39 protein-coding genes and 2 pseudogenes are annotated in these 49,535 nt (G+C 62.2%); 12 read left to right on the top strand and 29 right to left on the bottom strand.

Going from position 1 to position 49,535, the window contains the following annotated elements; genetic code table 11:
- The 5 genes from bcsA to AC3FOF_RS39910 form a co-directional block, all read right to left on the bottom strand.
- Positions 1-1,811, bottom strand: a 1,811-nt coding sequence (gene bcsA, locus AC3FOF_RS39930) for a UDP-forming cellulose synthase catalytic subunit (protein ID WP_488729755.1), incomplete at its 3' end; no start/stop codon positions are given.
- Between the two features lie 89 nt (positions 1,812-1,900).
- The gene (gene bcsQ, locus AC3FOF_RS39925; RefSeq protein ID WP_488729754.1) at positions 1,901-2,674 is read right to left on the bottom strand and encodes a cellulose biosynthesis protein BcsQ; all 774 of its coding nucleotides are present in this window, start codon (positions 2,672-2,674) and stop codon (positions 1,901-1,903) included.
- The gene (gene bcsP / locus AC3FOF_RS39920) at positions 2,671-3,285 is read right to left on the bottom strand and encodes a cellulose biosynthesis protein BcsP (protein WP_488729753.1); all 615 of its coding nucleotides are present in this window, start codon (positions 3,283-3,285) and stop codon (positions 2,671-2,673) included. Before bcsP (AC3FOF_RS39920) ends, bcsQ begins: the two co-directional genes overlap by 4 nt.
- 56 nt (positions 3,286-3,341) lie before the next feature.
- Positions 3,342-3,797 (bottom strand): cellulose biosynthesis protein BcsD, encoded by a 456-nt coding sequence (gene bcsD / locus AC3FOF_RS39915; RefSeq protein WP_488729752.1) that lies wholly within the window; start codon positions 3,795-3,797, stop codon positions 3,342-3,344.
- Between the two features lie 351 nt (positions 3,798-4,148).
- Positions 4,149-4,520, bottom strand: a complete 372-nt coding sequence (locus AC3FOF_RS39910) for a hypothetical protein (RefSeq protein WP_488729751.1) — start codon at positions 4,518-4,520, stop codon at positions 4,149-4,151.
- 321 nt (positions 4,521-4,841) lie between these two features.
- Between AC3FOF_RS39910 and AC3FOF_RS39905 the strand changes: the two genes are divergently transcribed.
- Together AC3FOF_RS39905 and AC3FOF_RS39900 are read left to right on the top strand one after the other, a co-directional pair.
- Entirely contained in the window at positions 4,842-6,008 is a 1,167-nt protein-coding gene (locus AC3FOF_RS39905) for a GGDEF domain-containing protein (protein WP_488729750.1), read from the top strand.
- Between the two features lie 392 nt (positions 6,009-6,400).
- Entirely contained in the window at positions 6,401-6,937 is a 537-nt protein-coding gene (locus tag AC3FOF_RS39900; protein WP_488729749.1) for a GNAT family N-acetyltransferase, read from the top strand.
- 41 nt (positions 6,938-6,978) lie between these two features.
- Here the strand turns inward: AC3FOF_RS39900 and AC3FOF_RS39895 are convergent, their stop codons facing one another.
- From AC3FOF_RS39895 to AC3FOF_RS39855, 9 genes are all read right to left on the bottom strand, one after another.
- Positions 6,979-8,178: a PstS family phosphate ABC transporter substrate-binding protein gene (locus AC3FOF_RS39895; protein ID WP_488729748.1), complete on the bottom strand. Its 1,200-nt coding sequence runs from the start codon at positions 8,176-8,178 to the stop codon at positions 6,979-6,981.
- Positions 8,165-11,260, bottom strand: coding sequence for an efflux RND transporter permease subunit (locus AC3FOF_RS39890; RefSeq protein ID WP_488729747.1), 3,096 nt, complete (start codon positions 11,258-11,260; stop codon positions 8,165-8,167). The genes AC3FOF_RS39895 and AC3FOF_RS39890 overlap by 14 nt, the downstream gene beginning before the upstream one ends.
- Positions 11,257-12,432 carry an efflux RND transporter periplasmic adaptor subunit gene (locus AC3FOF_RS39885; RefSeq protein ID WP_488729746.1) on the bottom strand — a complete coding sequence of 392 codons (1,176 nt, stop codon included), beginning with the start codon at positions 12,430-12,432 and terminating at the stop codon, positions 11,257-11,259. The genes AC3FOF_RS39890 and AC3FOF_RS39885 overlap by 4 nt, the downstream gene beginning before the upstream one ends.
- Before the next feature lie 88 nt (positions 12,433-12,520).
- A complete protein-coding gene (locus AC3FOF_RS39880; protein WP_488729745.1) occupies positions 12,521-13,879 on the bottom strand; it encodes a TolC family outer membrane protein in 1,359 nt (452 codons plus the stop codon).
- Between the two features lie 270 nt (positions 13,880-14,149).
- On the bottom strand, positions 14,150-16,252 hold the full coding sequence (locus AC3FOF_RS39875; RefSeq protein ID WP_488729744.1) for a TonB-dependent siderophore receptor: 2,103 nt from the start codon (positions 16,250-16,252) through the stop codon (positions 14,150-14,152).
- Between the two features lie 118 nt (positions 16,253-16,370).
- Positions 16,371-17,096, bottom strand: coding sequence for a hypothetical protein (locus AC3FOF_RS39870; protein ID WP_488729743.1), 726 nt, complete (start codon positions 17,094-17,096; stop codon positions 16,371-16,373).
- Between the two features lie 121 nt (positions 17,097-17,217).
- Positions 17,218-18,735, bottom strand: coding sequence for a hypothetical protein (locus tag AC3FOF_RS39865; protein ID WP_488729742.1), 1,518 nt, complete (start codon positions 18,733-18,735; stop codon positions 17,218-17,220).
- 31 nt (positions 18,736-18,766) lie between these two features.
- Positions 18,767-19,741, bottom strand: a complete 975-nt coding sequence (locus AC3FOF_RS39860) for a YncE family protein (protein WP_488729741.1) — start codon at positions 19,739-19,741, stop codon at positions 18,767-18,769.
- A gap of 36 nt (positions 19,742-19,777) precedes the next feature.
- The gene (locus AC3FOF_RS39855; RefSeq protein WP_488729740.1) at positions 19,778-20,425 is read right to left on the bottom strand and encodes a hypothetical protein; all 648 of its coding nucleotides are present in this window, start codon (positions 20,423-20,425) and stop codon (positions 19,778-19,780) included.
- 342 nt (positions 20,426-20,767) lie between these two features.
- Here AC3FOF_RS39855 and AC3FOF_RS39850 point away from each other — a divergent pair, with 342 nt between their 5' ends.
- Positions 20,768-21,433 (top strand): response regulator transcription factor, encoded by a 666-nt coding sequence (locus AC3FOF_RS39850; RefSeq protein ID WP_276269359.1) that lies wholly within the window; start codon positions 20,768-20,770, stop codon positions 21,431-21,433.
- On the top strand, positions 21,430-22,794 hold the full coding sequence (locus tag AC3FOF_RS39845; protein WP_488729739.1) for a sensor histidine kinase: 1,365 nt from the start codon (positions 21,430-21,432) through the stop codon (positions 22,792-22,794). The genes AC3FOF_RS39850 and AC3FOF_RS39845 overlap by 4 nt, the downstream gene beginning before the upstream one ends.
- Positions 22,795-23,162: 368 nt before the next feature.
- Here the strand turns inward: AC3FOF_RS39845 and AC3FOF_RS39840 are convergent, their stop codons facing one another.
- The 4 genes from AC3FOF_RS39840 to AC3FOF_RS39825 form a co-directional block, all read right to left on the bottom strand.
- Positions 23,163-24,278, bottom strand: coding sequence for a tol-pal system YbgF family protein (locus AC3FOF_RS39840; protein ID WP_488729738.1), 1,116 nt, complete (start codon positions 24,276-24,278; stop codon positions 23,163-23,165).
- Positions 24,279-25,292: 1,014 nt separating this feature from the next.
- Entirely contained in the window at positions 25,293-26,261 is a 969-nt protein-coding gene (locus tag AC3FOF_RS39835) for a Bug family tripartite tricarboxylate transporter substrate binding protein (RefSeq protein ID WP_488729737.1), read from the bottom strand.
- 435 nt (positions 26,262-26,696) lie between these two features.
- Entirely contained in the window at positions 26,697-29,396 is a 2,700-nt protein-coding gene (locus tag AC3FOF_RS39830) for a CoA-binding protein (protein ID WP_488729736.1), read from the bottom strand.
- A 22-nt stretch (positions 29,397-29,418) separates the two neighbouring features.
- Positions 29,419-30,693, bottom strand: a complete 1,275-nt coding sequence (locus tag AC3FOF_RS39825; RefSeq protein ID WP_276269355.1) for an ATP citrate lyase citrate-binding domain-containing protein — start codon at positions 30,691-30,693, stop codon at positions 29,419-29,421.
- A gap of 1,294 nt (positions 30,694-31,987) precedes the next feature.
- Here AC3FOF_RS39825 and AC3FOF_RS39820 point away from each other — a divergent pair.
- From AC3FOF_RS39820 to AC3FOF_RS39810, 3 genes and pseudogenes are all read left to right on the top strand, one after another.
- The gene (locus AC3FOF_RS39820; RefSeq protein WP_488729735.1) at positions 31,988-32,569 is read left to right on the top strand and encodes a hypothetical protein; all 582 of its coding nucleotides are present in this window, start codon (positions 31,988-31,990) and stop codon (positions 32,567-32,569) included.
- 131 nt (positions 32,570-32,700) lie between these two features.
- Positions 32,701-33,054 (top strand): cellulose biosynthesis protein BcsP, encoded by a 354-nt coding sequence (gene bcsP / locus AC3FOF_RS39815; RefSeq protein WP_488729734.1) that lies wholly within the window; start codon positions 32,701-32,703, stop codon positions 33,052-33,054.
- A 19-nt stretch (positions 33,055-33,073) separates the two neighbouring features.
- Positions 33,074-33,293: pseudogene (locus tag AC3FOF_RS39810) on the top strand (DDE-type integrase/transposase/recombinase); the annotation flags it as partial.
- Between the two features lie 459 nt (positions 33,294-33,752).
- On the opposite strand, the gene phbB reads toward AC3FOF_RS39810, so the two are convergent.
- The 3 genes from phbB to AC3FOF_RS39795 form a co-directional block, all read right to left on the bottom strand.
- A complete protein-coding gene (gene phbB / locus AC3FOF_RS39805) occupies positions 33,753-34,523 on the bottom strand; it encodes an acetoacetyl-CoA reductase (RefSeq protein WP_488729733.1) in 771 nt (256 codons plus the stop codon).
- Between the two features lie 1,090 nt (positions 34,524-35,613).
- A complete protein-coding gene (locus AC3FOF_RS39800) occupies positions 35,614-35,874 on the bottom strand; it encodes a hypothetical protein (RefSeq protein WP_488729732.1) in 261 nt (86 codons plus the stop codon).
- Between the two features lie 9 nt (positions 35,875-35,883).
- Positions 35,884-36,048 carry a hypothetical protein gene (locus AC3FOF_RS39795; RefSeq protein ID WP_276269353.1) on the bottom strand — a complete coding sequence of 55 codons (165 nt, stop codon included), beginning with the start codon at positions 36,046-36,048 and terminating at the stop codon, positions 35,884-35,886.
- Positions 36,049-36,672: 624 nt separating this feature from the next.
- On the opposite strand from AC3FOF_RS39795, the pseudogene AC3FOF_RS39790 reads away from it, so the two are divergent.
- The 4 genes and pseudogenes from AC3FOF_RS39790 to AC3FOF_RS39775 form a co-directional block, all read left to right on the top strand.
- Positions 36,673-37,617 (top strand): annotated as a pseudogene (locus AC3FOF_RS39790) (cation:proton antiporter domain-containing protein); the annotation flags it as partial.
- A gap of 5 nt (positions 37,618-37,622) precedes the next feature.
- On the top strand, positions 37,623-38,171 hold the full coding sequence (locus tag AC3FOF_RS39785; RefSeq protein ID WP_488729731.1) for a LysE family transporter: 549 nt from the start codon (positions 37,623-37,625) through the stop codon (positions 38,169-38,171).
- Positions 38,172-38,219: 48 nt separating this feature from the next.
- Positions 38,220-38,450, top strand: a complete 231-nt coding sequence (locus AC3FOF_RS39780; protein WP_488729730.1) for a hypothetical protein — start codon at positions 38,220-38,222, stop codon at positions 38,448-38,450.
- A 70-nt stretch (positions 38,451-38,520) separates the two neighbouring features.
- On the top strand, positions 38,521-39,261 hold the full coding sequence (locus AC3FOF_RS39775) for a hypothetical protein (protein ID WP_488729729.1): 741 nt from the start codon (positions 38,521-38,523) through the stop codon (positions 39,259-39,261).
- Positions 39,262-39,333: 72 nt separating this feature from the next.
- Here AC3FOF_RS39775 and AC3FOF_RS39770 read toward each other — a convergent pair whose 3' ends face one another.
- The 5 genes from AC3FOF_RS39770 to AC3FOF_RS39750 form a co-directional block, all read right to left on the bottom strand.
- Complete coding sequence (locus AC3FOF_RS39770; RefSeq protein ID WP_488729728.1) at positions 39,334-39,588, bottom strand: hypothetical protein; 255 nt, start codon at positions 39,586-39,588, stop codon at positions 39,334-39,336.
- Between the two features lie 17 nt (positions 39,589-39,605).
- Positions 39,606-39,767: a hypothetical protein gene (locus tag AC3FOF_RS39765; RefSeq protein WP_488729727.1), complete on the bottom strand. Its 162-nt coding sequence runs from the start codon at positions 39,765-39,767 to the stop codon at positions 39,606-39,608.
- A gap of 280 nt (positions 39,768-40,047) precedes the next feature.
- A complete protein-coding gene (locus tag AC3FOF_RS39760) occupies positions 40,048-41,169 on the bottom strand; it encodes an alpha/beta fold hydrolase (protein WP_488729726.1) in 1,122 nt (373 codons plus the stop codon).
- Between the two features lie 312 nt (positions 41,170-41,481).
- Positions 41,482-42,951 carry a cytochrome P450 gene (locus AC3FOF_RS39755; RefSeq protein WP_488729725.1) on the bottom strand — a complete coding sequence of 490 codons (1,470 nt, stop codon included), beginning with the start codon at positions 42,949-42,951 and terminating at the stop codon, positions 41,482-41,484.
- Between the two features lie 1,042 nt (positions 42,952-43,993).
- A complete protein-coding gene (locus AC3FOF_RS39750) occupies positions 43,994-44,845 on the bottom strand; it encodes a transcriptional regulator (RefSeq protein ID WP_488729724.1) in 852 nt (283 codons plus the stop codon).
- 324 nt (positions 44,846-45,169) lie between these two features.
- Here AC3FOF_RS39750 and AC3FOF_RS39745 point away from each other — a divergent pair, with 324 nt between their 5' ends.
- Complete coding sequence (locus AC3FOF_RS39745) at positions 45,170-45,472, top strand: hypothetical protein (protein ID WP_488729723.1); 303 nt, start codon at positions 45,170-45,172, stop codon at positions 45,470-45,472.
- A 496-nt stretch (positions 45,473-45,968) separates the two neighbouring features.
- Here the strand turns inward: AC3FOF_RS39745 and AC3FOF_RS39740 are convergent, their stop codons facing one another.
- The 3 genes from AC3FOF_RS39740 to AC3FOF_RS39730 all read right to left on the bottom strand — a co-directional run.
- Complete coding sequence (locus tag AC3FOF_RS39740; protein ID WP_488729722.1) at positions 45,969-46,235, bottom strand: hypothetical protein; 267 nt, start codon at positions 46,233-46,235, stop codon at positions 45,969-45,971.
- Between the two features lie 692 nt (positions 46,236-46,927).
- Positions 46,928-48,598: a glucose-6-phosphate isomerase gene (gene pgi, locus AC3FOF_RS39735; RefSeq protein WP_488729721.1), complete on the bottom strand. Its 1,671-nt coding sequence runs from the start codon at positions 48,596-48,598 to the stop codon at positions 46,928-46,930.
- Between the two features lie 67 nt (positions 48,599-48,665).
- The coding region (locus AC3FOF_RS39730; RefSeq protein ID WP_488729720.1) for a glucose-6-phosphate dehydrogenase (NADP(+)) at positions 48,666-49,535 on the bottom strand (870 nt) is incomplete at its 5' end.

Genomic DNA, 49,535 nt, shown 5'->3' with positions numbered 1-49,535 from the left:
GCGTCGCCTACGGTCGCCTTCATGCCCGGCGGCAGCCGCATGCCGATGCCGCCCTCGGCGAAGTCGATGGTCTCGCACACCACGGCACGGCCATCGGCGAAATGCAACGTGGCAGGCAGCTTCATCGCCACCCGGTGCGCCACGCGGATCTGCCGCGTCTCGCTGGCCACAGCAATGGAAGCGCCGAGAATGATCAGGTTGTAGAAGGTCCAGATCAGGTTCAGCACCACCGTGGTGGCCTCGAACTGGTTCCACAGGAACAGCCGCAGGAAGCCCACCACCACGCCCAGCAGGTTGAACAGCAGCAGCACCAGGTAGGGCCGCGAGATCACCCAGTCGAAGTAGGCTTCCTCGATCACCCCGCCCTTGGGCGTCACGTTGAACTTGCCGGCCGCGGGGTTGACGAAGGCCACCAGCACCGGCCGCATGATGTACCACGCCAGCACCGATTCGTAGACCTCGTTCCAGAACGAATGCCGGAACTTGCCCTGGATGCGCGAGTTGCTCATGTTCGCGTGCAGCAGGTGGGGCAGCGCGAAGATGGCAATGGTCAACGCGGAGGCCTGGATCACGTGGGCGCCGAACAGCAGGTAGGCCAGCGGCGCGGTCAGGAACACCAGCCGCGGCAGGCCATAGAAGAAATGCAGCATGGCATTGAGGTAGCACAGCCGCTGCGGGAGCGACAGGCCCGGCCCGAGTAGCGGATTGTCCACCCGGCAGATCTGCGCCATGCCGCGCGCCCAGCGGATACGCTGGCCCACGTGGCCCGAAAGGCTTTCCGTGGCCAGCCCCGCCGCCTGCGGAATCGCCAGGTAGGCGGTGCCGTAGCCCTTGCGGTGCAGCTTGAGCGCGGTGTGCGCGTCCTCGGTCACGGTTTCCACCGCGATGCCGCCGACCTCCAGCAACGGGGCGCGGCGGATGATGGCGCACGAGCCGCAGAAGAACGTTGCGTCCCACAGATCGTTGCCGTCTTGCACCAGGCCGTAGAACAGTTCGCCCTCGTTGGGCACTTCCTGGAAGGTGCGCAGGTTTTTCTCGAACGGATCCGGCGAGAAGAAATAGTGCGGCGTCTGCAGCATGGCCAGCTTGCCGTCCTTGAGGAACCAGCCCATGCAGATCTGCAGGAAGGAGCGGGTGGGAATGTGGTCGCAGTCGAAGATCGCCACGTACTCGCCATACGTGTTCTTGAGCGCCTCGTTGATATTGCCGGCCTTGGCGTGGCGATTGTGGTTGCGCGTGACGTGGGTGACGCCGACCCGCTCGCAGAACTCGCGGAATTCCTCCCGCCGGCCGTCGTCGAGCACATAGACATTGATCTTGTCGCGCGGCCAGTCCAGCGACATGGCGGCGAACACCGTCGGCTTCACCACCGAGAGCGGCTCGTTGTAGGTCGGGATGAAGATGTCGACCGTGGGCCAGTTCGCGCTGTCCGGCGGCATCGGCACCGGGCGGCGCTGGAGCGGCCACGCGGTCTGGAAGTAGCCCAGCATCAGTGTCACGAACGCGTATAGCTCGGCCAGCATCAACCCGATTCCGAAGCCGGCGTCGAACCAGCCGCCAAAGCCCATGGTTTCGGTCAGGCGCCAGTACATATACCGGCTGGATGCCGCAATCGACAGCAACATCACCATGAGCGTGGCCAAGCGCCCCTTGACCCGGTTCAGCCACAGCGCTAGCCCGAAGCAGGCCGTAGTGAAGGCGATCTGCTGCCAGAAATCCAGCGGCACCGAGATCACCAGCGCGAGCGCCAGCGTGATCGCCCGAACCGGGGCGCTGTTCCACAGGGACAGTCCGACAAGCCCAGAGATCATGCGCTGACATATAGTCGAGAGGCCCGCTAGCGAGCGGTGGGTGATACCCTCTCGTTGGGCGCCGTCAAGGGCCCGCGGATCCACTGGCTTCACGCGGCGCCTCCCTGCACGGCCAATGTTTGGCGCACCCATGCAGCGCAGCGCAGCAGATCGTGCGTGGCTGGACACTGTGGGTCGTATTCGAGCACGCTGAGATCATGAGCGAGTGCCTCGGCCACAGCCTGATCCTGGTGAATCATGCCCAGCACCCGTTCACCCAATTTGGCACGGAGCAATTGCACCACGTCCTTGCCAAGTTGGCGGTTCACATCGACCTGGTTGATCACCAGCACATGCCCAAGATAGTCGGACCTCCCCTCACAATAGGTTTGGATCAAGTCGTCCATCAGCGGCAGGGTGGCGTAGGAAGCGGCATCTGGCAAAGAGACCACTAAGCACAACTGGGCGCACGACAGTGCCTGCCGCATGTAGGGCGATGGGCCGGGCGGAGTGTCGAGCACCACCACGTCGTCCGGCCCAAGTCCAACTACAGCGAGTTGGCGATGCAGCCAGCTCGGATCCGCCAACAGGTGAGCTTCGAATGCGGCGCGGTCTGCGTCGTTGAGGGAGCCAAATGGCATAACCAGCACACGCGAGCGGCCTTGGTACGTACCGTGGTGCCAAGTCTGGCCCGCCAGTGCAGAGCGCGCATGGCCGGAGGTGTTCTCGGGCGGCATGGCGAAATGCAGGCGCAGTGCATTCTGCGGGTCGAGATCCATCGCGAGTACCCGGTCCCCTGCCGCGGCCATGGCTTCGGCCAAATTGGCAGACAGGGTGGTCTTGCCCACGCCGCCCTTGGCCGAGACAACAGCGACAATCTTCACGAGCGATTCAGCCGATCAAGGAAGGAACGGCGCGCGGGAGCCCGCTCACTGGAAGTGGCCGGTTCCGGCCGGCCCTCGAGCCGCGCGAAGACCTGGGACAACTTGGCGCCGGCCGCATGGGCGGGTTCGGCCGGCGCCGCCGCGGGCGCCCAGATGCTGGTCTGCCGAGACGTAGGGGCGGACATTGGGCTGAACACCGGTAGCGTCGCCGACGACGCTACCGCCGATGCCGCGGCTGTCGCCGCGACGGGACTCGCCGGCGGCATGCCTTCCGGCGTGCGGAAACGTGGAGCTATCGCCGAGGTAGCAGGTGTGGACAAGGACACCGCGGCGACACGGTCCGGTTCCACCGGCGACGGGCTAACGGACTGCGTGCGCCACAAGGGCGCATGCGGCACGCGCTGCCAGGCAACCTCCAAGCCACCCTCGTGTTCCTGCAGCGCCCGCTGCACCGATGGCACCGTGGCAGTGCGATCAACCTGTACGGCGGACAGCAAAGGCCAGCGCTCGCGCGCATGCGCCGCCGCATCCCCGCGCACGATCTCTTTGTAGGATTCCGTCTTGCCGCCAAAGCGCCGGAACAGCTTGAACAAATCGTCGGACTGGCTCATGACCTCTCACTCACGGAAGGACGGCCCTGGCCGCGGCGCAGACCTGCCGACACATTTCAGCGTCCAAACCGGAACTCCACGCATCCGGTCGCATCGATCGGCGTGCTCTGACTGACTCGCAATGTCTCGGAGGAACCGAGTTTGTGGAACCAGTGCTGATACGCCCCCTCCAGGAACGCCGGCGACCAGTCGTTTGCGCTGCCTCCCAGCGCTGCCTGCAGTGGCGCGCAATAGTGTCGGATCACCAGGGCGCCACCGGCATCCTCGATACTGGTCCAGCCCCAGTCCACATCCAGCCAGATCTGGGCGATTGCCCGCTCCAGTTCAGCGAGCGTGGTGCAGGTCCCGGTATCGAAACGTTGGGCAAACCGCACGCCAACTCGCCACATGACCGCACGCAAACCGGCGACGTCCATGGACGCGACCAGTTCTTCCCCGAGCGCAGCCAGCGTATCGCGCCATTGCGAAGAGCATTGACGCTCAGTAAGATATTCCAGAATTGCTTGGTTCACCTGTTCACCGGATTTTTTAATAATAAATAATTATTTATCTTACTTGTATTCGATTTGCATTTTAAGATGTGCCGGATAATTATCAAACTGGAAAAGATGCTAACGTACCCTTCGATGGAGGGATGGGTATAGAAAGTAATGCGTTAAAAGGATAATAAGTTCGCTTAAACGACAGTGCATGGTGATCGCGAACCCTACGCGGCACTGCCAGGATCTCCATGGGGATTGGATCTGCCTCGGCAAGATTTCCGTTTGGCATTGTCATGTTGCTGGGGCTGTCGCGTACGATGGTGCGATGACGAGAGCGAGCCCTCTCTATCATGATCACCGATTTCCGGCAGCGGTCATCAGTCAGGCAGTACGTCGGTATTTGCCGGGAACCGTCATCAGTCCATGCGTGAACGCCGAAGGCGTGGTTTCCGGATCCCTAAGCGCACGCAGGCATTCCCGTCGAGCTTCGCGCTCGGTGGCAAAACGCCCCAACCTGCACCGGATATCGCCAATCCAGTCGATCCGATCAAAGTCCGCGTCCGCGCAAACCTCATGATGGACGTGCAAGCCGCTCACGCTCGTGGATGGAAGCGGATCTTCGATTCCCGATCGAAAATCCCGATGGCTTAAACCTGTTAGATATTTGCACCGGTTTACGATTGGATGGCAAGCTTCGACGGGTTTTCTCTTTTTCACTTCAAGAATTTCGCTATCCAAAGCGGCCTTGCTCATCGCTTTTCATGAATTTCGCCAATAATATATACTATTAAAATAACACGTTTCGTCCATTATTTTTAAGCTAGGCGCACGCTCGCGACTACAAGTCATATCAAAAATCCGACAGATCTGCGTAGCGCCGCCGGTCTCGACCGAATAACTTTTTATCTTTAAAACGCATGAAATAAATAATTGGCGCAATATTCTCGACACCACCCCTCCTGCGCGGGGTAATACATTGTTGCGCTCGGTGATCTGCCCGCCGCATGCTTTTGCTTAGCAAAGCATCCCTTTTCAATTGCGGCTTCGGCGGCGTACGCTCTGGTCGTCGGACCTATGCGCATCACGATTGATCTGGCCACGACCCTCCTGCTTCACGATACCTCGGTATTGGCGGGCGCCTTTGGCATCCTGAACTCCCGCCGGAAATCCACCAAACCAGGCGGATTGGCGATGCTGGCCATTGCGTTCAGCGCATTGGCTGCTGGCGCCACCCTATCCTCCCTGGGTAAGCAGGCCACTCTGCCTCAATGGCTGTGGGCGCATCTTGGTCTCCTGCTCGTCACCACGGGCTACGTGCTGGTTTGGGGAGGCATACGCAGCGTGAGTGGACGGCGCGGAATCTATCGCTGGCTAATGCTTTCCGTACCTCTGGGATGGCTCATTGCCGGGATCATCACTCAGTTTCCATTCGTCGACGCCCTGAGAGCCAGCGCTTACCATCTCACCGCCGTATACTTTCTCGCCGCCTCGGCCTTCGAACTCTGGAGAGATCGCCTCAGTGATCCGCTCCCCTCGCGGCTCCCCCTGATTGTCTGCCTGGCAACCAGTGCGGCAATCGAAGCGGCTCGTCTCATCTTTGTCGTCGGCAACATCGCTAACTCGTTCGACCTGGCCACGGCCCTTTTCCTGCAGATTTTCTGCAATTTCTTGATCGCACTTCTCGTGATAGCCCTGGTCAGTGAACGCACCGAGGCAGCACTCCTGCTCGCGGCGCAGACTGACATCCTGACCGGTGTCGGCAATCGGCGGTGGTTCCTCTCCCGTCTGCCAGCCAAGGCGCTCCCCGGTAGTGCCGTCGCCATCCTCGATCTCGATCACTTCAAGTTGATCAACGATCGTTTCGGCCACCCCGTGGGCGACCAGGTGTTGACCGCCTTCGCCAGAACCGTTCAGGGTAGTCTGCGCACGAGTGATGCCTTCGCGCGATTCGGTGGCGAGGAGTTTGCGCTCTATCTTCCCAAAGTCAGCGCGGACAAGGCTGGGGAAATCGCGGAGCGGTTGCGAAAGCGCGTCGAAGCCATGGCCGTCGATACCGCCAACACGCAGGTCCGGGTCACGGTGAGCATCGGCGTCGCATGGGTCGACGCCAGCAACCAGCCCTGGGACCAATGGATTCGCGCTGCGGACAGTGCCTGCTACGCAGCAAAGCTGGCCGGCCGAAATCGCGTGGTGCGGTCTGTCTGCGACGCATCTCAACTCGAAGAGTTGAGCAATTTCTGAAACGCGAAAACCCGCGCGGCGCCAACCGAGCGGACTTTCATACTGCGTATTGTTGCGGAGGCAGGACTTGAACCCCCGACCCTCGGCGCACTCCCCCGACAAGCTTCAAACCGGCCATTGAGATTCAGCGGAACACGGAGACAGCTTCCCACGACTGCTGGCGCATTGACAGGCGTCGTGGACTCTCTCATCCTGTTTTGGGGTTATACGTGCACGACGCCGCGCACGTGTATCGTGATCACATCATTACGGATTGTGCTCCGCCCCAGGCAGCGTCGCCACGGCATCGTGAATGGTTTTTCAGACTGAATTCAGACAGGATTCATGCCGCGCCGTTAGCCTTCAGGTGTCGATGAGCAACTGCTGAGAGCTGCGTTGCCTAGCCGTCCGCCATGCTGGATCCCGAATGTAAAGACGCCTCTCTGGAGTCCTTAAACGTCCCGATTCTAGACGTCAAAAAAGCCGCGCGGGATGAGCCGATCACTACTTATAGGAATTTGCCGATGCGTCCGCGTCAAGCTAGACCAACGGAGCTCGCCGAGATCGAGCAGTTGCTTACGCAGTGCCCTGTGTCCGGTCGCGCTCACTCCATGGACCATATCGACTCTGTCTGGGTAGTGCCGGCAAACGCGGGCCTGCTGGCCTGCGTACAAGCGGAAATTAGGAACAGAGTCCTGCTGCTAAGCGACATGGCGATGGTGGATCGCGCCCATGCCGCCGGCCTAGGAGAATTGCTGCTCGCCGCCGTCATCCGTCACGCCCGGCTGCACGGCGCGATCGCCGCCATGCTGGCTACCAGCAACGCCGAGGAGTACTTCGTTCGGATCGGCTTCCAGCGCATTGTCAGGCTGGATCCGGCGCTGTCCAAGCTAGATCATCTGCATTACCTGCGCGCGCCGGGCTACACCGTGTTGCACGCTGCCCTTTGATGTGCACTCGTGGCACGTTTCCGTATGATGCAGTGACGCCGTCATTGCGGCATCTCGCGTGAATTGACATCCGGCGGACCGCAGGCATCGGGCTCACCGCCCAGCAGGTGCAGCGCCGCTACCGCCTGCGGGGCGCGCAACGGCAGCATCACGCCCTGTTCCAGCACGATCCGCTGGCCATCGCGGCTGAGGATAAAACGGATGAACTCCCTCAGTACCGGGTCGACTGAGCGACCGGCGCTGCGGGCCGGCACCAGGTAGGCCACGCGCGCCAGCGGGTAGCGCGCCAGCGCAACGTCTTCGTAAGTGGCGTCCACCGCCACGCTGTCGGGTTCCTGCGCCAAGGCCACTGTCCTGATGCCGGCGACGAGGTGCCCCATGCCAGTGAAGCCGATGGCATAGGGATCCGCGGCGACCTGATCCGGCACATCCGCCTCGGTGCCCCTGACGGCGATGTCGTCGCGCCACTGCCCCCGGGCCTCGCTCACGCTCAGCACCCGCTCCTGCATAACGACGGCCCGCGCCGACGCTTCCGCGCCGCGCCACGACGCCGCGCCCACCACACGTACCGGCCGGTCGGCCCAGGCAGCCACGCCGAGGTCGCCCCAGGTGCGCACGGGCCCGTGTCCGCGCAGCCGGCTCTTCGAGAAAACCGCATCGAGCTGCTCCAGCGTCAGCGCCTTCACCGGATTGGTCTCGTTGACCACCACACCGATCGCATCGACAAAGCCGAAGTGCCGCCAGGCGCCGCCCACCACCGGGACAGGTTGCGGGGGCACGCCATGCGCGCGCTGGAACGCCGCCACATCGGATGCTGTCATATCTCGCGACACCAGGGCGAAATCGCCGCCGCCATCGAGAAACTTGCGCAGCGGCGGGCTCAAAGCCCCCTGGGGCGCCAGGTACGGCGGCGGCGCATTGATGCGCACGCCGGGATGCCGCTGCTGGAACGCGCCGATCCAGCCCTGCACGAGCTTCGGCAGGATCGCCGGTACGCTGCCTTCAAGCGCTCCCTGCAATGGCTGCGCAGAACAAGGCTGGTAGACAGGAAGGGCGTCGTCCAGCCGTGGCTGCAGAAACTCGGGGCGCGGCAGCGGACGGCCCTCGCGTGCCCAGCTGGCGGCACCTGTATCACCGGCCGGCGCGGCGGTGGCAACGCCAGCCAGGATCATGGCGACAGCCGGCAACAGCCGCTGTATGAACGGGCGCAGACAGACGCCAGCGCTTTCAATGTATGCCATCGGCAACCTCCGTCGCCGCCACGCGGCTTGTCCCGGTGCCCCGGCGGCGCTGGCCCAACTGGCCGAACCACAGGTACAACACCGGCGTGATAAAGATCGTGATCATCTGCGAGAAGACCAGCCCACCGACAATCGCAATGCCCAGCGGCTGGCGCAGCTCGGCCCCCGCGCCGATCCCCAGCGCCAGCGGCACCGCGCCCACGATCGCGCAGAGCGTGGTCATCATGATCGGGCGGAAGCGCAGCAGGCAGGCTTGCCGGATGGCTTCGGCGGGCGATGCGCCGCTATTGCGCTGCGCGTCCAGCGCGAAATCGATCATCATGATGGCGTTCTTCTTCACCACGCCGATCAGGAGCAGGATGCCGATCATGGCAATGAACGTCAGTTCCAGCCCCGCCAGCCGCAAGGCGAGCAGCGCCCCCAGCGCCGCCGACGGAATGCCGAGCAGGATCGTCACAGGATGGATCCAGCTTTCATACAGCATGCCAAGCACCACATAGATCACCGCCACCGCAATGGCGATCAGCCACAGCTGGGTACGCTGTGCTTCCGCGAACAAGGCCGCCTGCCCGCCGAAGCTGCCGAAGACACTGCTGGGCATGCCGATCTTCTGTCGGGCCGCATCGATGGCGGCAGTTGCGTCGGACAGCGACTTGCCGTTGGCGAGATCGAAGGAGAACGTAATCGCCGGCAACTGGGACTGATGCAGGACCGTCATCGTACCCTTGCCGCGTGTGGCTGTAGCGAAAGCGCTCAGGGGCACCATGCTGTTGCCGGCGCCACGCACATAGATGCGGGACAGGTCGCTCTCGTCGCGGCGATGCTCCGGCGCCATCTCCATGATGACCTGGTAGCTGCCGTCGGTGGCATAGATGGTGGACACCTGGCGCGTGCCGTAGGCACCATACAGCGTGTTGCGCACGGCAGCCATGTCAACACCCAGCGCGGCGGCCCGGTCCCAGTCGATCGCGACTGTGACCTGCAGACCCTCCTTCTCGAAGTCGTTCTCGAGGCCCACGAAGACGTCGGATTTTTTCAGCTCCGCATGCATGCGGCCGGCCCACAGATCCAGCGCATCCGAGCCGATCGACTGCAGGATGTACTGGTAAGCGCTGGTCGATCCGCTGGAGCCGATCTTCAGACTCTGCGCCGGACTGAAATTCACCTTGATGCCGGGCAGGAAGCCGGTGGCCTTGCGCAGCCGTGCGACCACTTCCTTCATCGGCGGACGCTGGCCGGGCGGCTTCAGGTCCATAGTGAAGCGGGTGGTGTCGTGGTCCACCTTGAACCACAGTGCCTCGATCGCCGGGTCCTTCTGCAGCACGGCCTGCAGTTCCCGCACCACCGCCAGCCGTCCTTCGTATGACATATCCTGGGCGGTCTTGACCTTGGCCTCGATCTGCCCGATATCCTCCTGCGGAAAGAAGCCCTTGGGGGCCAGCGCATACATCACGCCGGTCAGCACCACGGTGCCGAAGCCCACCGCGAGTACCGTCTTACGGTGGGCCAGGGCCCAGTCGAGACCGAGCTCGTAGCGCCGCGCCAGCCACGCGAAGCCAGCCTCGAACCATCGCAGCCAAGCGGGCACTTCGGTCGCGGCCGGCACATGGCGCATCGTCATGGGCACCAGGACCGGGATCAGCGTGAGGGCCACTGCGGCCGATACCAGGATGGACAGCGAAACCACGATGGCGAACTCGTGGAAAATCAGGCCCGCCGTGCCCGGCATGAAGAAGATGGGGATGAACACGGCGACCAGCGATACCGAGATCGACATCACAGTGAAGCTCACCTCGCTGGCGCCGCGCACCGCGGCGTCGTACGGCTTCAAGCCTTCCTCGATATAGCGCATGATGTTCTCCAGCACCACGATCGCATCGTCGACCACCAGTCCCACCGCAATGGTCAGGCCCATTAGCGAGATGCTGTTCAGGCTCAGTCCCATCGCATACATCAGGCCGAAGGTGCCCAACAGCGACAGCGGCAAGCTGATTGCGGGAATGAACGTGGCCGACCAGTGACGCAGGAACAGCAGGATGACCATGACCACCAGCGCGATGGTCAGCAGCAGGGTCAGGTTCACATCGTGGATTGCGTGGCGGATCGACACCGAGCGATCGCCCATGACCTCGATACGCACCGAGCCCGGTAACTGGCCTTGCAGCCTGGGCAGCAGCGCCTTCACCGCATCCACGGTTTCCACGGTGTTGGCTGCGGGCTGCCGCTTGATCTGCAACAGCACCGAGTTGACGCCATTGATCTCGCTCGTGTTCTGCGCATCCTCCATGCCGTCCCGCACCCGCCCGATATCGGCCAGCCGTATCACCTGGCCCTGGCGGTTGGCGATCACGACCTTCTCGAAATCCTTGGCCCGCATCAGCGGGTTGGACATCTGTAGCATCAGCATCTGCCGCCGGTTGTCGAACTGGCCCAGCGGCACATTCGAGTTGGCCGTCTTCAGCGCCGCGCTCACCTCGATCAGCGTGAGGTCGAGCGCGGCGAGGCGGTCCGGGTCCACCTCCACGCGCACCGCATGGCGCTTGCGGCCTGTCACCAGCACCTGCGCCACGCCGTCGATGGCCGAGAGCGCCGGCACCACCAAGCTATTGATATAGGCATTCAGCTCGGCCATCGGCATGGTCGGCGAGCTCATACCTACGTTGATCACCGGGGCGTCGCCCGGATTGACCTTGCTGTACGACGGCGGGGTCGGCATGTCCGCCGGCAGCGAGCGGCTGATGCGGAACATGGCGGCCTGGACGTCGGCGGCGGCATCGTTGATATCGCGCGACGCCGAGAACTCGAGCCGGATCTTGGTCTCGCCCTGGATGTTTTCCGAGGTGGTGCTGAGCAGGCCGGGAATGGCTGAGAACTCCTTCTCCAGCGGTGTGGCGACCGAAGTCGAAATATTCTCCGGGCTGGCGCCGGGCAGCTTTGCCTTGACTTCGATGATCGGCGTCTCGTACTTTGGCAGCGCCGAGATCGGCAACTGGAACCAGCAGACCAGTCCGGTGACAACCACGCTCAGCCACAGCAGCATAATCGCCACCGGGCGCTGCATCGAGAATTTCGCGATGCTCATGATGCCGCTCCGCCGGCGCCGTTGGCGTCGGCACGCCTGGCATCCTTGCCCATCACCCTGACCTTCATGCCGGCGCGCAGATTCTGGCTGCCCTCGAGCACCACGCGCTCGCCGCCAGACAGCCCTTCCACCACCGCCTGGCGATCCTGGATGTACAGCAGGGTCACCGGCTTGATGCCGACTTCGCTGGTCTCAGTCACCACATAGACGAAATGACCGGCAGGTCCTTCGATCACGGCCTGCGGCGGAAGCACGATCGCGCCCTTGCTGTATCCCGCGCCCAGCGTAACGCGGGCGAACGCACCTGGCCAAAGCGCCTGCGTCTTGTTCGGAAGACTCGCCTTCATGCTGATGGTGCCGGTATTGGCCGTGACGGTATTGTTCAGGAAGGTCACCCGGCCCTCGACCTCGCTGCCGTCGCCCGTCTGCAAACTGACCGTCAATGCGTTCCCCGCGCGCGCTGCCAGCACAGCCGCCAAGTGCCGCTCCGGGATATTGAACTCGACGCCGATGGGATCGAACTGCACCAACGTCACCAGCGGATTCGCGTTGCCCTCCTGTGCCAGCGTGCCGCGATACACCTTGACCGCACCAGCTTTGCCCGAGATCGGCGCCAGGATCCGCGTGCGCTCCACCTGCACGCGAACGCTCTCCACATCGGCAAGCGCGGCGCGGTATTGGGCCTGCAGGGCCTCGACCTTGCTGGCACTGGTTTCCACTGCTCCCGAGGAAATAAAGCGCGATTTCAGCATCTCCTTCGAGCGGCCGTAGTCGCGCAGGGCATCGTCGAGCTGGGCCTTGATCTGCGCGGCCTGCGCTTGCGAGCGATTGAGCTGTGCGGTTGAATCCGCCGCATCTAGCGTGAACAGAAGCTGGCCCGCCTCGACATCGTCGCCCTCCTTGAAATGCACGCCGCGAATAGTGCCATTGCGCTGGGGCCGGACATCGACCTGGTTGAGCGGTACCAGGTGGCCCTGCGCCAGGATCTTCACCGGCAGGTCGCGCGTCTGCACGGTGGTCAGGCTGACCAGCGGTGCGGCCTTCTCCGGCTTGGCCGCCGGGCGGAAGGCCATGAGCGCAAGCAGGTCAGGGCCATTGGCGACGCAGGCGCCGATGGCCACCGCGGCGAGCACCGCCAGCACTATCGCGCTTCGTTTTTTCAGACGGATCATGGCTTGGTGCGGATTTGATTTGAGTGGAAGTGGCCGCAAACGCGGTTGGACTCGGGAGGACATGCCTGAGGTTCGCGTTCCACCGCCGCTACGGAATAGCTGGCAACGCGGAAGCGGCCGGCCCAGTCAGCCAGGCGTTGACGCTGGCAAGCTCGGGTTCCTGCAAGTTCCCGATGGCCGCGGCCAGCTGCAATTTGCTGAACAGCACGCCGTAGCGGGCCACCACCAGATTGAAGAGGGTCTGGTAATACGCCTGCTCGGCGTTGAGCACTTCGATCACCGTACGTATGCCCAACTGGCGGCCCAGCTTGCTGGACGCCACCGAGGTCTGCGCCGAGGCGCGCGCCTGCTCCAGCGCTCGCACGCGCGCGCTGCCGTTTACCATATCGAGGAAATACTGCTGGGCCTGCTGCTCCGCATCGCGCTGCAGGGCTTCCAGCGTGTTGGCCTGCTGGCCGGCCAGCGCATGGGCCTGCCGCAGCCGAGATTCACGCGCGCCACCGGTATAGAGCGGGATCGACAACTGCAGGCCCACCACCCCATTCAGGGTGCGGTCGCGGCCTCCCGACGAAGAAATGCTGCCATGATCGAACTGATGCCCCACCGACGCCACCAGCGACAGCACCGGCGAGCTTTCCAGGCGGAAGCGGTCGATCTCCAGCCGTGCGATCTCCGCACCCTGCTGCTGCGCCTGTACCGTCAGGTTGCCAAGGCGCGCCTGCGACAGCAGTGACACCAGCGCCTCGGGCGCGACTGCCGCCTCCGACACCGCCGGCGAGATAGACCTGACCCGCGCCGGATCCAGGCTGGTGAGCGTGCGGTAGGCATTGGCCCTGACCTCCAGGTCGTTGCGCGCGGCAATGCCGGCCGCCATGATGGTGTCGAAGCGCGCCTGCGCATCGTCGCGATCGGTCACGCTTGCCAGGCCGATCTCGAACATCTTCTGCGCCTGCGCCAGTTGCTGCCCCACGGCTTCGGACTGCGCCTTGACCAAGTTGACGTTTTCCTGGGCAATCAGCACATCGAAATACGCCTTGGCGGCGCGCAGGATCAGTTCCTGCTCGGCTGCCAGATAGCGCAACCGCGCCTGCTCGGTCTGGCGGCGGGATTGGTCGCGGGTGACGAAGGCCGCGCGGTTATAGATGGGCGCCACCACAGAAACTGCGGCGCTGTACTGCTGCCCGAAGCCGTGCTTGCTGCTGGTGGCCGCCATGCCGGAGCGATAGTCCTTATCCACTCGCTTGGCATTGCCATCCAGGCTGACCACCGGCAGCACCCCGGCGTCGCCCTGCTGCGCCTGCTCCATCCCCGCCGTCCAGGCGTCGCCGGCAGCGGCGAAGTAAGCGTCGTGCGCGCGGGCCGCGCGCCACGCGTCCAGCAGGTCTTCGGCCTGCGCGCTCGAACAAGCCAGCAGCAGCGCAAGGCGGCCGATCGTTATCAGGCGCATCCGTTAGTTCCAGTCTGAGTTCGAGTCAATTCGCGTCTCTTCTTGCCGCGTCGCGTATCCGTGCTCGTGTTCATATTCGCGGCGGATCGCTTGCTCGCGGCCACGCGCGGTTCCCTTCCGCCCATTGAGGCACAAGGCGGCAGACAGGCAGCCCGCGTGGCGCATCAGGTAGATTTCAGTTTCGGCGCAGCAGAACCCATGCCGGAGCACGGGTTCCGCCGATACTTGCCGATACTTGCCGATAACGGCCGGTACGAGCAGGACGCCACGTCAGAAGTCGACCTTCGCATTGAAGCGCAGGCTGCGCTCCATACCAGCCCCGTAGGTACCGCTGGAGACGGAGTTCCAGTAGCGCTTGTTGCTCAGGTTATCGACGCTCAACTGGAAAGCCGCCTTGCGTCCGGCGATGCGGGTGGCATAGCCAAGCCCTGCGGAGTACAGCGCGACGCCGGGAATCTGGGCCTGGTTCAGGGCGTTGACGAAACGCGGTCCGACGTAGGCAACGCCGGCATTCACAGTCAGGCCCTGCAACCAGGGCGATTTATGCACCACCGTGAGATTCCCGGTGAGCTTCGGCGTATTCTCCGGCACCAGTCCGCGCAGGGTCTGGTTGAAGTGCGGGTTCTGCTCCGCTCGCAGATACTGCCCGGCCGCATTGACCGTCCACTGCCGGTTGATATCCACGCTCACCGTCGCCTCGGCGCCCTGGAACTTGTTGGTCCCGTCGAGCCGGAAGATATTGGAAACGGGATCCACCACCGCATTCGCGCGCGAAATATCGAACAGGGCAACGTTGCCGTGCACGCCGTTCACACTGGTACGCAAGCCGATCTCCACCTGCGTCGCGGAAGCAGGCGGTAATATCTGGTATTGGTTGACCGCACCAATCGGAGCGCTGCCAGTCTCCTCCAAACCCTTCATGTAACTCGCATAGAGCGTGGTGTGCGGCAACACGTCGTAGAGCAGACCAACGGCGGGCGAGCGGGTCCGGCTCCTTGACGTCGTCTTGCTGCCGTTGGCATTGGTATTGGTTGCCTCATAGAAGGTTTCCCGCAAACCGACCAGGAGCTTCCACTGGCGATGCAGCTGCACGGCATCGTAGACATAGACGCCGATGTCACTGCTGCGCTGCGGCGTATACGTCAATGGCGCAGTGGGGACGCGCGGTGCAGGCAGCGGCGTCGGGTTATAGATACTCTGTTGCCCGGTGACAACGCTGACGGTGCTCGGCTGGTTGGCGTCGCGCTCGCTGGAGGAAATCCCAACGGTTACGTCATGCTTGAAAATGCCCGTGGAAAAACGACCATCGATTTCCGTGCGGTAGAACTTGTTGACGTAGCGCTGGTCCCGCACGATGTTGGTGGTGGCAGTTCCCAACCCGGTGTCGAGATTGTAGTTGCCGATACGCGTGGTGAAGCGCGAACGGTAGGATCGCGACTGCCCCGCTTCGGCCATCAGGTTCCAGTTCTTCGCTAGCTTGTAGTCAGCGCGAAGTTGGTAGTTGTCGGTGCGCGGGCTATAGAGAGCCCAGGTACCCGACAGCAGCCGAGTCGGATCCGGCACGCGCGGCACCTGGATCACGCCGTTGACGGGCTTGAGCACGTTGATAAGCGCCTGTTCGGCAACGTCGCGCGTATAGTGCTCGTAGTCGAACTTGAGCGACAGGTCCCGGTACACCTGCCAATCGGCGGCGAGGCTGACGAATTTGCCGTTGCCGGAAGCCCCGCCGACGCCATTCTCATAGTGCGTGGCGGATGCATTGGCGCGCAAGCCGACTTGCTTGTCTTCGCCGAACCGGCGCCCGAGGTCGACGGCAGCGCCATACTGACCGAAGGAATTACCGGAAGTGGTCGCCGTCGCCACGTCCTTGTCGCCCGCGCGCTTGGTCACCAAGTTGACGATCCCGCCCGGGCTCGCAATACCGAACATCAGCGCATTAGCCCCCTTGAGCACTTCCACGCGCTCCTTGTTTTCCGTGGGCGAGGAGATCACGCCCGCGGTGGGCAGGCCACCGTTTAGGCGATAACTGTTGAAGAGATTGAGCTGGATGCCACGGATCTTGATGCTGTCGTTGGCTGTGCCCCGTGCATTGTTGCTGGTCACGCCCGCGACGTTCTTGACCGCTTCCGCGTAGCCGTCTTGCTTGTCCTCGATGTCCTCGCTGGACACCACGGTCTTGGTCATCGGCAGCGAACCTGCCTCGGCCGCCCCGCCACCGTCGCCGGCCGGGTCAGCGGCATTTTGGGCTACGGGGGCTTTCTTCTCGCGATCATCCGCTATCGCATCCCAAACCGGCAAGCACATGCCGGCAAAGCCAATCGCCGAGCACAGCACCGGCGTCAGCCCGGGGCGTCGCGTCTTTCTTGTTTTCATGCGTCCTGTCTCCGATTCTCCCGGCGCTTCTCGAGCGCCGCCCTGCTGGTTCGCTTGCCCCGGCACGCCGTGCCTCCCGTGGCGGCGGACGGCCGCCGGGAAGCACCCGGGTGCTGGCTTAGTTCAGTTTCAGCGCCGAAGCGACGGCCTCGGACGTGTGCGTGCGGATCGTGCCCTTGATGTCGTTGTATTGCTTCCATCGCGGGTCGGAAAGCAGGACCTTGCTACCCTTCTTCTTGACCTCGTCGCGCTGCGCGAAGGCGGATTGATCGACATACTCCATGACGAGCACCGAGCGGCCTTTCGCGCCGCCGGGCTCACGCTCCAGGTACATGGCATAGCGCCCCATGACGCCGAAGCCCTGCTGGCTGTGCATGTTCGGCACGATGTATTGGTCGGTATAGACCTTGTACTCGGCGGGTGGCACCAGGGTATCGTAGAAGCTCACGACGTAGACCGGCTCCGCCGACGCGAGCGGCTGCTTGCCCTCCTTGCGCACCACGTCCGCCCGGCGAATCCTGGCGCTGGCGCCAAGCTGCCTGCTGGCTTGTTCGTGCCATTGCGTGAATGCCTTCTCGTTACGGAAGTCGAGCAACGTGATAGTGGAGAAGCCAGGCTTGTCCTGTCCGGGGCGCGCCGCGAGTACCTGCGCATTCGACACCAGGCGCGCGGCGCGCCAAGAGGCGAGCTGGGACAGATAGCCCTGGGGCGGCGCGGCGCCCTCGGCGTGGGTGACGGTCGCGTGTACGGACCCGGCCGCGTCCGGCTGCCCGGCGAAGGCCGGGGCAAAGCAAGGCAAAAGCACCAAGGCCAACAGGCCGCGGCGAAGCGAGAATCTGGACATAGTGATAGTCTCCAGGATGTAGCGATCTAATCGAAGCCGGCTCGGACTGAGCATCGTTGGCGCCCGCTCCAGCGCTCGGCCTACCAGGCCAGACCGGGCATGCCCCGTCCGGCGTCTTGCTCTATTTGCCCTGGGCTGCGCTCAGTACCCACATCAAGGCGGAGCCGTACAGCATCCGGCCCTCGTCCGTCAGGTCGGGAAAGCGCGTGGCGTCCATCGGAAACAGCAGGCGTCGTGCCGGCGCGATATGGTCGTTGGCCATCGAGGCGCCCTTCTCATAACCGAAGAAGGTGCCGTGTTCTGGCTGGTTGGGAATGGAAGCAATGACCTCGGCGCCCGGCGGCACGCGCGACCACGCTAACACTCCAGGCGTCTTGTAGAGCTTGAAGTTGCCTGCGGGGAAGCCGGCCGACAGCGGGTGGGCCGGGCGCAGCAGCTGCACATAGTTCTCCGGCGGATAGAGGCTTTCCTTGTGGTCGTTGACGCCATAATCCGTGTTGCGGCGGCGGCCCACCATGTGGAAGGAGTCCACGGCCTTGGCTTCCTGCACCACCAGCGGTGCGCTGATGTCCGAGTACTTGTTGCCGATCTTGTACTTGTTGGTGGACGCGGAAACGATGACCAGGTCCTTGCCCTTGGCGTGACTGTCAGGCTCCATCTGGTCAACCGCAGTGACTTCGAATCCCAGGCCGCGTAACCACGCGAGATGCGCCTGGTCAGACGCCTCGTTGGCCGGCCACGGCATGTCGAACCGGCGCACATACAGCACCTTCTTACCCTTGGCGAAACTCGCCAGCCTGGACTCGAACTGGGCGACGTCCTGCTTTGGCGCCGGCGCGTCCGGCGGGCTGACCGCCCAGCGCAGCGCCGCGTCGAACACCTTGCGACCGGCAAACCAGTCCCGGCTCTTGGGATCCTGCGCGGCCGGCCCGGTGGCATCCGTCAGCACAGAAAAGCTGTTGTCGCCCAAGAACAGGCCGACGCGGCGCGCGGGCGCGGGGGTTTCATGCGCCATCAACGAGCCCTTCTCGTATGAGAACACCGCCGCCTTGTCCGGATCCCCTTCGAAGTACACCGAGATATCTGCGGCCAGCGTCGGCTTGCCCCAGCTCGGATCAGTTTCGCCCGCGCTAAAGGTCAGCGGCGCGAAGATGCCCTGCGGCAGTCCCGCGGCCTGGTTGATCGGCTTCGTGCCACTGACCGAGTATGCATAGTAGGCGGCATGATTGGCGTTGTGGAAGACCTTCTCGCGGACCACCGAGAAATCCTTGTGCAGGGCCTTCCCGGTCATGTCCATTTCGCCAAAGCTGTAGGCGTTCCAGGTCACCACCGGCACTGGCACGGTGCGGTAGCGGTCGCCCAGCACGCGCGCATCCACCGTCGAGGAAATAATGACCAGGTCCTTGCCCTGCGCCGCCGCGGTGCTGTCCTTGGCGCTGGCAAGCGTCACGTTCACACCGCGCGACTCAAGGTATTCCTTGATCAGGCCGTCGTCGTTTGGCTGGCCCTTCTTGGCCTCGCCGACGACGAACAGCGCCGACTTGCCATTCAGGGCGGTGGGCGAAACGGGGGCGGCCGTCGCGGCCGCCGCCAGCATGACGGCCGCGCAGGCCGTCAAACGAATGATTGAGCTCTTCATGAAACACTCTCTCCCGGGGTATGGATACGTTCTATTTGTTCAGGACCAGGACTTCGGAACCGCCAGCCAGGTAAGCCCGGCCGCTCTTCCCATCCACCGCCACGGCAGTAGAGCGGGAACCCGACGAGGGCAGCTTGCTCTCCACCGACGCGGTCAACTTGGCGTTTTGCACGACGGTAAGGGCGCCGTCGGCGCTCGGCACGAACAGGCGCACAAACCGGTTCGGCGCATACTGCGCTGCGATACCGGCGTCCCCGCTGCCAATCGGGACGTAGCCCACCATCTGCCCAATGTCCGGATCGATCACCACCAGACGGCCGCTGCCGGTCGATACGTAGATGCGGCGCTCCTTGTCGTCGACGGTCAGCGCTGTGGGCTTGGTGGCCGGCCATGTGGCGATGCTGCCCCGGCTGGACAGATCCTTGGTCCTGACCACGTGCAGGACATTCCGCTCGACGTCGGCCACGAACACGTCACCGCGGGTATCCGAGCCGATGCCCCGCAGCTTGCCGCCGAGCGCGATGCTCCCGACAATATCGCCGCTCTCCGCACCGAGCACGGTCAGCTTCCCATCGCGGGCATTGGCAACGAAGACGCGTTTGGAGACCGGCTCGTACTCGAGCGCCGAGGGCTCGGTGCCAGTGGATTTCACGGTCTTGAGTACCTGCAGAGTGCTCAGGTCAAAGATGGTGATGCTGTTATCGCTCGCGCTGGCGGCGAAGCCGCGCCGCAGATCTGGCGCCACCGCCACCGCAGTCGCACCGCCCTTCACCGCGACCTGCCCCACCTTCTTGTCACTGTCGATATCGACGACCTCGACTGCGCCGGCACGGGCGACATAGAGTCGGCGCGCCGCCTGGTCGACACGCAGGCCCTGGATGGCACCCTGACCATCAGTCTTGATGCTCGAGACAACGCGGTAGCCCGCCGGCTCAGCCGCTTCAGTCGGCATGGCGACGGTAACGGCCGCGGCCGCCAAAGCAAGAAGGGATCGAGTGAATCGCATAAGGGTCTCCTGGTTCTTTGATTTCGCGCGGCGCGCTTACTGGATCGGCGCGAACAGCGCCGCATGGCTGGGCGTGCGCGCGGCCAGATCGTCGCGGATCGCGGCTGCGGCGGGGAAGAAGTCCTTCTCTGTCTTGTTAGTCGCCGCTGGGTTCTTGAATACGATCACCGCCAGGCCGATGTTCTGGCCGGCCTTGTCACGCAAAGGCAGCAGGTAGGTGGATTTGCGCGGTGAGTCGTTCATTTTCCAGCGCGGGTCCAGAATGGAGTAGCCCTTGGTGATGACCAGGGAATCCACGTCTGACGACTTCTTTCCGATACGCTCCGGGAAGGAACCGGCGAACATGGTGTGCACGTCCTTGTGACCCGGCGGCTCGCCCTGCAGCGTCAGGCTCAGCAATTCCGGGTGCTTGGCCATGGTCTCGTCGACCAGGGCCTGCGCCAGCATCCTGTGCGACGGCGCCGTCCAGTTCTTGGGGGTGGCGGCGGTGCCAACGGTGCCATTGGCGGGCACAGCCTGGGCACTTGCGGTGGCGGCCGAAAAACAGAGTGCGGCACCGAAGGCGATTCTTGCTAGTGTCTCCACAATTTGCTCCCTTTTTTGGTTTACGAGTGAGGTGCGCTGTTCCCAGGTTTCGTCGCATTTCGATCCCGGGACCGCGGAACTGAATCGTCTGCGCCGCACATGAACATTCCCTGAAGAAAAACTAAATATTCTTTAATGAAAGGGTAGTTGCGTGTATCTAAAATCACTTTTATCTCGCGCATCGGGAAAACACCAAGGGGATAGAAAAGAGAAAACAACGTGGGCAAGGATGAGGCACATCAGGGGGATAGCAGTTGGAACGGGAGAAGAACTCCGCGGCCGCAAGTGGGCTGCGGTTTGTACCGATGGCACTACTAGTGCGCTTCCAGCTAGACTCCCGAAAGCAAATCGCAACATGTATTTGCAAAAACTTGAAAGCGATGCAGGGCGCTTTGAAAGTAATGCAGCTATGTCACTGAACTAGGGAAGGAATCGATCAACGTGAAGGTTCTCATCGTCGAAGATCAACCGCGACTGGGCAATTTCATCAAGCTCGGCCTTGCCGAGTGCAACTACACCACCGTGTGGGCCCACAGCTGCCAGGAAGCCCGCGATGCCCTAGCGGAAACGACCTTTGACGCCATCGTCCTAGATCTCGGGCTGCCAGATGGCGATGGTCTTGAGTTACTGCGCCAGTGGCGCGAAATTGGTTTCAATGAGCCGGTGCTGGTTCTGAGTGCCAGGGATTCCGTGGATGACCGCGTCAAGGGCCTGGACCTCGGCGCCGACGACTACCTGGCGAAGCCGTTCAGTATGGAGGAGCTCCGTGCTCGCGTGCGCTCCCTGGTGCGGCGCCACTTCTGCGTCAAAAGGACAGTCCTGGAATATGAAGGACTGCATCTCGATCTGCTGAACCATAGCGTCACGCTGGATGGAAAACCGGTGAAACTGACCAGCCGGGAGTACGCTTTGCTCGAGATTTTTATGCACAACCGGGGGCGCATTCTCACTCGCACCCTGATTGCGGAGAAGATCTGGAATTCGCACCACGATGTCGACACCAACGTGATCGACGTTTATATGAGCCGCTTGCGTAACAAGCTAGAAGGCACATCCGGTAAGATCTTCTTCGAGACCGTGCGTGGCGTGGGCTACCAGTTCGCATGAGTTCCATTGGTGCTCGCATCGCGGTCTGGTATGGCGCAGCCGCCACGGCAACGCTTGCCGGCCTATTCGCTGCCGGCTACTTGCTGCTCGAGAATCACCTCCTGCACGGTCTGGATCTGCTCAATGAAGCCGAGTACCAGCAAATCGCGGTGCGCCTGGGTCCGGACTACTCTACGCTCAGCGCTCCGTTCATCGAAATGCGGATTCGCGAAACCACTGATCAAGCGCCGGCACTTTTCTATATCGATATTGACGCCCCGCAGCAAGGCGTTGTGTTTCGCTCGACCAACCTGCAGGATCAGACCATTCCGAGTGTTCCGGGGCAGTCCCGATATAGTTCAATCATCCCCGGCATAGGGGAAGTCAGGGCGGCAGACTTTTCGATGACGCCATTCACCGCCACCATAGCGACCCCCTTGCAACCTGTGCGCAACGTCATGCACAGCTATGTACAGATCTGCGCGGGCCTACTGCTTGCCATGCTAGTCATGAGCCTTGGCATCGGACTCTGGCTCAGTAAGCTGGTGCTCGCACCGATTCGGCTGATCCGCGATACTGCCGATGGGATCCGCCAGGATAACCTCAGCAGACGCATCCCCGTAGGCGATGTCCACGATGAGATATCCGATCTGGCGCGGCTGCTCAATCAGATGTTCGACCGCATCGAAAGCGCCTTCGAGCAGGTACGGCGCTTTACCTCCGAGGCATCCCACGAACTGAAAACGCCGCTGTCCCTGATCCGCCTGAACGCCGAGCAAATGGTGCGCTCGCCCGGCATGCCGCCCGCCTTCGCCGAGGCCGTGCAGTTTCAACTGGAGGAAGTCGCGCGCCTGACCCGCATCATCGAGGACCTGATGTTCCTGTCGCGCGCAGATGCGCAAGCCATTGCACTTGAACTCAAACCGTATGATCCGGCCGCCTTTCTCGATGGATTCAACCAGGACGCCACCGCGCTCGCGGAGCACCACGGACTGGTGTTCGAGGTCACCCACGCGGGAGCTGGCGTGGCACTATTCGAGCCGCGCTGGATGCGCCAGGTCCTGCTCAACGTGCTGGTCAACGCCATCCATGTCTCCCCGACCGGAGGCCACATCGTCCTAACCTCCACGCTGGACAATGGATCCTGGCGCTTGGGCATCAAGGACGAGGGGCCCGGCCTCGATCTCGATCAGTGCGAACATATGTTCGAGCGCTTCGTCCGCTTCGCCACACCCGGCAAGGATGTCCCCGGGAGCGGGCTCGGCCTGGCAATCTGCCGCAGCATCATCGCATTGCACGGCGGCCGCATCTTCGCCCGGCCCAACCTGGCTGGACGTGGCTTGCGCGTCCTGATCGAAATCCCTGCCGATGCTGCTGCCTGAATCCGCCCGAGCAAGCGCCTCAGTGCCACCGATTGACAGGGGAAAGCTCGCGTGTCAGGATTTCGCCGGAACGCCGGGCAACAGCCAGCTTGATCTTGCGCAGGCTGCTGTCGTAGCCGATCACCTTAAGCAAGAGGTCCCGCAACTTCGTCTTGGTGATATGGAGGCCTTGCCCTGCGATACGCCGCTCCAGTTCTCATGGCTTGGTACGCCTGCGGTGGAGATCGGTGCGGGCAGCGCTGCCTGGGAGGCCACCGGCGGGGACATGAAGCTGGCACGCAGCCCTCTGGGTAGGTTGTCACCATGCAATGGCACCGGCAGGGCCACTCGTCATCCCCGTCACCCGAGGCGGGAGCATAGGGCCGGCACTATCCTGGCAACCCCTGCGCATAGATACCCCAGAGCCTCGCCAGATCCGCAGCGCCGTGCATCCCGCCAACATTCTTGAAGGTGGAGATCGCCCTCCCTTTCTGCCCGGCGAGCAGGTAGCCAATGCCAACGCGCAACCGGGTGTCCTGCGGGATGCTGCCGAAGCCCCCTTTCCGCAAACCCTGCTCCATCAGCGCGATTCCCTTCGGGAATTCTCCGTTGGTCACATAGGAGAAGCCGAGGTGCACGAGATCAAGCCCATCCTTGGCGGAGGCGGCCTTCGTTGCGCTATCGGGTCTTGCCAGACGCGCCCGTTCTTCATCCGCACGTGTCCGAACCAGCGCCTGCAATTGCCTGTGCTGCTCCGCTTCCTTGCCAGCCCCCATGACGCCGCTCGCAAAGCCTTTGTCGAGGATTGACCGTGCCTCCAGTGGAAAACCCGCCTGCAGTGCCAGGTTGACGGTACGGACGTAGTCCGCAGCACTGCCAAGCGTTTCGGTCAAAAAGCGCAGCCGCTGTACATCCAATGCTAAGCGCTTGCCGAAATCCGGTCTGGATTGCGTCCGCTCCAGCAATTCAGCCCAGTATTCCCTGCGTGGGTGATAGGTCACCAGTTGCTCCAAGCTCCAGGAATACGCATTGCTATCCTTGAGCCGCAGATAGCAGGTGCCGAGCAGTCGCAAGCTGTCTTCCGAGGGAGCCCGTCCTGCTTTCTCGGCTGCCTGGATCTCCAGTTGCAGTTCGCGTGCTGCGTTCGGGATATCCCCCCCAAGAAAATACGCACGACCGGGCAATCGCCGCACTTCCGGATCTGTGCCGCCCGCTAGAAGATAGCGCCGCGCAAGTGCAATGGCAGCATCATAGTCCCGGGCCTGAAAGCGCGCCATCGCCGCGCTCTGGAGCTCAGCCAGCCCCGACTCCGACATAGGCCGGCCGACAGCGTTGGATGTACCACCCGCCTGCGGCCGGGAGTCGCGCGCCCTGGCCGTTTCCTGCGCGGCCGTTGCTGAAGGATAGTCTTCGGAACCCGCGCCATTGGCTGCCAAGGCCGGTGCCTGGATCAGGGCCAGCGTCAAAAAAACGGGTAGGAAACTGAAAAGGTACGTTATTTGCATGCTTATTTAAGAGCTTGCTGTAACCGCGCCTTTCAATCTCTAAGCAGCCGGATCAGCAACCTTTTGGCAATACCTGGGATTTACCCGGATACGATCTATCCGGCGATTAGCCCAAATGATGCCAGAAATAAGCAAAGCCGTGCCCAAACGCCGCTGGAACGGTTGGAACTCCCGATGCATCTGCGACAGGCGAGCCTGGTCGCTCTCTCCACGCAGACTTTGTGACACAGACTCCGACACTCTCAGCTGGCGTGGGGAGACATCACCCCTGTTGCATCGAGAGGTGTGGATTTCGCCATTGCCGCGCGACGCTCAGCATCGGCGTGCAAGAGTTCCACGGGCGTCGGTGGGGTGTCGGCCCAACCAGCAGCCGAAGGAGCATTAACGCGTTTATTCTCCACAACGCGCCCATTCCTTCAGGGCTCCAAGACAACAAGGAACGCGCTGAACCGACGGGTATCCCAGCACGAGTACGATCCACACAGAGACTTAGAAAGAACATCTCGATGTCTCCTTTTCTATCCGCTCAGCCCAATTGGAGTGATGCACAAAAAATGATGTCGCACGGTCGTGCAGGCTCATCGTGGATTGAGCTAGTTATAGCCGAGGATCGCAATCCCTCGCAGCGTCTCGTCGTCCGATCCGCTGTCGCGAAACACAAGCTTGACCGCCCGGCGGGGGGCGTCGCTTCGCTTGTGAGCGGTAGTCTGTGGCTTGTCTGTCAAAGAGTCTGGGGCAACGGGCAAGCGGTCGCTGCAAGTATTGCTGGAGTCTGACGGTTCGGTCGATTGCATTTGATTTACTAAGACATTCAAGTGTTGCCCGCGGTCGTGTCGGTAGACCTCACGCTTCCCGCGGTTTTTAATCCCGGCGCGGCAGGGTCCGGCGATCTGTAGTTTTTGGTTTTTGAGTATCGCAGCTAAACACCAAACTCCCCTGCGCCTTGCATATGGAGCGCCACGCCGCAGGCAGGGAACAGGTAAATGGTGAAACAATACGATACTCGCCAGGCGCTTACTTCGCCACACCCAGTTCGCGCAGCGTACTACCCAGGCGGGCAGACTCGTTGTCAACGAACTTGCCGAATTCATCGCCCGTTAGCAAGAACGGAGCCCAGTCGTTCTTGGCAAGGGTTTCTTTCCACAAGGGGGTTTCAGTCGCCTTGACCACCGCATCCACCAGCGCCTTGCGTTGCTCTGTGGTGATGCCCGGCGCGCCGTACACGCCGCGCCAGTTGTAGATCTCCAGACTTACGCCCTGCTCCCTCAGCGTCGGAATATCGGCCGTGCGTTCCCTAGACGTCACGGCTAGCGCGCGCATCTTGCCGCTTTTGATAAACGGCAGGAATTCGGAAACACCGGCGATGCCCACCGTCACGTGGCCGCCCAGGATCGAGGCCGAGGCTTCGCCGCCGCCCTGGAACGGCACGTAATTGATTTTCTTCGGGTCCACACCGGATTCCTTGGCAACCAGACCCGCCAGGATGTGGTCAATTGAACCCTTGGAGCCGCCGCCCCAGCTCACGCTGCCCGGATTGGCCTTGAGCTGCGCGGTCAGGTCCTTGATCGACTTCAGCGGCGACGCGGCCGGCACCGTGATCACCATGGTGTCGGCGAACAGGCGTGCCACCGGGGTCGCGTTCTTCAGCGTGACCGGCGGCTTGTTGGTTTCGATCGCGCCCACCATCACCGCGCCGGTGACGATCATCGCGTTGGGGTTGCCTTTGTCGGTATTGACGAACTGCGCAAGACCGATGGTGCCGCCCGCGCCGCCTTTGTTGTCGTAGGAAGCCGTCTTGGCAACCCCGGCGGCAACCAGCGCCGCGCCCAAAGAACGGCCGGTCTGGTCAAAACCACCGCCAGGATTGGCGCCGATCATGAACTTCACGCTGTCGAGCGCGAAGGCGGGGGCAGCGGCCAAGGTGACGGTGATCGCGGCAGAAACCATGACGACATGGGCAAAGCGATGAAATGAATGAGGCATTGCGGTCTCCTATTTTTCTGAGGGTTGCCGGCGATCCGTTGCGGACCTGCAAAGCGGACCTGGTAAGAGCGCCGCGTGGAATACGGGCTGTGCCTCCTGTCGGAAGCACATCTTGCGTGCCGGGCTACTTGTGATGGCAGGCCGATATGGCGGCCAGCGTAGCGGGATTCTAAGCGTCGAACCTGTCTATAACCTGTCTATAACCTGTCTATAACCTGTCTAGAGTCTGTCGATTTGATGCTGATGGATTTGACGGCCAGGTAGCAGCTACATCGTCCAGGGCCGCAGTGAGCCTCCGCAAGATACGGATCGAAACTGCCGGCGACCGTGAATCTAAGCGATCCCCGCACATCGCCGTGTACCGCAGCAACGGTACCACGGAGGCGATCACCATCGAACGGGTAAGCGGGGCTCGCCATCGCGCCTCTTCACCACTCAAGCCACGAACTCACACCTGGAAGCCGGCGTACGCGTGTCCATATTGCGGCCCCTGTTCAGGTGGTCGTCGATCTCCGCAGCACAGCCGAGCATGCGGGGGTACAGAAAGATCGTGAACGCGGCCGTCTCCAGCGCGCTCCCCGAGTACTTTCCGCTTTGGTAGGGTCGCCACAGCATCTTGAGCAGCAGCGCGGCTATCACGGCGTCGATATTCACGCAGTAGACCGTGCGCGACACCCCCTCGTCGAAGAGCGTCTGCACTAGCGTGCTGTAGAACACGTGGAACACGTTGTACTCGCCGCGCTCCGCGAAGAGCTTGCCGATGAATACCTCCCGCGGGTCGTGGTTCACTGGCTTGTCCTTGAACACCGGGTGGTTGACACCGGGGATCTTCTGGATGTCCAGGCTGCCCGTGTTCTTCTTGTTCGCCTTGTAGTCAGCGTAGCGCTTGACGTAGCGCTGCGCCAGCGCTTTCAGGTCGATGCCGTGGTTCGGATCGCCAGGATCCTTCAGTTCTGAATCCTTGAACTGCTCGATCAGAAATGCGATGCCCTCATAGCCGTTGCCTCCATGCGCATAACCCGAGTGCGTGAGAAAGCCCGCCAGCGCCTTGTTGAGCTGGACGCGGCCCGGGTCTTCCGGCCCGTCCGCCGACACCGCGCCCTTGGCGCCCTGGGCGGAGATCGTGCCGGGCCCGTTGCTTAGCAGCAGCCCAACCAACACCTGGAATGCATACAGATCGGCCCCACTTGGCGCGAGGCCCAGCAGCGCGACGAACACCACCTCGCTGATGGACCGCCGCGCCAGGATGTCGCTGGTTGCAATGCCGCAGAAGCTACCGGCCTCGTGCTGGTCCGCCGGCACCGAGGCACCGATCAGCGCCCCGAACAGACGCATCCACCACGGCAGGCTCTCCGCGGTGATCCGCGACACGCGCTTGCGCATCAGCGGGCCCCAGGCCAACGTGGTCGTGATAGCCGCCAGCACCGCATCCTCCGTCACGTGGCCGGGCAGCGTTTGAAGGTAGCTGACGAACACCGACTTGGCGCCCCGGGCCTTCAGTCCTTGCAGCATGGCGCTGGCCCGGTCGTCTGGCTGGTCGGTGACGAACAAGGCTGGGTCTTCGAGCCGGATCTTGCCGATGTCGAACTCCTCGTTCATCGCATCGTCGAGACCGGCCGCCGCAAATGCGACGATCAGCATGCGCGTCAGCGCGCGCGCGCGATCCTGGGTACGCGGCCCCAGGATGCTGGCCGCCGTGGCCAGTACGCTGTTGGGCGCGTTACCATTATCGCGCGCCGCTTGCGCGCCCGCCAGGGCGGGATGACCATGCAGGTTCAACGCGGCACCAAGCGCCACGTTGATCAGGCGCTGGTCGTTGACGCCGCCGGGTTCGCGCAGCAGCGCCAGGTTCACGTTGCTCTCCAGCGGGAACTGCGCTGCATCCAGCATCGAAACGCCATGCAAACTGGTCAGCTGGGTCCTGGCATCCATCTGCGATGCACCCGAAGTGTCCTTCATGGTCTGGCGCGGCATCACGGCGCCGATCTGCTGCCTGAGCGCGGTGATCTGCTGGCCGTACGGCACGGGGGCCTCCACCACGGCGAGGTCGAGTTCGGGCGGAAGCTGCAAGCCCCGGCTTGCACTGAACCAGGGCTTGAGTTCCATCGTGCCTTCCGGCCCGAAATCGGGTTGCGCGCCGTTGGCCCGCATTACCGCGGTCAACGCGGCCGGGATGTGGGCAATATTGACCACCACCGCGCCCTTGGCCGACACCACCGGATTCTGTGGCGTGAACAACGCGCTCACGCCGAACTTCTCCATGAACCAGCGCTCCTTGGATTCAGCGTCGTCGGCACCGCCAGCCATGGCGCCGGCATGGCCGACAGCGCGTGTCAGCTTGCTCTTCCAGCGGCCAACCACGCAGGCCACCACCGGTTTGGTGAAAACAGCATCGCGTTCGTAGTAACCGCCGGGTTCGCAGTACAGCACGGCAGCCTTGCTGCGGTCGTCATTGGCCAGCGCGAAGGCGAATTCGGGGGCAGCGTAGTGAATGTAGACGTCCTTGCCGCTTGAAATCAACGTGGTCGTGCCCCATCCGGCCATGCGCAGGTACTGCGCAATAGTGGTAGTAAAGCCGCCGGAGTTCGACAGGATCGCAATCGAGCCCCTGCGCAAGGTGTCGGCCGGGGCGTCCCCGCCTAGCGCGCCACCGATGCGCACCTGATTCCAGGCATCAGCAACGCCGAGACTATTGCCTCCGAAGATATCAACACCATTGAGCTGCGCCAGCGCGCGGATTTCGCGGGCGTCGTGCACCGACATCTTCTCGGTTGGAATGAAGATCTTCTTCAGGTCGGGATTGACCCGTATCAGCTCGACGACACCATCGTCGGCTGCCGAGGGCGGCAAATAGACCACGCCACAGTTGAAGCGGTGGCCCGCCTCCAGGCCTTCCCGTACATTGTTGTAGACCGGGATCGGGCCCACCGGCGTGTCGAGCACTTGCCCCTTGCGGCCCGGCGAGGTACCGAACACCACATTGCCCCCTGAGTAGGCATGGCCTACCGGCGTCACGTCGCTTGACTCGCCACCCATGATGTTAAGCACACACACGCGGTCTTCGCGTGTCGCCACTTCGGACAAGGATTGAATACCGACGAAATACTTGAAATCACCAACACCTTTGGCGCGCATGGCTGTCTCCTGTGCAGTGACTTCAGGCGGTCACATTCAAACTGGCCGCGACTTGCGCGCGGCCACCGGCTTTCATCCAGGCGTCTACCTTACGAGCATAGTCCACCACCTCGCTCATTGCCGAGTCGAAGCCAAAACTCACGTAGGGCAGACCGAGCGATTCGCATGTATCGCGTAGCACTGCCATGCCGCGTACCAGGTTCGGTCCGCCGCGCCCGACCACCACGTATAGCGGCGAGGCGCCATACTTTCCGAAATGCTCGCGCAGCGCGTCGGCCATGGCGCGGAAGGTTTCGAAGATGTCGGTGTTGTTGGACTTGCCGCCGATGATGAACAGCACGTTGCTCTGCTTGAGCCAATGCTTGAAGCAAATACTGGCGACCGCCTTCATCTTCTCGTACGGCGGGTTTCCGCCAAAGTCGGAGGAGATGATCGCGTCGTCACCCAGCATCTGCGTGACGAGAGAGTTCGCGCCACCACCGAAGGTCGGTGCCAGGATCGTCCCCTTCTCGTTGATTATGTATACGTCGCTTTGGCCCTGGTAGGTGCGGAGCTGGTTGATCTCCTGCTCGAAGGGAGAGGTATCTACCGCGAAAAGATGAGGCGGCAGGTTCAGGCGCTGCCAGCGCGGATCGTCGCGGTCAAAGCCGCACTTGAAGTCGCAGGCAACCGGCGTCAGTCTGCCGCGCTTGTCCGCGCGCATGCGGATCGGATTGAGTTCCAGCGTGGTCATGCCGTAGTCGTGGAACAGATCCCATAGGTTTGGCAAGTGCTGCACTAGCGGCGAGATGATTTCCTTGGGTGCGTTCAGCCCGCTCAGCGCGTTCGCCACGACAAAGGCCTTGAGGCCAGTCAAAGGGCTGAAGGGCACGCGCGCAAGCTGGCTTTCGTGCAGTTCCTCGATATCCATGCCGCCGTGGTGCGTCAGTGTCATGGTTGGGGCACGAAATTCGGTGGAATCGGTCAGCGAGAAGTAGATCTCGTAGTCCGACGGCACGCCGCCTTCGAAGGTCACGCCATTGGCCTTGGCCTGCTGATTGCCATGGTGGTGTTCGGCGAAGTAGAGGCGCTCCTTCTCCTTGAGTGCCGAGGCCAGGTCGCTTACCCGGCTGAGCAGGCCAGCCTTACCTTTTTTGCCGACACCACCGCGGAACACCGGTTTGATGAAGACCTGCTTGTGGCGTTCGATAAGCGCCTTGATCTCGTCGTCATTGGCGTCGGGCCCGAGCACCTCAGCCGCGGGGAAACCCACGAGCTGTAGCAGCCGAGCGCCGTGAAGCATGCCGGTGATTTGCATGTTGTCTCCATCGTCAGGTAATTGCTATCGTCGCGGCATCCTAGTCCACCAAGGCTTTCACCATGCTTTCATCTTGAGAGAGATTTTGCCAGCCAAGCAATATTTTTCGTCGAGCACGCAACGAGTCGCCGCCGGCAGACCGCGCCCAAGCCGCAACCCAAAAATAACGATGACAGGAAGAAAGGATCATCCGTGATCATGAGTACACACACCCTAAGTGCGTATGCCGGCACGCGCGCCATGAAATGGCCAAGTGCAATTGGGCCGCCCTCCGTCTTCTCGAACAGAAACCGGAGTCAATGGCGTGGTACTGGACGCGGTGGTGGAACGCTCTCCCGAACACAGCCCGATCAGCATGATGGCGCGCCTGGGGTCGCAACGCGCCCTTGTACGAAGTTGACGACGGCTTGCCGGCATCAAATTATCTAGATTGCGCAGAGTTTGATTGATTTGCGTACCTTTAAGGTTATGTCGCTTGCAATGCCTTGCGCTGCGGACAATAGTATCTATCCGCCCCAGAGCAAGATCGACATGCAGACAGATAGCCAGCCGGTTCGAATTTCGCTCGAGGAACTGAGATCGTTCGCCGCCGCGCTAACCGACGGGTCCTTGCTCAAGCGCGCGACCTTGCGCGTCATCGCCGAGCAAGAGGATCGTCAGCGCCGGCAGGAGGCCAAAGCACACGATCCATATGCAGAGCAGACTAGCTCCGCAGTCGCAAACAGCCCCTCTCACGGGCATTAGTTTTCCGGCCTGTCGCGCCTCATAATTTGCCCCGAGCGGAGTCCCGTATGCCTTGTCTGAGTTCCTCTCTGGCGAGGAACGTCAAACGGTGATGCTCGTCCAGGCTCTGCCCTCCGGCTACATCATTGTGGCCATAGGTCCATGACCCGAGACCGTTCGCTGTCGCCCTAACCGATGGGTCCTCGCTCAAGCGCGCGCCGTTGCGCGTCATCACCGAGCGAGAGGATCGTCAGCGCCGGCAGAAGGCCAAAGCACACGGCCTATACGCAGAGCCGAATAGCTCCACAGTCGCAAAGAACCCCTCTCACGGGCAATAGTTTCCCAGCCTGTCGTTCCTCATAATTTGTCTCAAGCGGAGACCAGTACGCCAATCGCAGCTGCCGCAGGCTACGCCACCGTACTTCTCATCGCGCTTATTGGTGCGGTCCGTTTGGACGTAGAGAACGACCCTATTGTGCGCGACTGAGCGACTGCACGAGATAGGCGATAGCTTGACACGCGACCGGTGTCTCGCGACTCACCTATTCCCTTCTCTAACTGGATTCTTGCCGTGCGCAAATTATTCTCCGTCGTGTCAGCCAGTCTGATTGTGATGCTTCTTGCCGGCTGTCTCGTTCCAGAGAAATTCGCGGCGTCGGTCATAGTCCGGCAGGATGGCACCTATACGTATAGATACGAAGGTACCGCGATGTCGGTGCCGGCCGCGATCCGGCTCAAGGAAGTTGCCAGACTCTCCCCCAGCGACCTGCAGGCGCTAAAGCAGGATGCCTCACGGATGGCCGATATGTCCGGTGCCCGCAAGGCGATCTATGTCGGCGGAGGGCGCTACGAGCTGTCCGTAGAGCAGGATCTTCGGCCTGGCCAACCATCGGAAGCCTTTAACTTCATGACCGTCAAACGGGACAAGGACGGCGTGTTCACCATCGCGCGTGCGCCCATCAGCAAGAAGGACCTGGATGCGCTGCGGCAACTCGACGTCAAGGTCGACGGCACGCTTGAAGTCCGCCTGCCGGCCTATGCCGAGGTGGTAGATCACAACGCTCACGACGAACCGGGGTTCTTTAGCAAGGCCTATCGCTGGAAAGTTGGCGCGATCGATGTCGCGCCGACCATCCGCTACAAGCTTCATTGAACTGACGAGCAAGCTTGGCTTGCCCGACAAACTGCGGGGGACGCGAAGTGCCGAGTTTTGCTTCGGTTGCGAAGGCACGGGACGGGCAGACAATCTCGCTAAATCACTATCTCAACTGAGGAAATACTCTGATGCACTCCGACGATCTATCGAAACTGTTCCAGCGCATTGGCGGCAACCCCCAAGACTATCGCCAAATCGTGCATAAGGATTCGGTCCTACAGGCGCGCGAGCGCTGGCCGCTGTTGGCCTCAATGGGCGCGGAGCTATGGGACGAGCTGCCTCCGATTCTACGCAGCGGCGCCCGTGTACAGCTTACGCCGGCATCGTCGCTGGCGCGAGGCATCCGGCCGGCTGCGGCCGAGCTACGCCGGCAGCCGTCGCCTACCGAGCTGGCGATCGTCTTTGCCCGCCTTGACGGCCGCGGGAGGCCGACAGCTGCCCCTGCCCGTGTACGCGCCGAGACGTACCTCTTTTCTCGATAGCCAGTGGAAGTCCCTGTAGCGGGCTATCGATAAGGCAGGCAATACCATCGACTTCCTGCTGCGCGCCCAACGCGACAAGGCTGCGGCGCGACGCTTTTTTTACACGGCCATCGAGCACGACCGTCGTGCCATCAAGCGCGTGACTCGATCGATGCTGGGATTAAAGGAATCTTTCTGCAATACGCACCCTGCTGGGCGGCATCGAGCTCATGCATATGATTGCCAAGGACCAGATTCAATTCCGGTGGGAAACCAAGCCGAACAAGAAAAGCCGCCTGATTCTGGATGCTGCGGCTCGCGTTCCCTCAGCGGCCCGGAGATGCGCGCCCTGTGCGGCATGTCAAGTGCGGAGGTGCTGGACGTGCAATATTCTCCGTTTTCTCAAGCGCCTTCTATCAGATCGGAAAGCCTGCTTGCTGCAGCACACAATGTCGATAGCACCAGCTATCGGCGGGCGGGACCGAATAGAACCTCCCGCAGGCGGCATGTCACATCGGCGAGCTCTGTCGACACCGTCACTTGCGCTTGTATCGTTGCCCCAGGCGATGATCTCGTCCGGTTACGCAGTGATATTGGCAGCGAACGGCATGCGCGCTAACAGGATGCGCATGGATTTCATATGGTCTCCGGTTGCTGCCTCGTGTAGTTCTTCTGTTGCCCTGCGGTGGCCGCCGTGCACCGGCCACCGCGGCAAGACGTCACTGCATGTGCTGGCCGCCATTGATAGCGATGTTGGCGCCGGTCACGAAGGCGGCTTCCTCGGAGGCCAGGTAGATGATCAGGCCCGCCACTTCCTCTGGCTTGCCCAGCCGGCCTACCGGGATCTGCGGCAGGATCTTGGTATTCAGAATCTCCTCGGGAATGGCGGTGACCATTTTGGTGCCGATGTAGCCGGGCGAGATGGTGTTTACCGTGACGCCTTTCCTGGCAACTTCGAGCGCCAGCGCCTTGGTGAAGCCGTGCACGCCGGCTTTGGCTGCCGAGTAGTTGGTCTGGCCAAATGCGCCCTTCGAGCCGTTGACCGACGACACATTGACAATGCGGCCCCAGCCGCGCTCCACCATGCCGTCGGCAACTTGCTTGGTCATGTTGAACAGGCTGTCCAGGTTGGTGCGCAGCACCGTGTCCCAGTTCACCTTGTCCATCTTCTTGAAGGTCATGTCGCGCGTGATGCCGGCGTTGTTGACCAGCACGTCGACCGGCCCGGCGACCTCCATCACGGCCACCACCGCCTTCGCGCATGAATCGATGTCCGCCACATCACAAGGCACAGCGAGGATGTCGTAGCCGCGCGCCTTCATCTGCTGAACCCATTCGCCATGGGTAGTGTTGCCTGGGGAGTAGGTGACCACCACCCGGTAGCCGGCATCGGCCATCTTGGTCGAAATGGTTTCACCCAGGCCACCCATGCCGCCTGTCACCAATACTACGCGTTTGTTCGCGTTGCCCTGCTTCGCAGCTTGTGTCATGAGATGTCTCTCTCGATTGGTTCTCGTTATAAAGGAAAATAGATCAGTGGCCGATTTTCCGAGATAGAAGATAACACGGCTCTGTCATACCCGGTAGTGACTCTGGCGCGGGTCAATTAGGTCAAGTCGATCTAACGGCAATTCAGCCCCCTTAAGAGCGGACGACACGGCTCCCGTGAGGCGAATACACGGCAGCAATGGGCTTGAGGCCGCTGCTCTGATCAAGCATGAGATAAACAGGTGAAGGGAATCTAACCCTCGCTTGAAAGGATTGTCAATTAAGCCACACCCGTACGCGGGAGTGGGGCATGAAGAAGGTAAACGATTTTCTGGATAGCGGTTGTCGCCCTCCGACGCGCTCACGGAATCTCGTCTCTGAGCCGGACAGCAGGGGACACACGCGCTGACACCGCCCAGAAGGGCAAGCCGGATCGACACCCACGTCGCATTGTCGTCTGCGCAGAAATTCTCGACCGACTGCGACGCATATTCGGAATCATCGCCGGAATATCTTAATAACGAATTTTAAGCGCGATAAACGCATATATTTCAATTACCCGGCCTACGGCAGGCTATTCAGCCAGATATGGTGCTGGCGTGGTGCTATTGAAGTTGGCGAATCCCACTTGGAGTGCACGCACGTCGACGCCGATGACACCGACGACGTCGGCAATATCCTCGACGGAAATGCTGCCCGCGCATAAGCATGGATGAACTCGATCGAGAATCTTACGTGCCGTAACGATGGCCCCGGCGTCTTGACTAGCAGCCTGTCGGCGTAATTCTGCGGCAAGCCCTCCAGGAAGGCTCTCACGGCGACGTGTCGTATGCTGACCGCAGTGGCCATCACCGTCGATTCAGGGGCACCACCGTCAAAGCACAATCGCATCATCAGGTCAGTATCGCTGGCAATGTATTGAACACACTCCCTAGATAGGAGCCGTAGCGACGCGCGGTGCGGCGCACGGCGACCTACACTTCGTCGACGCGGTCGCGTCCGGCGCCGGCACACTGGCCCTCGCCGAACGCGACCTCCCAGACAATTTCTTTTGCTAATTGACCCAGCGGTGAACTTCCGCAGGCCCGAAGCCTAGCCTGCAGCATGATGATGCCCGCCTCCGCCGCCGGGATTTGTCTGCCCACTCGCGCCAACTCGTTTGCCGTGCAGCATAAAGAAGTACCAGGCAAAGGGATGGCCAACCCTCACGTCGAATCGCAGCAGTTCATCCCAGAGGTCGAACACGGTACCCCGGCGCTTCCGCTTGATCTCGGGTAGCTTGCGAGTCGACGTCCAGGCCAGAATCACGGTGAGGTGGCGCAACTGATCCTCCGGGTTCGTGTAGTCAGACACCTCGGACACTCAATGCTCGCTGAGCACGGCGCCATGCTGTCCGGCACTGGAGCACTCCCAATCGGCGAAGAATCGCGCCAGGTGTGGCTTCAGCACCCGTTGTTCCGGATGCACATCGAGGTAGCGAATGCGCAGTTCCTCCCCTGTTTGCACATCGCAGATGCAGATCACCATTCGCTCCAAATCAGCTTTCCGCGCCTTGTCCGCCTCGGCCTCCAGGCGCAGTTTCCGCCAGATCCTCTACCCACTCGAGCTGATATGAGGGCTGCCACACGGGCTGCGCTCATCTAGCGTCATTCCCGAGCACGCCTGCTCCAGCAGATCATCGAGCGATCGTGGCTCCGCATAAGGATCGAGGTCAAACATGGCTCGCTCGATGATGTATTGGTAGCGGCTGACAACGATCTGGAAGAACTCTGCCGTACCGGTCCCGTAGGGCACCACCAGACAGGGACGCTCGATCTCTGCGCCGGCCAGCCGCAGCGGGCTGGGTCGCAACGCAATGCTGGCGTAGGTGGCAACACGTAACGACTGTAATCAAATCCGTGTATTAGTGGTAGGCGAAGACCAGAATCTTGCAATGGGTGAGGATCCTTTTGCGTTTTACTTCCAACCAATAGACCTGCGAGGCCGCGACAGCCGTGCGACACCATAAAAATGACGTCGCGGCCGTCGCAGGTGGCAGCCTCTACGATATCCTTGTACGGCGTGGTCGAGGTCGTTGTATCGATGCGGCAGGCCACACGTGCCGCTGCCGCGGCTGCGAGGACCTGATCCCCCAACTTTTGCGGCCTCTGAATGGAACACAACATACCCCTGATCACCACGCTCGCCGCTGGCTTCAGCATCGCCTTGATCCTTGGGTTCATTGCCGAGCGAATCAAAGTGCCAGCGCTGGTCGGCTATCTGGTGGCCGGGATCATCATCGGCCCCGGCACGCCCGGTTTCGTGGCCGATGTGCATCTGGCCTCCCAGCTCTCCGAGATAGGTGTCATGCTACTGATGTTCGGTGTCGGCCTGCACTTCTCCCTCAATGACCTCTTGGCGGTTAAACGCATCGCTGTGCCAGGGGCGGTGGTGCAGATGGCATTGGCCACGGTGCTGGGCATGCTGGTGGCGTGGTGGTGGGGATGGAGTTGGGGCAGCGGATTGATTTTCGGCCTGGCCCTGTCGTGCGCCAGTACTGTAGTGTTGCTCAAGGCCCTGGAAGCACGTGGCGTCCTCGAAAGCATGAACGGTCGCATCGCGGTCGGCTGGCTGGTGGTCGAAGACTTGGCCACCGTGCTGGTGCTGGTCTTGTTGCCGCCGCTGGCCGGCGTCCTGGGCGGCACCGTGGAGGTGCCAGCAGTCGAATCAAAACCCTTGTGGACAACTATCGGGCAAACGCTGTTGCAGGTGTCGGCCTTCATTGCCCTGATGCTCATCGCCGGCCGCCGCGTGCTGCCCTGGCTATTGTGGCAAATCTCGAGGACTGGCTCACGCGAGTTGTTCACCCTGTCGGTAATCACCGCCGCCATTGGCATTGCCTACGGTGCGGCCCAGCTGTTCAGCGTCTCATTCGCTCTGGGAGCATTCTTCGCCGGGATGGTAATGCGGGAATCCGAGTTCAGCCACCGCGCGGCTCAGGAATCCCTGCCGCTGCGCGACGCCTTTTCTGTGCTCTTCTTTGTGTCGGTGGGCATGCTGTTCGAACCGGCTATCCTGATGGAACAGCCGGTGCACGTACTTGGCGTGGTGGCCATCACTTCGTGGCGGTGACCTCTCATTCGTTGAGTGAGCGCCGTTCCGGTGTGTTCGTCGGCCTGGGAATCACCTGTGCCGTGGCCATTTGGGCAAGCCTGGCGGTGTTCGGCTTCGGACTGCTGATACAGCAGTTTTTCTGGCTCTATGAAGGTATCCGGCTGGCCGGCGCGGCCTATCTGATCTACCTTGGCGTGCGCATGCTGGCGGGAGCCCTTCGTGCACGAGCAGGGACCCAAGACATCGCACAGGCGCCGCCCCTCGGCGCGGGGCAGGCATGGCGCAGAGGATTCCTGGTGGGAATCACCAATCCCAAGACCGCAACCTTCTTCGCGACCTTGTTCGTCACTTTGCTACCTGTGGGAGCGCCGTCGTGGGTGTATGCGGCAGTGGTGGCCGTGGTGGCCTGTATCACCGGCACATGGATGTGTTTGCTGGCCTCTTTCTTCTCTGTGGGCGTCGTGCGCTCTGTCTATGCGCGCATTCGTAAACCTGTCGATGCACTGATGGGCGCTGCTCTGGTGGGGCTGGGAGTGCGCATGGCGACAAGCCGATGAGGTTGCCGGCGCCAGGCCGCAGCTGTGCCGCCCAGTGCAGCAGAAAAAATGTCGGGCGTGCCGACGACCCGCATGACCGCCGGGGCGTGCTGGTCGAGCCACCCCCTTTCCGCGAAGCGCGCCGTGAGCGCGCTCTGGGGGCCGATCCAGGCGGGTGGCCTGGAATTGCTCGAACGCTACGGCGATACCGACGTGGCGCTGCTCCAACGATTTCTTGAAGACTATTGTGCGCTCCAGTGGAGCCATGCTGAACGGATTCGGGAAGGCCGCAAGCGTTGACGATACGAATCCGTTCGCACATGCTCGTCCCATAATCAATCGAACTGGTCATCCAACCAGACGTGAAATCTTGAAAATCCCCTTCTGCCGCTGGATCACACACGCAGTCCTGGCGATCATCCTGACCGGAGTCGTCGTTTCTGGTCTGATCGTTTATGGCTATCCCGCACTCGCTGCCGCCATCTGTCCGTCGTGCTACGGGATGCACCACGCTGCGCCGCGATTGATAGTCGACTCAGCCATGCCTCTCCCGTTGCGCGCGCGGCTATCAAATGATGTCGCAGCGGCCGAGTCGATGGTCCGGTCGTTCTACGGTAGCTTTGATCTTGCGCCGATTCTCATTGCCTGCTCTACGGTCGAATGCGATCGACGCGTGGGAGGCCGTGGTGCTCTTGCCTCAACAACCACCACGCCCTTTGCGGCTATCACCCGAGTTTCGCCTCGCGGCCAAACTCCAACTATTCTGGCACACGAGTTCTCGCATGTAGAGCTACATCGGCGGATTGGCTGGTGGATGTTGGCCAACGGCGCCATGCCCGCCTGGTTCGACGAGGGCATCGCTGTCATTGTCTCTGACGACAACCGGTACCTGAACCCCGGGACGACGACGGCCGAGCGTTGCGTGAGGAATAGCGACAGTCCGCTTCCGTTGAGTCCAGCCGAGTGGGGCCCTGGTGCAGGCAAAGACCGGATGATCTACGCCGACGCAGCCTGTCGCGTTCTGCAATGGATGGATATCCACAGCGGGCGGGATGGCTTGCTGAAGGCAGTTGATGCCGCAGCGGAAGGGCAAGCTCTGGATTTGCAGTGAATCGCGTCACGGCCCCAAGACGTCCAGCAAGATACAAGGCGTAAGAGTCATGCGTCGAATTGATGGGCGTCGTTACTCGATCCTCACTTTCATTCGCAGCGCGTAGATCGCATGTGCGAAGGGAAATCGCTTCTCGTGCATGCGCGTCGGCTTGGGCGCTGGCAGCGATGCGGCGACGGCAAAGCAACCGGCTGCCTGCAAGTCGGTCAAGGTCAGGCCGTGCCTGGCCATCTGTACACGGATCCACACCACGGCCGCGGTGCGCTCGATCTCAAGAGACCTGGGACGATAGAAAGGTATCAGGTCTTGGGAAACGAGAATGTACAACGATTTGGGGCGGGCGATCAGTCGCCCTTGCCGGCATCCCACGCCGCCTGCATCGCTTCCATGCGACGCGCGGCCTCCGTGGTCAGATGACGCGTGGTGGTGTCCAGGGAGTTCTGCTCTCCCTTGGACAAGTCGACGAACAGGAGGTCAACTTTGGTGCCGAGGTAGTGTGCTGTCATCAAGACTCGGCGGCAGTCGCGCAGGTAGAGCACGAGCGGGGCCTCCGGCCGCATCAGGCCATCCACGCCCTCGTGGAGCTGCCATTCCAGCTTCGCGCGTCTGCGCAAAAACCTCGATGCCGCGCGATCGCGAAACCGGCTCTGCGGCTAAACACGGAACTGGCAGCACACTCCCGCCTAGCCGCTACTCGCTTGACCTCAGAAACTCGGGGCAATGAAGCGGAAAACCGGGTCCATCACGGCTATCGCAGGCATGTGGTCCTCCGTGCCAGCGCGCCTGTCACGACGCCGCAGACTCATCCCCGAGCAGCCCGTGTTGAAGCGCGACGCGCACACCCTCGGCCCGCGACCGGCAGCTGAGCGCTTTCAGGGAATGGCGGACATGCATTTCGACGGTACGGTGACTCAACCCCATTGATCGCGCGATTTCCTTATCCGTGTAGCCCCGTCCCACCAGTTGCAACACTTCCCGCTGCCGGGGCGTCAGTCGTGGCACCGACGAACTCGCGTTGTCAGCCATGGTCTGCATCGCAGCACGATGTGAGGAAATCCCCAGAAACGACTGGATGGCGCTCGAGATGCGTGGCCACTGGGCATCGCCTGCGAGTGGCAGATGCAGACAGCCCTCCAGTGGCAGGAAGCGTGCCCCGCAAATCAGCGTCGCCAGGTGATTGCCCTCGGCGAACGGCACCACGGGGTCATCCCTCGCGTGCAGGATGAGTGTCGGACAGGCAACGCGGCGCGCCATGGCCGACACATCGGCGTCGAACGAAAGCCGGGTGTACTGAGCTGCTATCGACGAGGTCATCCGCGTGATCGATGCCCGATCGAGTTCGGTCAGTTGCTCGTCGTTGGCTTGCGGAAAGAGGCGTGAGAGCAGCGCGCGCCGGAACGACGCGCTGTACGTGAGATCGGTACCGTAGGCGACGTGCATCGTTTCGGCAATGGCCTGGGATTCACGATCCAACTCCGGCCCAGCGTTGCGTCGCATCCGTCCGCGTGCGTAGCCGTCCAGCACCACGATGCGATCGACGCGCTCCGGATGCAGGGCCGCAAACGCGATGACAGGCAGCGCCCCATGCGTGAGCGCCAGCAGCATGACAGGACCGGCGGACGCCGCGTTCACGACGGCCTCGATATCCTCGGCACAGTTCTCCAGGCTCAGCGGCCCGACCGAGTCGCCCGCAGACAATCCACAGCCCCGTGCCTCATACCGGATGACCCGCACATGCGGTGCGAGCAATTGCAGCCAGTGCCGGGAACCGATCGACGGGGCGTCGAGATGGTCGCCAATATGCAGCGTGGCCATGACCACCGTGCGCGGGCCGGCGCCATACGTGGCCATGGCAAGGCGCGTGCCATCGCGACTGCTGCAAAAGCTGATGTCCGGGACCCAATGCATGGCAGGTAACACGCCGCAAATAGCGACATATTACCGACCAGGATGAGTTGCAGCCAGTGCCGGAAGTCGATCGACGGGGCGTCGAGGTGGTCGCCAATATGCAGCGTGACCATGTTCATCGTGCGTCGGCCGGCGCCATGCGTGGCCATGGCAAGGCAAGTGCCATCCCGACTGCTGCAAAAGTTCTTATCCGGGACCCAATACATGGCAGATAGCACGCCGCAAATAGCGGGGTAATACCGACCAAGATGTCCAGCACGGAGGTTCTGCAAACCAGGAAGCCGAACGATTCAGAATGCACGCGCCCTGGTGTCAGTTCAGTGACGAAAGCCGCACGCGCAGCGAGCGCGGGCGCATCGTGAATGCAAAATGCTCGTCATCGCGATCCTGTAGAGGATTGAGCTCTTCGACGTGGAAGTTCTGCAGCAGTATCGCCGCGGCCATGCGGATCTCAAGCAGAGCCAGTTGGCGCCCCGGACAGATGCGGGGGCCGGCGCCAAATGGCATGCTCACGCGGCGGATCGACGCTTCCGCCCCTTCATGCGCCGCATCTTGCATCCAGCGCTCCGGCACGAACCGCCCTGCATCGGGCCAGCGGTGCTCGTCGACCGCAGCTGGTCTGACCAGGCACATCACAACGGTGCCCGCGGGAATCGCGATCCCGTCCACCACGGTAGGCTGCACGGCCTGATGCCCCTGCACCGGTGCGACTGGCTTCAGCCGCATCGTCTCGTGCGCGCAGGCCTCCAGGTACTCCAGTTGATCCATTTGCGCGTAAGAGCTCGGGAGTGGCACATTGCCGACCACCCGTTTCACCTCCTCGCGAGCCTGCTGCCACGCACCTGGCTCGCGCGCGAGCAAGCGCACCATCCATGCGAGGGAATGGGCAGTGGTGTCCTCACCGGCCAGCAAGATGGTGAGGACGTTGCCTACCACGTCGCGATCACAGAACCGGCTTCCTTCGCGGTCACGCGCGCAGATCAGGGATTCGATCAGGTTCGCCGGGTGCTCGCGCCGTTCTGGCTCGTTCGCCAGCCGTTGCCGTGCCTCGGCGATCAAGCCCGTCACGATCCGGTCAAGCTCGCGCGCGTGGCGATCGAAGGTGCAGTCGGACGGAAGCCTCAGGTAGTGCCAGTAGGGAAAGAGCGCGAAGAGGCGTCGCTGGGCGGTCGGGAACATCGCATCCAGGTGTGCCTGAACCGTCGGGCCGCGCCCTTCAATGGTGTTGATATCGGTTCCCAGTGCCAGACCGGCGACGATGTCCACCGTATACCGCGTCAAATCAGCCAGCAGATCGATCTCCTCGCGCCGTGCGGCGGCCCGCTGCCAGCGCGCGAACAGCCGGCGGCTCACCTGCACCATTGTCGGAAAGTAGCCTCGCAGGTGCGCGGGATCGAACGCCCGCATCACCAGCGATCGCTGCGCACTCCACGCCTCCCCGTTGCTGGCGAACAGACCGCCGGGTCCCATTTCACTGAACACATCGACGAGCCGCTTCGAGCGCTGAAAACCTGTGGGGCGGTCGCGCAGCACAGCCCGAATGGCGTCGGGATCGCTGATCACAACGAACGTGCGGCTGCCGATGCGAAACCGGTAGCGGTCGCCATACCGGCCCTGCCACGCCTCCAGCGTGCGGTGCATGGCATTCGCCTCCATCTGAAGCACATTGCCAACCAAGGGCCAGCCGCGCGGTCCGGGCAGATCTGCGATGCGCAGGGGCGCGGCCGGACGGGCAGCGGCTTCGTCTTGAGGGGAAGCATGGGCGATGGGGCAGCGATCCATAGTCAGCTCCTGTACCGGGGATGCCTCCAGTCTGGGCCAAGCGGCCGTTCAGCATTAGTCGTGCAATTGCTGTTGGCCCCATTAATGACTACGGGGAAGCTACGGTAGCTGAATACAGGTAGGGCCTCGCCACGAAGTTGACTTTCGATTGCTTTCGCCATGAACGAGGCGAGCTGGTAACCAGCTTGCGCTCTCAATGCGGTTGAACGCGTCAATTCTCGTGTACGCGTCAATTCTCGTGTGAAGGGGACGGTAGACCTCGATCGCGAGAGCGGCTGGGAAGAATCCTGTGGTCCCTGACTCCCTGCCGTATCATCAACTCGTCATGCTGGAGAAAAGTCCCTCTGGCCAAGACTACCCTCGCATCGCACACCGGGACTACTCGATTCTTAAGGCCATCAGGCGAACCCGCCAATGCTCCGCCCACTCATAAGGTATTGCGATCTTCTCGTCCTCGGCGATCCCACCGCCCCCCCACGCTATCGAGCTAAGTGCATTACCCCCAAGCAATCTATCGGTCACTTCCATTCCGGCTCGCCGCACCGCAGAACGCGGTACCACCTGGCGTGGCGGCTTGCCTGCTGATACTTGGCCTGGCCTACGTACTGTGGGGCCTGGTGTCTGGCAGCTTTTGAGCTGGCTCTATTCAAGATTTGTCGGCCAAAGTTGGCAAGCAATCACGATCCAGTGTGCGCATCCTCGGAGCGAGAGTCTTGGCGAGTCGAGCGGGAAGCGGAAAAGACGGTAGAGCCCGACACTCGGACACGCAAGGTACCAACGGCTGGGCAAGTCGAGAACCGACGCGTAGTTCCCCATCGAAGGACTGTACGCGACAGCTCGGGGAGCGCTGCCAATTTCCCATCAATGTAGTCCATGGAGGAAGCCGCAGATTTGCACTGCGATCATGGATTCTTTGACGGGTCTGCGGAAAAAATCGCTCGCCTGCATCACGAGGCCAAGCGTGGCCGCGATAACAGTGACCGGCATGCGCCGTATGCTCGCCCAAGCAGAGAGTTGGGCGAGCATACCGCCCAGGCACCGCTTAGCGCATGATCGAAGCAAGATTGCTGGATTGACGTCTGCCCTCAACTTCGCAGCATCCTGAAGAACTGCCGATAGCGCCCTGTCTGCTGAAGTCGGCTAGTTCAAGCCTCGTAGCCAACATCCTCCCAAACGCGTCTAGCAAGACATCTGAGTTCAAAGCAGACGGTCCCGCCAGAGCCGGACAAATGATCCAGGTGGTGCCGTCGCGCACGAGCACGCGCAGAGACTTGACTAAGTCTGCCGGCTGCAGTTGTTGATCTTCCGCCACGACTCCATCTAGCGCGAACGCGCGGACATAGTCCTCAGTATGTCGCTGACCTAGACAAACCACGACTTTCGGTCGCCAGTATGCGCAGATTTTTGCTAGAAAGCGGAAACGGCCACCTTGTCGGCACAGATCCAGATAGCGAGCGATCGGCACTAGGGAAGACTGTCCGCGGAATGCCTTGGACCATGGCGTGACGCCATCGAGTTGCGCCGGCAGGGGAAACAGGTTCAGTTTGAACTCCGCGCCGTCGGGAGCATAGAGCTGATGCCCGTAGTACTGTTTCGAGTCGCTGTCTCCCAGCCGAAGCCCTAGCACCTCTGCACGAGCGGCCGCCATTATGCGTGCGATACGTTGATGGCTCTGCCATTTCCCCATAATGCCAGAATGGACCTTGCGGAAATTCGCGTCCCACGCTAGCGGCTCCGTTCGCGGCACCAGTGGGGCCTGAAAAGACTCGTTCCACGGATGCGGACTTCTATCGCAGAACCACACGGACCCTGCTGGGTTGCCCCCTTCCATTCCTACATACGATGCGAAATAGTCATCTAGTTCTTGACCGGAGAACGCTGCTCTGTTTCTCATATCGATTTGCCGATTGTTGACTGACCGCGGCTACAGAAATCGCTTCGCGAACGACCAACGTGCGCGATTTGGTCTCACATCGCAGGAGGTCCCCGCTTGTACCGCCTATCTTCCCATCGCGGCCTACCGGTCGCCATCACCCGAAATGGGGGGATTATTGTTACCTCCGTTGCGCGGGGCACAACAGCGGCGCGGCTCACAGACACCTACGCTTTTCATCCGCTAGAATCGCGCGAAGTGAACGGGGCGTGGGATATGGCGGACAAAAGTGATCGTCGGTGGGCCAGGATGGCTCGGCCGCTGGTATAGATAGCACTTGGCGTCGTGCTGGTGATGGCCTTCTTTCGTGGCGTCTGGTACGAGCCGGGTAATCTCGACATCGAAGATGCTGTGAGATATGGGTGTTATGAGGCCATCGACCGGATGTCGCCGACGCCTTACGCGGTCGATTTCGAGATAGAGGAAGCGCCGCAAACTTTGCGACGCGCAACGGACGGCACGATAGAGATGCAGTTCAGATTCACGGCAAAGAGCGCGCATGGTTCTTCCACAAGCGTCATTGCATACTGCAGTGTGTCCGGCGACGGACAGCGCGTAGAGCGCATCAGCCTGAGGCGCACGCCTTAGGAAATCCCAGTACCCGCCAGTCTCCAACCACCCACATGGGTGGTTTCTTGTTTTCTGGGGCAGCCAATGTGCAGCCCCGAGCTACCGACTCAGAAATAACCCTGGATATCACCGCCCTCGGTATTGGCATCGACACCTCGAATCTGAAGAAGGGCGAGACCGCGATGCGGGCGGCGGAGTCGGCCGGCACTGGCTGGCTGAGGCGGCGAATGGGGTGGCACCCGTCCACCTACGTTAGCAACGCGCTTATCGGACCATCTCCAATTCCGTCAGCAACCAATGCTTGAACACATCAAAGGCTTCATGCTGAGGCAGGCGCTGAGCCGGTCGCCTCGCATCAAGTCCCTGGGGCGGCTTCAACCCACCCTGAAATGCTCCGCCCCCCCCGCGTTGACGGCCCGCTGCAATCAGGCCGGCATCTCGGCATCCAGGACTCTCGCGATTTTCGGACACGGCTTCTCTCGCCGCACTGTGCGGCTGGTAGGGGAGCCGGTTGTTATTTTCTCAGCCGGACCGTGTGGGACACGTCGGGCATGAGCGGCGCGCTGATTGGCAAGCCCGTGTGGTGCTCGTCGGCTGCATTGGCTTGCGCCCGTCGCTCGTGGGAAACCCCACGTTCGAAATCCGGGACGTACTGCGGATAGCCAACTTCCATGCGGTACTCAATCCACGCGAGAGCAAGATCCAAGGCGCCATCTTCCGCGTTTTGGACAGCCATACGAGCGCACGCCACGCCCAAGTTGTGGGCGGTACCGGAGTTCATGGGTACTTGTTTGCATTTTGACAAGGTGCCTCCTGCGGGTTGGTGGGAGTCGGCAGGCCGGCTGGAAGAACACACCATTTGGAGCCTTCGACTATTTATCTCCGCGCCCTTGAAGCGCTCCCTAAAGTTCGCATATTTCCGAAAAACCCAGCGAAAGCGGAGAAAAAAATGCGTAAAAATCGTTATAGGTGCGTAAATGTGCATTGCCGCCCCAATTGATCAGCAATTACGGCTTAAGCAAGCGCCGTAAGATGCTCTCATCGCAGCCTGAACCGGAAAGAACACACTTTTCCGAACGGCTACGCCAGTAGGCACCGATGCGGCCGTCTAGTTCCACGGGCACCACCAGCTTGTCCAGCGGCACCACCAGGCCAGTGTGTTGTTCAGCAATACCTCGGTACTGGGCGCTCTGATGGCTTGCGTTCCCGGTGAGGACCGCCGGGGAGAGTATCAAGGTCTGGCGATTGAGATACGTCTAGGCAGGAGAGTCAGAACGGGCGGAACATCCTGCCCGCAAGGAAAACAACAAGGAGTTTCGACTGCCAGTATGATCGCCGGGCGTCTATCCTGCGGCTGAGGTCTACCTGTTCGTCGAACCGGAAGCCCGGCCATTGATTTTCATTGCCCTCGGCGGGCACGCAAGTCGTTGTCATTGCATCCCGGTTGTAAGGGCACGCAGCCGCGCTGCAACCTTACCAGGCCGACGCCGCAGCCAGCGCACGCCGAATCAATCCGGCGGTGGAGGCGTCGTGCGACCGCGGCGGCCCGCCATCAAGCTCGCTGGCGATCGGCGCGGCCAGTTGCTTGCCGAGCTCTACGCCCCACTGGTCGAAGGAGTTGATGTTCCACAGCACGCCCTGCACAAAGGTGCGGTGCTCCGAGAGCGCGATCAGCGCGCCCAGGTGATAGGAATCGAGCCGCTGCAGCAGCAGCGTGTTGCTGGGGCGGTTGCCTTCGAACACCATGTGCGGAACCAGCGCCTCGTCCTGCACGCCAAGCGCCCTGACCTCCCCGGCGGTGCGGCCACGCAGCAAGGCCTCGCCCTGGGCAAAGCAGTTGGCGAGCAGCTTGGCGTGGTGGCCGGGCATCGGGTGCACGGGCTCCAGCGCGGCAATGAAATCCACCGGCATCCAGTGCGAGCCCTGGTGCACCATCTGGAAGTAGGCATGCTGGCCGTTGGTGCCGGTGGTACCCCACACCACAGGCGCGGTGCCGTGCGCGGCCGCGGCGCCGTCGAGCTGCACGGACTTGCCGTTGCTCTCCATCTCGAGCTGCTGCAGAAAGGCCGGCAACAGTTCCAGCGGCTCGCAGTACGGTGCCACGCAGCGGCTGCCTGTGCTCAGGAAGCTGCGATACCAGACGTCGAGCAGACCGAGGATCATCGGCATGTTCCGCGGCGCGTCGGCCTCGGCGAAATGCCGGTCCATGGCGCGGGCACCGTCAAGCAGCTGGCGAAAACGCGCGAAGCCGACAGCCAGCGCGATCGACAGTCCCACCGCCGACCACAGCGAGAAACGCCCACCCACCCAGTCCCAGAACGGGAACATGTTGACGGGGTCGATGCCGAACTCCGCCACCGCCTGCCGGTTAGTGGAAACCGCGACGAAGTGGCTGGCCAACTGCGCCGGCGGCACGCCGTGGCGCAGGAACCAAGTGCGTGCGGTTTGCGCGTTGGCCATGGTCTCCAGCGTGGTGAAGGTCTTGGAGCAGACCACCACGAGCGTGCTGGCAGGATCCAGCCGCGCCAGCACGGTCGCGAGATCGCTGCCGTCTACATTGGCGACGAAATGCATGCGCGGCCCGCCGGTATCCAGGTGCGCGAGCGCGCGGCAGACCATGCGCGGCCCGAGGTCCGAGCCGCCGATGCCGATGTTGATCACGTCGGTGATCCGGCGGCCATCCCAGCCGCGCCACGCGCCGCCGCGCACTGCGCCGGAAAAGCGCTCCATCTGTGCCAGCACCGCGGCCACGTCGCCGGCCACCGCCACGCCCTGCGCGTGAAAGCCGTCCTCCGGCCACGCACGCAACGCCATATGCAGCGCGGCGCGGCGCTCAGTGGTGTTGACCGCTTCTCCGCGGTACATGGCGTCGCGCCGTGCGGTCACGCCAGCCTCGTCGGCCAGCGCGAACAACAGCGCCATGGTGGTATCGGTGACGCGGTTCTTGGCGTAGTCCAGCGTCAGGCCGGCCGCCTCGGCCACGAAGCCTGCGCCGCGGACTTCACCCTGCGGGCCGTCGAACCAGTCGCGCAGGTGGGCATGGCGAATGGCTTGCACATGCGCTTCCAGGCGCTGCCACGTCGGCAGGGAACGGGACCCTTGGAGCATGGGGGACATCGGGGACGTGGTGGACTTCGGGGACATCGAATCAACTCCTGTACTCGCCGCCACGCCAACAACCGCCGGCGCGCCGCAATGCATCAGACTTGCCTCACAGCTCTTCATGCCAGACCGCACCATCGCGCGAAGGCAGCGCGCTCGATGCGGCCGGCCCCCAGGTGCCCGCGGTGTAAAGCTTGGGCGCAAGGTTGCTCTGCGCCCAGGCTTGCTGGATCGGTGCGACCCAGCGCCAGGCCTGGGCCTGCTCGTCGCGCCGCACGAACAAGCCAAGCCGGCCGCGGATGACATCGAGCAGCAGGCGCTCGTAAGCACCGGTCTTGCGCTCATGCCGTGCGCCCTGCCCGCGCGGCAGCATGCGTTGCAGGTCCAGCGAAGCGGGCTGCAGCGCCTGCGTGTCGCCCGGCTGCTTGACCAGGAAATGCAGGCGGATGCTTTCCTCGGGCTGCAGCGTGATCACCAGCCGGTTGCCAGGCTCGTGGTCGAGCGGGCGTGGGAACAGGGAATACGGCACGTCGCGGAACTGGATCACGATCTCGGCCACGCGCGACTGCATGCGCTTGCCGGTGCGCAGGTAGAACGGCACCCCCGCCCACCGCCAGTTGGCGATCTCGGCCTTGATGGCGACGAAGGTCTCGGTCTGGCTGTCGGGCGGGATGGCCGCCTCGTTCACATAGCCCGGCACCGCGTCGCCGCCCGCGGCGCCGCGGCAGTATTGCCCGCGCACCACCTTCTCGGCGACCTCGCCCAGTTCGATCGGCTTGAGCGCCTTGAGGATCTTCAGCTTCTCGTCGCGGATGGCGTCCTCGGACAGGCTCGAGGGCGGCTCCATCGCCACCATGCACAGCAATTGCAGCAGGTGGTTCTGCACCATGTCGCGCAGCGCGCCGATACCGTCGTAGAAGGCGCCGCGCTTTTCCACGCCGAGTTCCTCGGCGATGGTGATCTGCACGTCGCGCACCCA

It is taken from the genome of Cupriavidus sp. 96C5-1, assembly GCF_057798855.1.
This window is presented reverse-complemented; position numbering and strand designations above follow the sequence as displayed.

Excerpts from the sequence above, each read along its gene's own strand:
- AC3FOF_RS39840 (WP_488729738.1), bottom strand. The coding sequence starts at position 24,278 with ATGCAAATAACGTACCTTTTCAGTTTCCTACCCGTTTTTTTGACGCTG.
- AC3FOF_RS39880 (WP_488729745.1), bottom strand. The coding sequence starts at position 13,879 with ATGCGCCTGATAACGATCGGCCGCCTTGCGCTGCTGCTGGCTTGTTCG.
- pgi (WP_488729721.1), bottom strand. The coding sequence starts at position 48,598 with ATGTCCCCGAAGTCCACCACGTCCCCGATGTCCCCCATGCTCCAAGGG.
- phbB (WP_488729733.1), bottom strand. The coding sequence starts at position 34,523 with ATGACACAAGCTGCGAAGCAGGGCAACGCGAACAAACGCGTAGTATTG.
- bcsP (WP_488729753.1), bottom strand. The coding sequence starts at position 3,285 with ATGAGCCAGTCCGACGATTTGTTCAAGCTGTTCCGGCGCTTTGGCGGC.
- AC3FOF_RS39740 (WP_488729722.1), bottom strand. The coding sequence starts at position 46,235 with ATGAACTCCGGTACCGCCCACAACTTGGGCGTGGCGTGCGCTCGTATG.
- AC3FOF_RS39795 (WP_276269353.1), bottom strand. The coding sequence starts at position 36,048 with ATGGTGATCTGCATCTGCGATGTGCAAACAGGGGAGGAACTGCGCATT.
- AC3FOF_RS39900 (WP_488729749.1), top strand. The coding sequence starts at position 6,401 with ATGCTGGATCCCGAATGTAAAGACGCCTCTCTGGAGTCCTTAAACGTC.
- AC3FOF_RS39905 (WP_488729750.1), top strand. The coding sequence starts at position 4,842 with ATGCGCATCACGATTGATCTGGCCACGACCCTCCTGCTTCACGATACC.
- AC3FOF_RS39755 (WP_488729725.1), bottom strand. The coding sequence starts at position 42,951 with ATGGATCGCTGCCCCATCGCCCATGCTTCCCCTCAAGACGAAGCCGCT.
- AC3FOF_RS39750 (WP_488729724.1), bottom strand. The coding sequence starts at position 44,845 with ATGAGAAACAGAGCAGCGTTCTCCGGTCAAGAACTAGATGACTATTTC.
- AC3FOF_RS39895 (WP_488729748.1), bottom strand. The coding sequence starts at position 8,178 with ATGGCATACATTGAAAGCGCTGGCGTCTGTCTGCGCCCGTTCATACAG.
- AC3FOF_RS39865 (WP_488729742.1), bottom strand. The coding sequence starts at position 18,735 with ATGAAGAGCTCAATCATTCGTTTGACGGCCTGCGCGGCCGTCATGCTG.
- AC3FOF_RS39780 (WP_488729730.1), top strand. The coding sequence starts at position 38,220 with ATGTCGGGCGTGCCGACGACCCGCATGACCGCCGGGGCGTGCTGGTCG.
- bcsP (WP_488729734.1), top strand. The coding sequence starts at position 32,701 with ATGCACTCCGACGATCTATCGAAACTGTTCCAGCGCATTGGCGGCAAC.
- AC3FOF_RS39875 (WP_488729744.1), bottom strand. The coding sequence starts at position 16,252 with ATGAAAACAAGAAAGACGCGACGCCCCGGGCTGACGCCGGTGCTGTGC.
- AC3FOF_RS39765 (WP_488729727.1), bottom strand. The coding sequence starts at position 39,767 with ATGACAGCACACTACCTCGGCACCAAAGTTGACCTCCTGTTCGTCGAC.
- AC3FOF_RS39830 (WP_488729736.1), bottom strand. The coding sequence starts at position 29,396 with ATGCGCGCCAAAGGTGTTGGTGATTTCAAGTATTTCGTCGGTATTCAA.
- AC3FOF_RS39885 (WP_488729746.1), bottom strand. The coding sequence starts at position 12,432 with ATGATCCGTCTGAAAAAACGAAGCGCGATAGTGCTGGCGGTGCTCGCC.
- AC3FOF_RS39910 (WP_488729751.1), bottom strand. The coding sequence starts at position 4,520 with ATGAGCAAGGCCGCTTTGGATAGCGAAATTCTTGAAGTGAAAAAGAGA.
- AC3FOF_RS39760 (WP_488729726.1), bottom strand. The coding sequence starts at position 41,169 with ATGCATTGGGTCCCGGACATCAGCTTTTGCAGCAGTCGCGATGGCACG.
- AC3FOF_RS39835 (WP_488729737.1), bottom strand. The coding sequence starts at position 26,261 with ATGCCTCATTCATTTCATCGCTTTGCCCATGTCGTCATGGTTTCTGCC.
- AC3FOF_RS39825 (WP_276269355.1), bottom strand. The coding sequence starts at position 30,693 with ATGCAAATCACCGGCATGCTTCACGGCGCTCGGCTGCTACAGCTCGTG.
- AC3FOF_RS39845 (WP_488729739.1), top strand. The coding sequence starts at position 21,430 with ATGAGTTCCATTGGTGCTCGCATCGCGGTCTGGTATGGCGCAGCCGCC.
- AC3FOF_RS39890 (WP_488729747.1), bottom strand. The coding sequence starts at position 11,260 with ATGAGCATCGCGAAATTCTCGATGCAGCGCCCGGTGGCGATTATGCTG.
- AC3FOF_RS39860 (WP_488729741.1), bottom strand. The coding sequence starts at position 19,741 with ATGCGATTCACTCGATCCCTTCTTGCTTTGGCGGCCGCGGCCGTTACC.
- AC3FOF_RS39870 (WP_488729743.1), bottom strand. The coding sequence starts at position 17,096 with ATGTCCAGATTCTCGCTTCGCCGCGGCCTGTTGGCCTTGGTGCTTTTG.